55 protein-coding genes, 1 pseudogene and 2 riboswitches are annotated in these 54,887 nt (G+C 69.4%); of the genes and pseudogenes, 25 read left to right on the top strand and 31 right to left on the bottom strand.

The features are described from left to right. Nucleotides 1-542 (top strand): hypothetical protein (locus K9D12_RS12315; RefSeq protein ID WP_223060376.1); only part of this gene is annotated, 542 nt, incomplete at its 5' end. Between the two features lie 140 nt (nucleotides 543-682). Here K9D12_RS12315 and serS read toward each other — a convergent pair. After that, a complete protein-coding gene (gene serS, locus K9D12_RS12310; RefSeq protein ID WP_223060375.1) occupies nucleotides 683-1,999 on the bottom strand; it encodes a serine--tRNA ligase in 1,317 nt (438 codons plus the stop codon). Between the two features lie 200 nt (nucleotides 2,000-2,199). On the opposite strand from serS, the gene K9D12_RS12305 reads away from it, so the two are divergent. Next, nucleotides 2,200-3,246, top strand: a complete 1,047-nt coding sequence (locus K9D12_RS12305) for a diacylglycerol kinase family protein (protein ID WP_165357959.1) — start codon at nucleotides 2,200-2,202, stop codon at nucleotides 3,244-3,246. Nucleotides 3,247-3,257: 11 nt separating this feature from the next. On the opposite strand, the gene hutI is transcribed toward K9D12_RS12305, so the two are convergent. The 5 genes from hutI to hutH are packed head-to-tail and all read right to left on the bottom strand — an operon-like array spanning nucleotide 3,258 to nucleotide 10,337. After that, nucleotides 3,258-4,436 carry an imidazolonepropionase gene (hutI, locus tag K9D12_RS12300; protein ID WP_223060374.1) on the bottom strand — a complete coding sequence of 393 codons (1,179 nt, stop codon included), beginning with the start codon at nucleotides 4,434-4,436 and terminating at the stop codon, nucleotides 3,258-3,260. Next, on the bottom strand, nucleotides 4,433-5,752 hold the full coding sequence (locus K9D12_RS12295; RefSeq protein WP_223060373.1) for a formimidoylglutamate deiminase: 1,320 nt from the start codon (nucleotides 5,750-5,752) through the stop codon (nucleotides 4,433-4,435). Before K9D12_RS12295 ends, hutI begins: the two co-directional genes overlap by 4 nt. Beyond that, nucleotides 5,749-6,978: an allantoate amidohydrolase gene (locus K9D12_RS12290; protein WP_370633511.1), complete on the bottom strand. Its 1,230-nt coding sequence runs from the start codon at nucleotides 6,976-6,978 to the stop codon at nucleotides 5,749-5,751. The genes K9D12_RS12295 and K9D12_RS12290 overlap by 4 nt, the downstream gene beginning before the upstream one ends. Before the next feature lie 19 nt (nucleotides 6,979-6,997). Next, complete coding sequence (hutU, locus tag K9D12_RS12285) at nucleotides 6,998-8,749, bottom strand: urocanate hydratase (RefSeq protein WP_223060372.1); 1,752 nt, start codon at nucleotides 8,747-8,749, stop codon at nucleotides 6,998-7,000. A gap of 28 nt (nucleotides 8,750-8,777) precedes the next feature. Continuing rightward, a complete protein-coding gene (gene hutH, locus K9D12_RS12280) occupies nucleotides 8,778-10,337 on the bottom strand; it encodes a histidine ammonia-lyase (RefSeq protein WP_223060371.1) in 1,560 nt (519 codons plus the stop codon). Nucleotides 10,338-10,436: 99 nt separating this feature from the next. On the opposite strand from hutH, the gene K9D12_RS12275 reads away from it, so the two are divergent. The 4 genes from K9D12_RS12275 to K9D12_RS12260 all read left to right on the top strand — a co-directional run bounded on the left by K9D12_RS12275 (nucleotide 10,437) and on the right by K9D12_RS12260 (nucleotide 13,567). Continuing rightward, entirely contained in the window at nucleotides 10,437-11,192 is a 756-nt protein-coding gene (locus tag K9D12_RS12275) for an IclR family transcriptional regulator (protein ID WP_223060370.1), read from the top strand. 233 nt (nucleotides 11,193-11,425) lie between these two features. Then, complete coding sequence (locus K9D12_RS12270) at nucleotides 11,426-12,367, top strand: SDR family oxidoreductase (RefSeq protein WP_047310696.1); 942 nt, start codon at nucleotides 11,426-11,428, stop codon at nucleotides 12,365-12,367. A 117-nt stretch (nucleotides 12,368-12,484) separates the two neighbouring features. Beyond that, nucleotides 12,485-12,961, top strand: a complete 477-nt coding sequence (locus K9D12_RS12265; protein WP_047310697.1) for a pyridoxamine 5'-phosphate oxidase family protein — start codon at nucleotides 12,485-12,487, stop codon at nucleotides 12,959-12,961. Nucleotides 12,962-13,231: 270 nt separating this feature from the next. Beyond that, nucleotides 13,232-13,567, top strand: a complete 336-nt coding sequence (locus K9D12_RS12260; RefSeq protein ID WP_223060369.1) for a hypothetical protein — start codon at nucleotides 13,232-13,234, stop codon at nucleotides 13,565-13,567. 22 nt (nucleotides 13,568-13,589) lie between these two features. Here the strand turns inward: K9D12_RS12260 and K9D12_RS12255 are convergent, their stop codons facing one another. From K9D12_RS12255 to K9D12_RS12235, 5 genes are all read right to left on the bottom strand, one after another. Beyond that, on the bottom strand, nucleotides 13,590-14,021 hold the full coding sequence (locus K9D12_RS12255; RefSeq protein WP_047310698.1) for a pyrimidine dimer DNA glycosylase/endonuclease V: 432 nt from the start codon (nucleotides 14,019-14,021) through the stop codon (nucleotides 13,590-13,592). Between the two features lie 739 nt (nucleotides 14,022-14,760). After that, nucleotides 14,761-14,997 carry a YbdD/YjiX family protein gene (locus K9D12_RS12250; RefSeq protein WP_047311175.1) on the bottom strand — a complete coding sequence of 79 codons (237 nt, stop codon included), beginning with the start codon at nucleotides 14,995-14,997 and terminating at the stop codon, nucleotides 14,761-14,763. Continuing rightward, entirely contained in the window at nucleotides 14,990-17,251 is a 2,262-nt protein-coding gene (locus K9D12_RS12245) for a carbon starvation CstA family protein (protein ID WP_223060368.1), read from the bottom strand. Before K9D12_RS12245 ends, K9D12_RS12250 begins: the two co-directional genes overlap by 8 nt. 117 nt (nucleotides 17,252-17,368) lie before the next feature. Next, entirely contained in the window at nucleotides 17,369-17,956 is a 588-nt protein-coding gene (locus K9D12_RS12240) for a GNAT family N-acetyltransferase (protein WP_225911239.1), read from the bottom strand. Between the two features lie 44 nt (nucleotides 17,957-18,000). After that, on the bottom strand, nucleotides 18,001-18,885 hold the full coding sequence (locus K9D12_RS12235) for a TauD/TfdA family dioxygenase (RefSeq protein ID WP_223060367.1): 885 nt from the start codon (nucleotides 18,883-18,885) through the stop codon (nucleotides 18,001-18,003). A 14-nt stretch (nucleotides 18,886-18,899) separates the two neighbouring features. Continuing rightward, nucleotides 18,900-19,015: riboswitch (SAM riboswitch) on the bottom strand. Between the two features lie 289 nt (nucleotides 19,016-19,304). Here K9D12_RS12235 and K9D12_RS12230 point away from each other — a divergent pair. After that, nucleotides 19,305-20,603, top strand: coding sequence for a cytochrome P450 (locus K9D12_RS12230; protein WP_223060366.1), 1,299 nt, complete (start codon nucleotides 19,305-19,307; stop codon nucleotides 20,601-20,603). 160 nt (nucleotides 20,604-20,763) lie between these two features. Next, nucleotides 20,764-21,213 carry a hypothetical protein gene (locus K9D12_RS12225; RefSeq protein ID WP_225911238.1) on the top strand — a complete coding sequence of 150 codons (450 nt, stop codon included), beginning with the start codon at nucleotides 20,764-20,766 and terminating at the stop codon, nucleotides 21,211-21,213. A 62-nt stretch (nucleotides 21,214-21,275) separates the two neighbouring features. Here K9D12_RS12225 and K9D12_RS12220 read toward each other — a convergent pair whose 3' ends face one another. The 7 genes and pseudogenes from K9D12_RS12220 to K9D12_RS12195 form a co-directional block, all read right to left on the bottom strand. After that, nucleotides 21,276-22,577 carry a cyclopropane-fatty-acyl-phospholipid synthase family protein gene (locus K9D12_RS12220; protein WP_223060365.1) on the bottom strand — a complete coding sequence of 434 codons (1,302 nt, stop codon included), beginning with the start codon at nucleotides 22,575-22,577 and terminating at the stop codon, nucleotides 21,276-21,278. Then, on the bottom strand, nucleotides 22,574-23,968 hold the full coding sequence (locus tag K9D12_RS12215; RefSeq protein WP_223060364.1) for an FAD-binding oxidoreductase: 1,395 nt from the start codon (nucleotides 23,966-23,968) through the stop codon (nucleotides 22,574-22,576). Before K9D12_RS12215 ends, K9D12_RS12220 begins: the two co-directional genes overlap by 4 nt. A gap of 86 nt (nucleotides 23,969-24,054) precedes the next feature. After that, nucleotides 24,055-25,311, bottom strand: a complete 1,257-nt coding sequence (locus K9D12_RS12210; RefSeq protein WP_223060363.1) for an FAD-binding protein — start codon at nucleotides 25,309-25,311, stop codon at nucleotides 24,055-24,057. Between the two features lie 34 nt (nucleotides 25,312-25,345). Next, on the bottom strand, nucleotides 25,346-26,584 hold the full coding sequence (locus K9D12_RS12205) for a D-alanyl-D-alanine carboxypeptidase family protein (RefSeq protein WP_223060362.1): 1,239 nt from the start codon (nucleotides 26,582-26,584) through the stop codon (nucleotides 25,346-25,348). Nucleotides 26,585-26,900: 316 nt separating this feature from the next. Beyond that, nucleotides 26,901-27,005 (bottom strand): annotated as a pseudogene (locus K9D12_RS15345) (NADP-dependent oxidoreductase); the annotation flags it as partial. A gap of 293 nt (nucleotides 27,006-27,298) precedes the next feature. After that, nucleotides 27,299-27,676, bottom strand: coding sequence for a nuclear transport factor 2 family protein (locus K9D12_RS12200; protein WP_223060361.1), 378 nt, complete (start codon nucleotides 27,674-27,676; stop codon nucleotides 27,299-27,301). Between the two features lie 8 nt (nucleotides 27,677-27,684). After that, nucleotides 27,685-28,701 (bottom strand): NADP-dependent oxidoreductase, encoded by a 1,017-nt coding sequence (locus K9D12_RS12195; RefSeq protein ID WP_223060360.1) that lies wholly within the window; start codon nucleotides 28,699-28,701, stop codon nucleotides 27,685-27,687. A 59-nt stretch (nucleotides 28,702-28,760) separates the two neighbouring features. Here K9D12_RS12195 and K9D12_RS12190 point away from each other — a divergent pair, with 59 nt between their 5' ends. After that, nucleotides 28,761-29,225, top strand: coding sequence for a GNAT family N-acetyltransferase (locus K9D12_RS12190; RefSeq protein ID WP_047310709.1), 465 nt, complete (start codon nucleotides 28,761-28,763; stop codon nucleotides 29,223-29,225). A gap of 13 nt (nucleotides 29,226-29,238) precedes the next feature. Here K9D12_RS12190 and K9D12_RS12185 read toward each other — a convergent pair whose 3' ends face one another. After that, the gene (locus tag K9D12_RS12185) at nucleotides 29,239-30,408 is read right to left on the bottom strand and encodes an acyl-CoA dehydrogenase family protein (protein ID WP_223060359.1); all 1,170 of its coding nucleotides are present in this window, start codon (nucleotides 30,406-30,408) and stop codon (nucleotides 29,239-29,241) included. Nucleotides 30,409-30,741: 333 nt separating this feature from the next. On the opposite strand from K9D12_RS12185, the gene K9D12_RS12180 reads away from it, so the two are divergent. The 3 genes from K9D12_RS12180 (at nucleotide 30,742) to K9D12_RS12170 (ending at nucleotide 33,942) form a co-directional block, all read left to right on the top strand. Beyond that, nucleotides 30,742-32,145: a hypothetical protein gene (locus tag K9D12_RS12180; protein ID WP_223060358.1), complete on the top strand. Its 1,404-nt coding sequence runs from the start codon at nucleotides 30,742-30,744 to the stop codon at nucleotides 32,143-32,145. Nucleotides 32,146-32,292: 147 nt separating this feature from the next. Continuing rightward, nucleotides 32,293-33,711 carry a hypothetical protein gene (locus tag K9D12_RS12175; RefSeq protein ID WP_223060357.1) on the top strand — a complete coding sequence of 473 codons (1,419 nt, stop codon included), beginning with the start codon at nucleotides 32,293-32,295 and terminating at the stop codon, nucleotides 33,709-33,711. 84 nt (nucleotides 33,712-33,795) lie between these two features. After that, nucleotides 33,796-33,942: a hypothetical protein gene (locus K9D12_RS12170; protein ID WP_156170139.1), complete on the top strand. Its 147-nt coding sequence runs from the start codon at nucleotides 33,796-33,798 to the stop codon at nucleotides 33,940-33,942. Nucleotides 33,943-34,013: 71 nt separating this feature from the next. On the opposite strand, the gene pheA is transcribed toward K9D12_RS12170, so the two are convergent. The 3 genes from pheA to K9D12_RS12155 are packed head-to-tail and all read right to left on the bottom strand — an operon-like array spanning nucleotide 34,014 to nucleotide 36,079. Continuing rightward, nucleotides 34,014-34,994: a prephenate dehydratase gene (gene pheA, locus K9D12_RS12165; RefSeq protein WP_187036360.1), complete on the bottom strand. Its 981-nt coding sequence runs from the start codon at nucleotides 34,992-34,994 to the stop codon at nucleotides 34,014-34,016. After that, nucleotides 34,991-35,419, bottom strand: a complete 429-nt coding sequence (locus K9D12_RS12160) for a DUF4446 family protein (RefSeq protein WP_187036362.1) — start codon at nucleotides 35,417-35,419, stop codon at nucleotides 34,991-34,993. Before K9D12_RS12160 ends, pheA begins: the two co-directional genes overlap by 4 nt. Before the next feature lie 33 nt (nucleotides 35,420-35,452). After that, nucleotides 35,453-36,079 (bottom strand): TMEM165/GDT1 family protein, encoded by a 627-nt coding sequence (locus tag K9D12_RS12155; protein ID WP_223060356.1) that lies wholly within the window; start codon nucleotides 36,077-36,079, stop codon nucleotides 35,453-35,455. Between the two features lie 80 nt (nucleotides 36,080-36,159). Between K9D12_RS12155 and K9D12_RS12150 the strand changes: the two genes are divergently transcribed. After that, nucleotides 36,160-38,328, top strand: coding sequence for a hypothetical protein (locus K9D12_RS12150; RefSeq protein WP_223060355.1), 2,169 nt, complete (start codon nucleotides 36,160-36,162; stop codon nucleotides 38,326-38,328). Nucleotides 38,329-38,484: 156 nt separating this feature from the next. Here K9D12_RS12150 and K9D12_RS12145 read toward each other — a convergent pair whose 3' ends face one another. Together K9D12_RS12145 and K9D12_RS12140 are read right to left on the bottom strand one after the other, a co-directional pair. Beyond that, complete coding sequence (locus K9D12_RS12145; protein WP_129666135.1) at nucleotides 38,485-39,378, bottom strand: DUF5926 family protein; 894 nt, start codon at nucleotides 39,376-39,378, stop codon at nucleotides 38,485-38,487. Between the two features lie 185 nt (nucleotides 39,379-39,563). After that, nucleotides 39,564-39,980, bottom strand: a complete 417-nt coding sequence (locus tag K9D12_RS12140) for an ATP-binding protein (RefSeq protein WP_047310719.1) — start codon at nucleotides 39,978-39,980, stop codon at nucleotides 39,564-39,566. 238 nt (nucleotides 39,981-40,218) lie between these two features. On the opposite strand from K9D12_RS12140, the gene K9D12_RS12135 reads away from it, so the two are divergent. Next, nucleotides 40,219-40,755, top strand: coding sequence for a VOC family protein (locus K9D12_RS12135; RefSeq protein ID WP_223060354.1), 537 nt, complete (start codon nucleotides 40,219-40,221; stop codon nucleotides 40,753-40,755). 111 nt (nucleotides 40,756-40,866) lie between these two features. On the opposite strand, the gene K9D12_RS12130 is transcribed toward K9D12_RS12135, so the two are convergent. Next, complete coding sequence (locus K9D12_RS12130; RefSeq protein ID WP_370633510.1) at nucleotides 40,867-41,775, bottom strand: glycerophosphodiester phosphodiesterase family protein; 909 nt, start codon at nucleotides 41,773-41,775, stop codon at nucleotides 40,867-40,869. A 95-nt stretch (nucleotides 41,776-41,870) separates the two neighbouring features. On the opposite strand from K9D12_RS12130, the gene K9D12_RS12125 reads away from it, so the two are divergent. Beyond that, entirely contained in the window at nucleotides 41,871-42,944 is a 1,074-nt protein-coding gene (locus K9D12_RS12125) for an enoyl-CoA hydratase/isomerase family protein (RefSeq protein ID WP_223060352.1), read from the top strand. Nucleotides 42,945-43,144: 200 nt separating this feature from the next. On the opposite strand, the gene K9D12_RS12120 is transcribed toward K9D12_RS12125, so the two are convergent. Then, on the bottom strand, nucleotides 43,145-43,828 hold the full coding sequence (locus K9D12_RS12120; RefSeq protein ID WP_223060351.1) for a hypothetical protein: 684 nt from the start codon (nucleotides 43,826-43,828) through the stop codon (nucleotides 43,145-43,147). Nucleotides 43,829-44,167: 339 nt separating this feature from the next. Continuing rightward, complete coding sequence (locus K9D12_RS12115) at nucleotides 44,168-44,482, bottom strand: multidrug efflux SMR transporter (protein ID WP_047311180.1); 315 nt, start codon at nucleotides 44,480-44,482, stop codon at nucleotides 44,168-44,170. Nucleotides 44,483-44,496: 14 nt separating this feature from the next. Beyond that, nucleotides 44,497-44,561: riboswitch (guanidine-III (ykkC-III) riboswitch) on the bottom strand. 210 nt (nucleotides 44,562-44,771) lie between these two features. Here K9D12_RS12115 and K9D12_RS12110 point away from each other — a divergent pair. Further along, nucleotides 44,772-46,247, top strand: coding sequence for a UDP-N-acetylmuramoyl-L-alanyl-D-glutamate--2,6-diaminopimelate ligase (locus tag K9D12_RS12110; RefSeq protein ID WP_223060350.1), 1,476 nt, complete (start codon nucleotides 44,772-44,774; stop codon nucleotides 46,245-46,247). A gap of 248 nt (nucleotides 46,248-46,495) precedes the next feature. Then, nucleotides 46,496-46,675 (top strand): hypothetical protein, encoded by a 180-nt coding sequence (locus K9D12_RS12105; protein ID WP_223060349.1) that lies wholly within the window; start codon nucleotides 46,496-46,498, stop codon nucleotides 46,673-46,675. Nucleotides 46,676-46,753: 78 nt separating this feature from the next. On the opposite strand, the gene K9D12_RS12100 is transcribed toward K9D12_RS12105, so the two are convergent. Then, nucleotides 46,754-47,518: an ABC transporter permease gene (locus K9D12_RS12100; RefSeq protein WP_052946911.1), complete on the bottom strand. Its 765-nt coding sequence runs from the start codon at nucleotides 47,516-47,518 to the stop codon at nucleotides 46,754-46,756. Nucleotides 47,519-47,622: 104 nt separating this feature from the next. Between K9D12_RS12100 and K9D12_RS12095 the strand changes: the two genes are divergently transcribed. The 6 genes from K9D12_RS12095 to K9D12_RS12070 all read left to right on the top strand — a co-directional run bounded on the left by K9D12_RS12095 (nucleotide 47,623) and on the right by K9D12_RS12070 (nucleotide 52,103). Further along, on the top strand, nucleotides 47,623-48,459 hold the full coding sequence (locus K9D12_RS12095) for a uracil-DNA glycosylase (RefSeq protein WP_129666117.1): 837 nt from the start codon (nucleotides 47,623-47,625) through the stop codon (nucleotides 48,457-48,459). Between the two features lie 100 nt (nucleotides 48,460-48,559). Further along, nucleotides 48,560-49,468, top strand: a complete 909-nt coding sequence (locus tag K9D12_RS12090) for a TIGR04222 domain-containing membrane protein (protein WP_223060348.1) — start codon at nucleotides 48,560-48,562, stop codon at nucleotides 49,466-49,468. A 71-nt stretch (nucleotides 49,469-49,539) separates the two neighbouring features. Beyond that, the gene (locus tag K9D12_RS12085; RefSeq protein ID WP_187036391.1) at nucleotides 49,540-49,953 is read left to right on the top strand and encodes a hypothetical protein; all 414 of its coding nucleotides are present in this window, start codon (nucleotides 49,540-49,542) and stop codon (nucleotides 49,951-49,953) included. Nucleotides 49,954-49,982: 29 nt separating this feature from the next. After that, entirely contained in the window at nucleotides 49,983-50,783 is an 801-nt protein-coding gene (locus K9D12_RS12080; protein WP_223060347.1) for a TIGR04222 domain-containing membrane protein, read from the top strand. Beyond that, nucleotides 50,726-51,640, top strand: a complete 915-nt coding sequence (locus K9D12_RS12075; RefSeq protein WP_370633509.1) for a DUF692 domain-containing protein — start codon at nucleotides 50,726-50,728, stop codon at nucleotides 51,638-51,640. The genes K9D12_RS12080 and K9D12_RS12075 overlap by 58 nt, the downstream gene beginning before the upstream one ends. Then, nucleotides 51,633-52,103, top strand: a complete 471-nt coding sequence (locus tag K9D12_RS12070) for a hypothetical protein (protein WP_052946823.1) — start codon at nucleotides 51,633-51,635, stop codon at nucleotides 52,101-52,103. Before K9D12_RS12075 ends, K9D12_RS12070 begins: the two co-directional genes overlap by 8 nt. On the opposite strand, the gene K9D12_RS12065 is transcribed toward K9D12_RS12070, so the two are convergent. Then, nucleotides 52,100-52,561 carry a pyridoxamine 5'-phosphate oxidase family protein gene (locus tag K9D12_RS12065; RefSeq protein ID WP_047310728.1) on the bottom strand — a complete coding sequence of 154 codons (462 nt, stop codon included), beginning with the start codon at nucleotides 52,559-52,561 and terminating at the stop codon, nucleotides 52,100-52,102. The two genes, K9D12_RS12070 and K9D12_RS12065, sit on opposite strands and share 4 nt — an antisense overlap. A gap of 146 nt (nucleotides 52,562-52,707) precedes the next feature. On the opposite strand from K9D12_RS12065, the gene K9D12_RS12060 reads away from it, so the two are divergent. Next, complete coding sequence (locus K9D12_RS12060; RefSeq protein WP_047310729.1) at nucleotides 52,708-52,911, top strand: hypothetical protein; 204 nt, start codon at nucleotides 52,708-52,710, stop codon at nucleotides 52,909-52,911. Here the strand turns inward: K9D12_RS12060 and K9D12_RS15340 are convergent. Together K9D12_RS15340 and K9D12_RS15335 are read right to left on the bottom strand one after the other, a co-directional pair. Continuing rightward, a complete protein-coding gene (locus tag K9D12_RS15340) occupies nucleotides 52,865-53,110 on the bottom strand; it encodes an FUSC family protein (RefSeq protein ID WP_370633512.1) in 246 nt (81 codons plus the stop codon). The two genes, K9D12_RS12060 and K9D12_RS15340, sit on opposite strands and share 47 nt — an antisense overlap. After that, entirely contained in the window at nucleotides 53,073-53,969 is an 897-nt protein-coding gene (locus K9D12_RS15335) for an FUSC family protein (protein ID WP_223060345.1), read from the bottom strand. The genes K9D12_RS15340 and K9D12_RS15335 overlap by 38 nt, the downstream gene beginning before the upstream one ends. Nucleotides 53,970-54,248: 279 nt before the next feature. Here K9D12_RS15335 and K9D12_RS12045 point away from each other — a divergent pair, with 279 nt between their 5' ends. Continuing rightward, entirely contained in the window at nucleotides 54,249-54,767 is a 519-nt protein-coding gene (locus tag K9D12_RS12045; protein ID WP_047310731.1) for a hypothetical protein, read from the top strand. Nucleotides 54,768-54,887 lie beyond the last annotated feature (120 nt).

Here is a 54,887-nt window from a genome sequence, read left to right as displayed (position 1 = left end):
ACTCTCAGCTCCCCCTCTACGAGTCGCTGACACCTGGAACCCCCGTGATCGCCACAGGGTGCACCTACGCCACGCTGGGGCGGCTTACGTTGAACGCAGGGCTACCGGCCCGCGTGTTGGGGCATGACTGGCGCTCTCTCGGCGCTGTCGACCTTGACGTCCCTGCGCATGTGGCAGGTTTTCCTGGGACCTCGAACGACAGCATCGAGGTCACGGGAATCTGGACGGGCCGGTCGATCATCGTCGACGGCTGGCGCGAAGCATCCTTCGTGGCGGGAAAGAACCCGGTCGGAGCGCGTATTCCCCACGAGACCACCACAGCGATAGCCCGGTCACTCGACGAGGAAGCAGCCAGCGGGATGCCGAGCCTTGGACAGCTCACGGATTGCGATGACACGCGAAACCTCGTGACGGTGCCCGTCCTCACCGATGACTGGCGACGCTGGGCCGACAGCTGGCGAGGCACCGCCTTCGTGCAGGTTCAGGGCTTCGTCACGCCGGTAGGTGAGCAGCGGCGTTACCCGGAAGATGCTCCGCACTGAAGCCGGCACGAATCGACGCGGTCAGGGTGGCGTAGGTCGGGGGCTGAATCAACGGGGTGCGCAAAGAACGCGCGAGTGCCCGCACCGTCCTCATGACGATGCGGGCACTCGCGCGCGGATCGGCGCGTCAGGCAACCAGGTCAGGCGATGACGGGCAGCACCTCGAGGCCACCCATGTACTTGCGCAGCGCCTCGGGCACGCGCACGGAACCGTCCGCCTGCTGGTGGGTCTCGAGGATGGCGACGAGCCAGCGAGTCGTCGCGAGCGTGCCGTTGAGCGTCGCGACGGCGCGGGTGGCGCCCTCGCCTCGCTCACGAACGTTGAGACGGCGCGCCTGGAACGTCGTGCAGTTCGACGTCGACGTCAGCTCGCGGTACGTGCCCTGAGTGGGCACCCACGCCTCGCAGTCGAACTTGCGCGCAGCGGACGTGCCGAGATCACCTGCGGCCGTGTCGATGACGCGGTAGGAGAGCTCGCACTTGGCCAGCATCTCCTCTTCCCAGGCGAGCATCTTGGCGTGCTCGGCCTCGGCGTCCTCGACCTTGCAGTAGGTGAACATCTCGACCTTGTTGAATTGGTGCACGCGAATGATGCCGCGCGTGTCCTTGCCGTACGAGCCGGCCTCGCGGCGGTAGCAGCTCGACCATCCGGCGTAGCGCACCGGCTCCGTCACGTCGATGATCTCGTTCGCGTGGTAGCCGGCGAGGGCCACCTCGGAGGTGCCGACGAGGTAGAGGTCGTCCTCCTCCTGCACGCGGTAGATCTCGGCGTCGTGCTTGACGTCGAAGCCCGTGCCCTGCATGGTCTCGGGGCGCACGAGCGTCGGCGTGATCATGGGCGTGAAGTCGTTGGCGATGGCCTGGTCGAGTGCCATCTGCAGCAGCGCCAGCTCGAGGCGAGCGCCGACACCCTTGAGGAAGTAGAAGCGCGAACCCGACACCTTCGTGCCGCGCTCCATGTCGATGGCGCCGATCTTCTCGCCGATCTCGAGGTGATCCTTCGGCTCGAAGTCGAACGCGGCCGGCTCGCCGACCGTCTTGACGGTGACGAAGTCGTCCTCGCCGCCGGCGGGCACGCCGTCGAGGACGACGTTGGGGACGGTGCGCATGAGCTCGTCGAACTTGGCGCCGGCCTCGTCGGCGGTGGCCTCGAGCTCCTTGACGCGGGTGCTCAGCGCGGTGGCGTCCTCGCGGGCCTTGTCGGCGTCGGCCTGCAGACGCGCGACCTCGGCGTCGTCACCCGACTTCTTCGCCTTGTTGAGCGCGCCCATCGCGGCACCGACGCTCTTGGAGACCTGCTTCTGCTCGGCACGCACCTTCTCGAACTCGCCGAGGGACGAACGACGCGTCGAGTCGAGTTCGAGAATCTGGTCGACGACGCTCTCGTCGGCGCCGCGAGCACGTTGGCTCGCGCGGACGGCGTCAGGGTTATCGCGCAGAAGCTTGATGTCGATCACGAGGTAAGGCTATCGGGTAGGGGCAACCGGGTGCCGGGAGACGCCTGGACGAGCGCAGAACCGCGACGGGCGTCGATCGTGCCGACGGGAGCGCTGAAACGCTCCCGCCGGGGGTATCTCGCTCCCACGGCGAGGGATGCTCACGTCGGCAACCAACCGTCGCCCGGACGCCGACGCTCGCTGACCGATACAGTCGTGAGGTGCCGAACTCCTCACCCTCGCAGGGCGCCCGCAAGCGCGCCGGCATCGTCGTCAACCCCACCAAGGTCGACGACCAGGACAAGCTGCGCCGCGAGTGCACCAAGGCCGCCAAGGAGGCCGGCTGGGACGAACCGCTCTGGCTCGAGACGACGCTCGAGGATCCCGGCGTCGGCCAGGCTCATCAGGCCGTCAGCGCGGGCTGCGACATCGTTTTCGCCGCGGGCGGCGACGGCACGGTCCGTCTGGTCGGCTCCGCGCTCACCGGCACGGACATCCCGCTCGGCCTCATGCCGCAGGGCACGGGCAACCTCCTCGCGCGCAACCTCGGCGTCTCCGTCGACGGCTCGGCCGCGCAGAACTTCGCACGCTCCCTCGTCGGTCACGACACGCGTATCGACGTCGGCCGCGTGCACGCCACGTTCGACGACGGCTCGGCCAAGAACGACACGTTCCTCATCATGGCCGGGTTCGGTCTCGACGGCGACATCATGGATTCGACGAGCGAAGGCCTCAAGAAGCGCGTCGGTTGGATGGCCTACCCCCTCGCCGGCATCAAGTACTTCACCGAGCGCCCCGAGCGCATGCTCGCCAGCTTCGACGACGGCGCCCCGCGCACGAAGAAGACGACGACGCTGCTCGTCGGCAACTTCGGCCGCCTCACCGGCGGGGTCAAGCTCATGCCCGACGCCACGGGCAACGACGGATGGTTCGATGCCGTCTGGCTTTCGGCCGACGGCCCGCTGCAGTGGGGCGCGCTGACGCGCCAGATCCTCACCAAGTCGCGCCGCAACACGAACCGCGTGGAGCGGGTGCGTGCGCGCCGCGTCGAGGCCCGCGCCATGGGCCGCGAGCGCGCCGTCGAGCTCGACGGAGACGTCATCGGTCAGGCCCGCGACGTCAGCATGTGGATCGACTCCGACGCACTCGTCGTGCGCATCGCCGACCCGAAGGACTCCAAGCTCTCCGACCTGCGCAGCCGCCTGCCCGGGCCGTTCGGCCAGGACTTCAAGGGCCTGCCCGCGAAAGCGAAGAAGTCGAGCACGTAGTCGGGTGAACCTCAGGCCGCGAGCGAGCTGACGATCGGCACACCCGGGCGGTAGGCGATGTGCAGGTAGCTCGGGGCGTCGAGCATCGCCAAATCGGCGCGCGCACCGACTCGGATGACGCCGACGTCGTCGCGCCGCAGCGCTGCAGCGCCCCCGGCCGTCGCGGCCCACAACGCCTCCGCGGGCGTCATGCCCATCTCGCGCACGGCGAGCGCGATCATGAACGGCATCGAGTTCGAGAAGCACGTGCCCGGGTTGCAGTCGGTCGCGAGCGCCACCTCGACTCCGGCGTCGAGGAGGTCGCGCCCGCTCGGGAACGGCTGACGGGTGGAGAACTCGACACCCGGCAAGAGGGTCGCAACGGTCGACGAACCGGCCAGTGCCGCAACGTCCTCCGTCGACAAGAACGTGCAGTGGTCGACGCTGGCCGCGTCGAACTCGACGGCCAGCTGCACACCGGGTCCCTCCCCGAGCTGCCCCGCGTGAAGGCGCGGCATGAGGCCCGCAGCCACGCCGGCAGCAAGGATCTCGCGCGTCTCGTCGCCGTCGAACGCGTGCGCGCTGTGCGGCTCGCAGAACACGTCGATCCAGCGCGCGAGCGGGGCGCACGCTTCGAGCATCGCGCCGGTGACGAGGTCGACGTACTCGCGCCGATCCGTGTCGCTCGGCACGACGTGGGCGCCGAGGTAGGTCACTTCGTCGGTGAACTCCCCCGCGATGCGCAGCGCCCGCGCCTCGTCGTCGACCGACAGCCCGTAGCCCGACTTGATCTCCACGAGCCCGGTGCCCTGCGCCCGTGCTTGCTCTACGCGGGCGGCGACCAGTTCGCGCAGACGCTCGTCGGACGCCTGGCGTGTGGGGCGCACCGTGTTCGCAATGCCGCCGCCGTCGTAGGCCTCCCCCGTCATGCGCGCGGCGAACTCGGCCGAGCGGTCGCCGTCGAAGACGAGGTGGTTGTGCGAGTCGACGAACGCGGGGATGACGGCGGCCCCCTCCATGTCGAGGCAGCGGTCGGCGTCCGGGGCGTCGGAGGCAGCGCCCACCCACGCGATGTGTTCACCGTCGATGACGAGCGCGGCGTCACGCAGGAGCGCGATGCGCTCCTCTCCCCGAAGCGCCGCGCCACCCCCGTTCCGCGCGGGATCGTTCGTGACGAGTTCCCCGATGTTCGTGACGAGCGTCGTGCTCATGCGTCCTCCCAGAGTGTGGTGATGGCTTCGGTGAGCAGGGCCCCGACGTCACCGAGGCGGTGACGACCTGCTGTGACGACGTGGGCGCCGTCCGCGACGACGTCCGTGATGTCCTCGGCGGTGGCCGCGAGCAGCACCTGCTCGGGCAGGCACCCGGCGGTGCGGCGCGAATCGAGGCGCACGGCAACGACGTCCGCGCGCATTCCGACCTCGAGGCGTCCGGCGTCCGGCCACCCGATCGTGTCGTGACGCGTGGCCGCGTCGAGCAACTCCTCGGGGCTGAAGCGGCCGCGGTCGTTCGTCACGAGGCGCTCGTGCATCTCGAGCGCGCGGGCGTCCTCGAACGTGTCGACGACCGCGTGCTGGTCGCTGCCGAGGCTGACGCGCACCCCGGCATCGGCGAGCGCGCGGGCGGGGCCGATGCCGTCGGCGAGGTCACGCTCGGTCGTCGGGCAGAAGCACGCGACGGCGTTCGCGTCGGCGAGCAGCGCGATGTCGTCGTCGCTCAGGTGCGTGGCGTGGACGGCCGAGAACCGGGAGGTCAGCGCGCCTGCGTCGTCGAGCAGCGCCACCGGCGAGCGCCCGTAGAACGCCTCGCACGCCTCGTTCTCCGCAGGCTGCTCGGACACGTGCGCGTGCACCGGCTGGCCGTCGCTCACCGCGAGCACGTCACCGATCTCGTCGCGGGCGACGGCCCGGACGGAGTGGATGGCTGCGCCGATGCGCGTCGTTTCGTCGTCGGCGAGCAGGGCGTGGCGCGCGGCCCAGGCAGCAGCGGAACCGTCGCTGAAGCGCTGCTGGTCGTCGTTCAGCGGCGTGTGACCGTCGGCGGTGAGCCCACCGTGGAGGTAGCAGGTGTCGAGGAGCGTGAGGCGGATACCGGCCTCCCGGGCGGCCTCACGCAGCGCTTCGCCCATCGCGTTCGGGTCGTCGTACGCCGCGCCGCCGGGGCGGTGGTGGACGTAGTGGAACTCGCCGACGCTCGTCATACCGGCCATGATCATCTCGGCGAAGACGGCGCGCGCGAGCGTGCGGTAGTTCTCCGGCGTGAGGCGCCTCGAGACGGCGTACATGCGCTCGCGCCACGTCCAGAAGGTGCCGCCGTCGCCGTGGGTACGTCCGCGCAGCGCGCGGTGGAACGCGTGCGAGTGACAGTTCGCGAAACCGGGCAGGACAACCCCACCCAACGAGACGTCACCGTCGCCACGCTGGACGCCGGGTTCGATTGCGCTCCAGCGCCCTTCGAATTCCGTCAGGCGAACGTTGTACGCCACACCCTCCGGCAGGAGCGCGTGTTCGGCCCAGTAGGTCGTCATCCGGCGAGGTCCTCCAGAACGCGGACGAGGGCCTCCACGCCGCGCACACAGTCGTCGGTCTCGGCGAACTCCTCGGGCGAGTGCGATGTGCCGGTCGGGTTGCGCACGAACAGCATCGCCGTGGGCACGCCGTGGTTGGCGAGGATGCCTGCGTCGTGGCCGGCGCCCGTGCCGAGCAAGGGCACGCCGCCGAGCGTCGCGTCGAGCCGCTCGACCAGGCCTGCGTCGAAGGGCGTCGTCGGCGTCCACGACTCGGCGCGCCAGGACCCCCCAAGTGCCCTGGCGCGCTCCTCGAGCTCGTCGACGACGGCCCGCACGTCCTCCTCCCGGGAGCCTCGTGCGTCCACCCACGCCGTGACGTGCGACGCGATGGCGTTGATGCCTCCCGGCACGACGTCGAGCTTGCCGACGGTGGCGACGACGCGGTCGCCGCCCTCGCCCGAGCGGTCACGCGAGGCCGCCGCGCGCCGCGTCGCCTCGATGAACTGCGCCGCCTTGAGCAGTGCGTCGTCGCGGTTGCCGAGGGCCGTCGTGCCGGCGTGGTCGGCGCGTCCGGGCAGGTCGGCGCGGAAACGGCCATGCGGCCAGATGTCGGTGCCAATGGCGACCGGGGCGTCGTCGAGGTCGATGAGCGCGCGGCCCTGTTCGACGTGCAGTTCGACGAAGGTGCCGACCCGCGCGAGGGTCTCGTCATCGCGCCCGAGCGTGCCCGGGTCGCGCCCGGCGCGCTGCCACGCCTCGGCCATCGTGACGCCGTCGGCGTCGGTGAGCGAGCGGGCGCGGTCGGCGTCGAGCGCACCGGTGATGATGCGCGAACCGGCGCAGGCGACGCCGAAGCGAGCGCCTTCCTCGTCGACGAAGTTGACGACCCCGATCGGCTTGCGCGGAGCGAATCCTCTCTCCTGCAACGCCTTCACGGCCAGGAGCGAGGAGACGACACCGAGCGGCCCGTCGAACGCGCCGCCGTCGGGCACCGAGTCGAGGTGCGAGCCGGTGACGACGCCCTCGCCGGGCGCGTCGTCCGGGTTGCCCCACCACGCCCACTGGTTGCCGGCGCGATCTTCGGTGACGTCGAGCCCCAGCGCGGCGCACTCGCCGACGAACCACTCGCGCAGTGTCGCGTCCTCACGCGTCCACGCGAAGCGCCGGTAGCCGCCGGAGCCGCCGTCACGGCCCACGGGGTGCAGGTCGTTCCACAGCGACTCGAATCGGCGGGTCTCGCTCACGTCAGTACCTCGCACTCGCTCAGTTGCCGGCCTTGGGCGCCGTGCGCTCGGCGGCGGCTCGCGTGGCGGCAGCCTGCGCGGCATCGGCGCCGTTGGCGTCACGCACGGTGGGCATCATCGGAATGCGCGCCCCGCGCTCGTCGGCGACCTGGACGGCGCGGGAGTACCCGGCGTCGACGTGGCGGAAGACGCCCATGGCGGGGTCGTTCGTCAGCAGCGCGGTGAGCTTGGCGGCGGCGAGGTCGGTGCCGTCCGCGACGCCGACCTGGCCGGCGTGGATCGAGCGGCCGATGCCGACGCCGCCGCCGTGGTGCAGCGACACCCACGTGGCGCCCGAGCTCGTGGCGGTGAGGGCGTTGAGCAGCGGCCAGTCGGCGATGGCGTCGGAGCCGTCGAGCATGCCCTCGGTCTCGCGGTACGGCGAGGCGACGGAGCCGGAGTCGAGGTGGTCGCGGCCGATGACGATGGGTGCGGAGACCTTGCCCTCGGCGACGAGTCGGTTGAACAGCTGCCCGGCCTTGTGACGCTCGCCGTAGCCGAGCCAACAGATGCGCGCGGGCAGGCCCTCGAACTCGACGAGCTCACCGGCGGCGTCGAGCCAGCGGTGCAGGTGCTCGTTCTCGGGGAACAGTTCCTTGAGCGCGGCGTCGGTGACGGCGATGTCCTGCGGGTCGCCTGAGAGCGCCGCCCAGCGGAACGGGCCGAGGCCCTCGCAGAAGAGCGGGCGGATGTAGGCGGGCACGAAGCCCGGGAACTCGAAGGCGCGCGTGTAACCAGCGGTGCGGGCCTCGTCGCGGATGGAGTTGCCGTAGTCGAAGACCTCGGCGCCCTCGTCCTGGAACTCGACCATGGCCTGCACGTGGGCCGCCATCGACTCGCGTGACTTCTTCGTGAAGCCCACCGGGTCGCCCTCGGCCTCGCGCTGCCACTCCTCGACGGCGACCTCCGACGGCAGGTAGCTCAGCGGGTCGTGCGCCGATGTCTGGTCGGTGACGACGTCGATCGTGATGTCGCCTGCGCGGTGGCGCGCGAGCATCTGCGGGAAGACGTCGGCGGCGTTGCCGACGATGCCGATGGAGACGCCGCGCTTCTCGGCCTTCGCGGCGTTGGCGCGGGCGATGGCGTCGTCGAGGTCGTCGGCGATCTCGGTGAGGTAGCGCTTGGCGACGCGGCGCTCGAGGCGCGTGCGGTCGACGTCGGCGATGAGGCACACGCCGTCGTTGAGCGTGACGGCGAGGGGCTGCGCCCCGCCCATGCCGCCGCAGCCGCCCGTCAGCGTGATGGTGCCGGCGAGCGTCCCACCGAACCGCTTGCGGGCGACGGCGGCGAACGTCTCGTAGGTGCCCTGGAGGATGCCCTGCGTCGCGATGTAGATCCACGAACCGGCCGTCATCTGGCCGTACATCATGAGGCCCTCGGCCTCGAGGCGGCGGAACTCGGGCCACGTGGCCCAGTCCGGCACGAGGTGGGAGTTGGCGATGAGCACGCGCGGCGCCCACTCGTTCGTCGTCACGACACCGACGGGCTTGCCCGACTGCACGAGGAGCGTCTCGTTCGGCTCGAGGTCCTTGAGCGTCTCGACGATGGCGTCGAACGCCTCCCAGGAGCGGGCTGCGCGGCCGGTGCCGCCGTAGACGACGAGGTCGTCGGGGCGCTCGGCGACCTCGGGGTCGAGGTTGTTCATGAGCATGCGCAGCGGGGCTTCGGTCTGCCAGCACTTCGCGTTGAGTTCGGTTCCGCGCGGTGCGCGGACGGGGCGGGCGCCCTCCATGGCGGTCTCCTTCGGTTCGTGCTGGGGGTCAGTTGAAGTCGCCGGCTGCGCGCGTGGCGGCGGCGAGGACGTCGCCGTCGGCGACACGGGCGACGACGGATTCGATCTCGGGCGACAGGTAGCGGTCGGGGCCGGGGCGGCCCGCGCCGTCGAGCGTTTCGATGACGGCGGCGCCGACCGGGCCCGGCGTGAGCGGGGCGCGCATCTGGATGCCGCGCGTGGCGGTGAGCAGTTCGATGGCGAGCACGCGCGTCAGGCCGTCGACGGAGCGGCGCAGCTTACGCGCACCGGCCCAGCCCATGGAGACGTGGTCTTCCTGCATGGCGCTGCTGGGGATCGAGTCGGCGCTGGCCGGGTTCGCGAGGCGCTTGAGTTCGCTGACGATGCCCGCCGCCGTGTACTGGGCGATCATGAGGCCCGAGTCGGTGCCGGGGTCGTCGGCGAGGAACGGTGGGAGGCCGTTGTTGCGGGCGCGGTCGAGGAAGCGATCGGTGCGGCGTTCGCTCATCGAGGCGACGTCGGCGATGACGATGGCGAGGAAGTCGAGCGCGTACGCGACGGGGGCGCCGTGGAAGTTGCCGTTCGACTCCACGCGGCCGTCGAGCGTGACGACGGGGTTGTCGACGGCGGCGGCGAGCTCGCGCTCGGCGACGGTGGTGACGTGATCGAGGGTGTCGCGGGCGGCGCCGATGACCTGCGGCGAGCAGCGCAGCGAGTAGGCGTCCTGCACGCGGGTGCAGGCGTGCGGGTCGCGGTGCGAATCGCGGATGCCGCTGGCGTCGAGCACCTTGCGCAGGTTGGCGGCCGACTTGGCCTGGCCCGGGTGGGGACGCAGCTTCTGCAGGTCGTCGGCGAACACGTCGTCGGTGCCGAGCAGGCCCTCGACCGAGAGGCCCGCGGCGATGTCGGCGGTCGACAGGAGCATCCGCAGGTCGGCGATGGCGAGGCACAGGGTGCCGAGCATGCCGTCGGTGCCGTTGATGAGGGCCAGGCCCTCCTTCTCCTGCAGGACGACCGGCTCGATGCCCGCGGCCTTGAGCGCGTCGGCGGCGTGGACGACGTCGCCGTCGGCGGTGGCCACCTCACCGTCGCCCATGAGCGCGAGCGCGCAGTGCGCGAGCGGCGCGAGGTCGCCGGAGCAGCCGAGGGAGCCGTACTCGCGCACGAGCGGCGTGATGCCGGCGTTGAGCATCGCGATGTACGCGTCGAGGGTTTCGGGGCGGATGCCGGTGCGGCCGGTGGCGAGGGTGGAGATGCGCAGCAGCATGAGGGCGCGCACGATCTCGCGCTCGACGGGTTCGCCGGAGCCCGCGGCGTGGGAGGCGACGAGGCTGCGCTGGAGCTTCTGCCGCTTCTCGGGCGGGATGCTCGTGTTCGCGAGCGCGCCGAAGCCCGTCGAGATGCCGTAGTGCGGGATGGTGTCGCTCGCGAGGGCGTCGATGATAGCGCGGGATTTCGCGACTTCGGCGACGGAGTCGGCGCTCAGCTCGATGGTGGCGCCGTGGCGGGCGACGGCGACGACGTCGTCGATCGTGAGTGGGCCGACGCCGACGGTGACGCTGCCGGTGGGCTGTGCTGCAGAAGTCATGCGCCCATTGCATCGTGCGAGCCCGGGCGCGGCGTGACACGGGCGACGCGAACTGTCCCAGGATTGAGACAGTTGCCCTCGAATGGCTACCGTTGGTGCGTGAGTTCTGCCCCCGCCGCCGCCCAGGTCATTGCCCTGTTGCAGCTGCTCGCGGGGCGACCGTCGCCGCAGCCTGCCGCGACGTTGGCGCGCGAGTTGGGGCTTCCACGGTCGACCACGTACCGGCTGCTCGGGGTCCTCAAGGACGCGGGGTTCGTCACGCACTCGGAGGAGACGCGGCGCTGGGGGCTGGGCATCGCGGCGTACGAGTTGGGCTCGGCCTACTCGCGGCAGCAGCCGTTGCAGCGCATGGCCCGCGCGGTGATGACGCGCCTGGCGGAGAGCACGGGGCAGGCAGCGCACCTCGGGGTGCTGCACGGCTCGGACGTGCTGTACGTCATCGAGGAGCGGCCGCTCGGGATTTCACCGCTCGTGACGGACGTCGGCGTGCGCCTGCCTGCGAACGTGACGGCGAGCGGGATGGCGATGCTCGCGCACCTGCCGGCCGCGCAGGTGCGGGCGCTGTTCCCCTCCGGCGCGGAGCTCGTGCAGCGCAACTCCGGGGCGGATCAGCCGGAGACGGTGGCGGGCCTGCGTTCGGAGCTCGCGCAGGTGCGTCAGCGCGGGTACGCGCGGGAGGTCGGGCGCGTGACGCCGGGCTTCCAGACGGTGGCAGCGGCATCCCTAGACCTCAACGGCCTGCCTGCCGCGAGCCTCGCCGTCACGTGGCCTCAGGACGCGGGCGACCGCGAGACCGAGTACGCCACAGCGGTCAAGGATGCCGCTAGAGAACTGACGTCTCGTCTGGCTCGATGAGGCAGCGGGGTCTCGGCATTGGCGACTGTGCCCGCTGACCCGCACCTTCGGGTGGCCCATGCCACGACCCATTGGCGTGGTCACGACGGCCTGTGATGATCGAACGTGGGCGCCGATGAGGTCGGTGACTGCCGCTGACCACTGCGCACCCGCCGTCACCCGATGGTCTTGGGCTGGGCCGCCCGGCCCCGTCCTGACACCCCGCCCGCTCTCACAGCATCGGAGATGCAACCATGAACGACCGACCGATCGCTCTCGTCGTGGGAGCCTCCCGAGGCTTGGGACTGCTCGTCGCCGCCGACCTCGCGAAGCGCGGGCACCAGGTCGTGCTCGCTGCCCGCTCTCAGGAAACGCTCGACGCGGCGGCCCGCTGGATCACCCGCCAAGGGGTACCAGAAACGTTCGTCCACACGGCCGTGATGGACGCCTCCGATGCGCGCAGTGTTGCCGACGCGGTCGAAGACGTCGAGACCACCGTCGGCCCGGTCGACGTGGCAATCCATGTGGCAGGCATCATCGAGGTGGGCCCGGCCGAGAACACGACGCGTGGGCACATGGAACACGCGATGAACATCATGGCGTGGGGGCCCGTCAACCTCGCGGACGCCGTGGTCGCGCGTATGCGCGAGCGGCAACGCGGCCGCTTCGCAGTCGTCACCTCGATCGGCGGCATGCTGAGCGCGCCACACCTGCTGGCCTACTCGACGGCCAAGTTCGCCGCGGTCGGTTTCACGGAGGGCTTGGCGGCCTCGCTCGCCGGCAGCGGCGTCACGGCCAGCGTCGTCGCGCCGGGTCTGATGCGCACCGGTTCGCACGCCGCCGCCGAGTTCTATGGTGACCGTCAGCGCGAGTACGCCTGGTTCGCGCCCGCCGCATCGCTGCCCCTCGTGAGCATGGATGCCCAACGCGCCGCGCACGCCATCGTCGGCGGGGTCCTCGCCGGCAAGCCCTACGTCATCCTCACCCCCGCGGCAAAGGTGGGCGCGCGCGTCCACGGCCTCGCGCCGGGGCTGACGACCCGCCTCCTTGGCGTCGTCAACAGGTTGCTTCCCGGCCCGGTGGACGGGGCCACGAAGCCGATACCGGGTGCCGAACTCGCGCCGTCCGCCGGGCAACTCGTCAAGGTGCTGACCTCACTCGGCGACCGATCCCGCCGGCGCAACCTGGAGCCGTGAAGCGGCCACCCCACCGGAGGTAGTGACACCCGACGGCACCTCGTTAGCTTTGCAAGAGAGCAACGTAACGCCCCGACGGAGGTTCGCCCCCGCCGAGACAGCGATAGAAGGTCCGACATGTCCGAGATCACGCAAGAACAAGTCGTCGAGATCATGCGCGGTGAGCGCTTCGTCATGATGACCTCGATCGCCGACGACGGAACGCTGCACAGCCACCCGATGACCCCGAAGCAGGTCACCGAAGACGCCGACGTCTGGTTCTTCATCGGTCTTCAGGGCGAGCAGGCTCAGGCGCTGCGCACCCAGCCGGAGGTCAACCTCGCCTTCGCCGAAACCGGCTCCTGGCTCTCCGTCGCTGGTCGCATCGAGTTCGTTGACGACAGGCGGAAGGTTGAGCAGCTGTGGGACGACGGCGTGGCGGCGTGGTTCGACGGCGGCAAGGAGGACCCGGACCTGGGCGTCATCCGTTTCGTCAGCGACTCGGCCCAGTTCTGGGGGCAGCCCGGCGGCAAGGTCTCAGCGCTCGCGAGTATCATGAAGGCCCGCGTCACCGGTGAGCGCCCGTCCGCCATCAGCGCGACGACCGAGATGTAGATCCGGACGAGCACGCGTCAGAGCTATCGCTCGCCGAATGCTCGGGTGTCGGCCGGGTGCGCGTGGCCCCCGGCCGACGGCTCGTTCGAACCGAGCACTCCGACGCTGACGGCACTTGCCGTCACACCTCGAACCGCGAAAGGTGCTATGAGACGTCCGCCCAGCTTTCGCATCACACGGAGTTCGGCCCACGCTCGGTCGGCCGTGTGGGACGCACTGTGGGATCTCGAGATTCACTCACGCGTGATCCCGTTCACCACCGTGACCCTCGTGCCCACCGAAGTCGGACACGAGAGCGGCCTGCGAGAAGGGTCACGGTTCGACGCCCGCACGCACCTCGGGCCCCTGACGATCGACGACGTCATGCGCGTCGACCGCTGGGATCCGCCGGCGGAGGCTCGAATCGTGAAGGTCAGGCGAGTGTTCGGTGGCACAATCACCGTGCGCCTGAGTGACGTCGATGGCGGGAGCCGTCTCGACTGGCATCAGACGTACAGCGTTCACGGGCTGCCCGACATCGTCGCGTGGTTGGCGGTGCCTCTCGTTCGTGCCGGATACGTGAGAACTCTGAGCCGCATCATCGGATCTCAGGAACCGGCTGGGTGAGCGCGGCCGCTACCGGCATCGCTCACACTATCTCCCACTCGGCGACGGGGCCGGGAATCAGCGTGAACATCGGATGCGGCCGCGGCGCGCTCGCGGCCAAGTGCGCGCGGAACCACGGCGGGTCTCGCTGCTCGACCTTTCGGCACAGATGGGCCCACTCGTAATCGAGTTGCCCTTGCGCGAGCGTCAGCGATACGGAGGGCTCGAGGGGCCTCAAAAGCTTGTCCGAACGAAACGTGTAGCCACGTCGATCCGCTTCCTCAGCGAGTCGCCAAAGATACGACGTGATGGCGCGGATCGGGTCGTCGGTGGCACGAAACCTCAGCAGCTGCGGGTGGTTCCTGTACCCCGTGGTCTCTCCGGCGAGAACCTTCTGCGCGAGCAGCCCCTCACGCCATCCCGCCACGAGAGCGCGTCTGTCCAGCTGGGCAGGGTGAAGGCTCCATATGCGCATACCCTGAATTTACCGACACTCCTAAGCCGTCGACATTCGGCTCCGAAGGGAAAATCGTGAACTCTACTGCCCGACATCGCTTCGACGGGTACATCCTGGGCGTCGGCACACCGTGTAGTCGCCGATTCGTCGTGGGGTGCTGGCAGCGCTCCCCGTTCGGCGCGTTCGCCGACATCATGGTGGCCCACCCGGACGGCGCGCGAACTCATCGCTCCCAACGAAGAAGTCGGAGCGTACGTCTGCGAGACGTACCAGTTCGATCAGGTCACGTTGTCGGACGTTCACGTCGCGCGCACCTCTTCGAAGTGGGTCATCGCCACCGATCGGTCGAGGCTTAGCGCTACGTTCGGTCGTCGCAGGCTCTTGGGCTACCCCTTGCGCCTGGTCCGTGGACCGCTCATCCACCCTGTGACGGCACGATTGTCGAACCCGCTGGCTCGTCGCCTCGTGGAGGGGGTTAAGAAGCACGGGTCCGCAGGCCACGGGGCGCACGAGTATTACGTCGCCGAGGACCTTCGCCGCGTGGCGACGCTGAGCGGCTCGTGGGAAGGAGAGCCGATCGGCGTCCTGGCCCCCGTGACCCCGGCCCCGCAGTTCGGGTTCAGCTCCACACCGCAGATTCCCTCTGACGCGTGTCACCTCGTTCATTGACCGGCCTGGCGCGTGATCTGAACGAGGCGGAAACGCCGCGGCCCCGCAGAACCTCAGAGGTTCTGCGGGGCCCGGCGTTGTGCGACGTTCAGCAGCAGCGGCTGCGCGGGTTGGTGTCCTGCGCGTCGGTGCGTTCGCGCCAGTACTCCTTCTTCGTCATCGGAGCCTCACCGGGGTGAGTGCGCTCGTGATGCGCGAGGTAGCGCTCGTAGTGGTTGTCGCCCATGACGGACGCCCAGTACCACCGCACCGAGTCGAAGGCCCGACGAAGACCGCCCGGCTGCTCCTGCTCCAGCCGGCACTGCGTGTTCGTCTGCTCAGGCATGGACGCGACCTCCCGCGGGAGCACCCTCCGGGTCGAGACCGGCCTCGCGCCACTGCTCGAGCACGGCCTTCTCGTCGTCCGTGGCCGAGAAACCGGCCGGGGCGAAGATCTTCGAAGGCACCTTCTCGTCGGTGACGCCGTCGTCGGCCTCGCCCGCACGAACCGCCTTGATGGCGGCGATGACACCGGCGATGACGACGATGAGAACGAGACCCGCGAACAGGATCGACAGCGACTGCTGGATGAACGTGTTGCGGATGACCGCGTCGATCGCCTCCGGCGTCTTGGCCGTCTTGAAGCTCGTCAGGCCCTTCTCCTTGGCGTCGACGAACGCCTTGTGCTGCGCCCAGTAGCCGAGCTTCGGGTCGGAGGAGAAGATCTTCTGGTAGCTGGCCGTCATCGTGACGATGACGTCCCACGCGAGGGGAACGCCCGGGATCCAGGCCCACTTCACGTGGCCGCTCTTGACGACGACGACCACCACGACCGTCAGCGCTACCGCGGCGAGCAACTGGTTGGCGATACCGAACAGCGGGAACAGCGTGTTGATGCCGCCCAGCGGGTCGGTGACACCCATGAGGAGGATGGAGCCCCAGCCGGCGACGACGAGGAACGTCGTGATCCAGGCGCCGACCTTCCAGGACGTCTCACGGAAGCGCTTGAGGCCCGGGACGTTGCTGAGCGTGTCGGAGAGCATGAAGCGCGCGACGCGGGTACCGGCGTCGACCGTCGTCAGGATGAACAGCGCCTCGAACATGATCGCGAAGTGGTACCAGAACTGCTTCATCGAAGCGCCGGGGATGACCTGCGAGAACACGTTCGACATACCGAAGGCGAACGTCGGTGCGCCACCCGTGCGGGAGACGACCGACTCCTCGCCGACGTCCTTCGCGGCCTGCGCGATCTCGGTGGCCGACGTCGGGTCGCCGCCGAGGCCGAGCGAGTTCACCCACGCGGCAGCCTTCTCGGGCGTACCGCCGGTGACGCCGGCGGGCGAGTTCATGACGAAGTACAGGTGGTGGTCGATGATGGCGGCCGCGATGAGCGCCATGATCGCGACGAACGACTCCACGAGCATCGAGCCGTAGCCGATGAGGCGAGCCTGGCTCTCCTTCTGCAGCAGCTTCGGCGTCGTGCCCGAGGATATGAGAGCGTGGAAGCCGGAGAGCGCACCACAGGCGATCGTGATGAACAGGAACGGGAACAGCGAACCGGCGAAGACGGGGCCGTTGCCCTCCTTGCCGAACGACGTGATGGCCGGGATGTCGATGGACGGGCGCGCGATGACGATGCCCAGCGCGAGCAGCACGATCGTGCCGACCTTCATGAAGGTCGACAGGTAGTCACGCGGAGCGAGCAGCAGCCACACCGGAAGGACGGCGGCGGCGAAACCGTAGATGATGATGGCCCACGCGAGCGCCGTCGGCGAGAGCGTGAACAGGTCCTTGCCCCAGTCGGTGCCGGCAACCCAGCCACCGGCGACGATGGCAAGGAGCAGCAGGACGACGCCGATGCCCGAGACCTCGGAGACGGCACCCGGGCGCATGAAGCGCAAGTAGCAACCCATGAAGAGCGCGATCGGGATCGTCATCGCGAGCGAGAAGACACCCCAGGGCGACTCGGCAAGGGCGTTGACGACGACGAGGCCGAGCACCGCGATCAGGATGATCATGATCGCCATGACGGCGAACATCGCCGCCCAGCCACCGACGGGGCCGAGCGTGTCGCGCGCCATCTGGCCGAGGCTGCGACCGCCGCGGCGCGTGGAGATAGCGAGCACCATGTAGTCCTGCACGGCGCCCGCGAAGATCACACCGAAGATGATCCAGAGCGTGCCCGGCAGGTAACCCATCTGCGCGGCGAGCACGGGGCCGACGAGCGGGCCGGCGCCGGCGATGGCGGCGAAGTGGTGACCGAACAGCACGCGCCGGTCGGTCGGCATGAAGTCCTGGCCGTTCTCGAACTGCTCGGCCGGGGTGGCGAGGTCGTCGCGCGGGCGGATGACCTTGTACTGGATGAGGCGGCTGTACAGCATGTAGCCGATGACGTAGCTGCCGACGGCAGCCATGACGAACCAGATCGAGTTGACGTGCTCGCCGCGGACGAACGCGACCATCGTCCAGCCGATGGCGGCGATGACGGCCGCGACGGCGATGACGATCTTCTGACGTCCCGTGATCTGGCGGGGTAGGTCGACCGCGACCGGGGGCGTGTTCCCGTCGCGCTCGGGGGTTTTGGTGCTCGACGCGGGCACGGAGACCTCCCTTTTCGTGTGAGTGTGAGCAGGGCCACGTTATGCGGTGTCGGGTAGGTCACAGGGCTTTGACAACGCACGCGCAGGTCACACCTTCATCACGAATTTGGACGAACGTCACGCAGTGGGGCCGGTGGGGCGCGGCCCGTCGCCGAACCAGTAACGGCGGCTGTCTTCACGAACGTCCTCGAGCTGCCCGCCACAGGCCTCGATGACGGCGCGCGAGGCGCCGTTCGTCTGCGCGCAGCAGACGAGCACGGGGGCGATGTCGAGCGCGGCGGCTTCGGCGAGCCCGAGCTTCAGAGCCTCCTTCGCGATGCCGCGTCCGCGAGCGGCCGGCCGCACGGAGTAGCCGATGTGGCCGCCGAGTTCGTAGAGGAACTCGTTGAGCGCGTGACGCAGGGCGAGGTGACCGACGAGGGCGCCGTCGTCGACGATCCAGAAGTAGGAGCAGTGGACGAGGCCGGTGTGCGGCGGCCACATCGTGTTGCCCTGGCGGGCGCAGTCTTCGACGTAGGCGGCGAAGCCGTCGGGGGTGATGTCGACGTCGGTGCCCGCGAAGAAGCCCGATCCGTCCATGCCGCCCGCGCACACCCAGCGGTCGTCGCGCGAGTCGGTGGTGGCGTCGCGGAACTCGCGCAGCATGGCCGACCAGTCGTCGTAGCGCGCGGCGTCGGGGGCGATGAGTTCGATCATGTCGGTCATCTCATCACCCCCGACCGTGGGGCGTCGATCAGTTTTCGGTGCGCTTAGTGGGCGCGCAGGCCGTCGACGCCGCGGGGCTCGTCGCCGCGCACGGTGACGCGGTGCATGACGCGGGTGTTCGTGTAGTCGCGGTTGGCGTAGTGGGAGGTGGCGCGGTTGTCCCAGATGCCGACGTCGCCGGGCGCCCAGCGGTGACGGATCGTGTGCTCGGGCTGCGTGAGGTGGGCGTAGAGGGCGTCGAGGATGGCGCGCGACTCGGCGTCGGAGACGCCACTGACGTGGGAGGTGAAGCCGGGGTTGACGAACAGGCCGCGGCGGCCGGTCTCGGGGTGGACGCGGACGACGGGGTGTTCGACGGCGGGCAGTTCGGTGACGATCTCGCCCTCCCACTCGTGGCCGCCGTTCTTCTTGAGGAAGGCGCCCCACTCGCGGTTGCCGTCGTGGACGGCGAGCAGCTGGTCGGCGAGCGCCTTGAAGGGTGCGGAGAGGGAGTCGTAGGCGGCCTGGCTGTCGGCCCAGGACGTGTCGCCGCCGTAGGGCGGGAGCGTCACGGCGCGGAGGATGCTGATGGACGGCGGCCGCTTCATGAAGGTGACGTCGGTGTGCCAGACGTCGGAGAAGGAGAACTCGGGGTCGCTCGAGTCGATGTTGTAGATCTCGCTGCGCTCGTGGTTGCCGGCGACGGGGTGGCCGGGCGTCAGGTCGCCGAGGAGGTTGCCGAGGCGTACCTGGGCGTCGTCGTCGAAGCCGTGCTGATCGCGGAAGAAGAGCACCTTGTGGGCGAGCAGGGCGCGGCGGATGTCGAAGGCCGCGATCTCGTCGATGGACGCCAGGTCGATGCCGTGGATGACGGCGCCCAGGGCCGGGCCGAGGCGCTCGATGCGCAGTCCGGGCGTCGTGGCGGGAGCGTGGGTGGCGAGAAGTGTCATGACAACCTCTTTGTTCGTTGCGCTTGCGCAGACGCCGGGCGGCGACGCGCCAGGTCGTTACTCGGGGCACCCCACCGCAGCGGAGGGTTGCCGTCCGGCCAGCCGAGACTTATCGCCGGAACTCGAGACCCAGACATAAGTTAACCCACACGGTTACCAAACTCATGGTTATGACTAGCCAGTGTCCACATCCTGGCCTCGTCCGCCCGCGGCGTGATGTCGCAAGGTCCCGATGTGCGCGGCATTTCCCGCACAGGCGGCTCCCTTCCCCACCGGTTCACACTGCCGAAGGCGCCCCGGCACACCGTCCGCCAGGACGCGCCCACCTTGGCGGGTGGCCGTGCTGCAGGCGATCTCGGGGCCACCGGCCGTCCTGTAGCGTCGGAGACAAACCATGACGTGGCAATGAAGGAGCACCGATGAGCCTTGCGAAGAACGCGACCGCCCTGCTGTCCAAACTGCCCGATCAGACCGCTGCCTTTCTGGCGGACGGCTACCTGTTCCAGGAGCGCCTGCGCAAGGCCGAGGGTCGTAGCCCCGGGGACGCGCGACCGCTCGCCACCCGCCTGCTCGGACGCCCCGCGCTGATCGTGCGCGGCAAGGAGGGCGTCGACCTGTTCTACGACACCTCGCGCATGAAGCGTGACGGCGCGATGCCATTGCCGGTGCGCGGGCCGCTGTTCGGTAAGGGCGCGGTGCACGGTCTCGATGACGAGGAGCACCGTCACCGCAAGGCCATGCTCATGCGCATCACCTACGACGACGCTCAGGTTCGCCGCTTCATGCCGATTCTCGAGGATGAGATGCGCAAGACGCTCGCGCGCTGGGAGCAGGAGCCGGGAACCGTCTACGACGGAAGCGTCATCACGTATGGGCGTGCCGCCCTGCGGTGGGCGGGCGTTCCCGGTAGCGAGGAGGAACTCGACACGTGGGCGCAGCGTCTCGGCCAGATCGTCGAGGGCTTCGGGCGCAAGAGCCCCGCGCACGTCGAGGCGTGGATCAACCGTCGTCGGTGCGACGCGTGGGCGGCCGACCTCGTGGCGCGCACCCGACGAGGTGAGATCACGCCCGAACCCGGCACCGCGCTGCACGAGGTCGCGAACGCGACGAACCTCGACGGCTCACCGCTCGACGAGCACACCGCTGGGGTCGAGTTGCAGAACACGACGCGTCCGACCATCGCCGTCGCGCGTTTCGCAGCCTTCGCCGCTCGCGCACTCGTCGAGCACCCCGAGTACCGCGAGCGCATCGCCGACGAGGTGGCATCGAGCGGCACGCTGCTGGAGAACCCGACGGCCGTCGCCTTCGCCCAGGAGGTGCGCCGCGTCTCCCCGTTCGTGCCGATGCTGCCGGCCTTCGCCCGTGACTCCTTCGAATGGGGAGGCCAGAAGATCCGTCGCGGCCAGCGCGTGCTCATCGACATCCTCGGCACGAACAACGACCCGCACGAGTGGGACTCGCCCGAGGAGTTCCGCCCCGAACGCTTCACCGGTGTCGACGCGGAGAAGATCCAGAGCTTCATCCCTCAGGGCGGTGGCGACGTCGCCACCGGGCACCGCTGCCCCGGCGAGAAGATCGCGGTGACCGCGCTGTCGGTGACGGTTGCCGGGCTGTGCACCCCGGGTGTGGAGATCGATCCGAAGGGCCTCGACTTCAAGTGGACCCAGTTGCCGACGCTGCCCGGTAGCGGCGCCCGGGTGCGGGTGAAGCGCGCCTGATCGTCGTGTTTCCGTGAGGTCGGGGGCATGACAAGCGCTGGACCTCATGAAAACGGCACCGCTCCCCCGCCCAGGCCAGGGAGCAGTCGCAGCCGCCGACCGCGACCTGGTGTGTTTCCTCAAGCACTCCATCGCATCGTCCCCACGGAAGGATCACAGAATGTCCGGTATATCTCGACTCACCGAGTCCATCCGTTCTCTGGCCGAGCCCGCGCCTACGCCGCCGTCCGGCCCGCAGAACTGGGCCCGTCTCGGTCTGGGCGCCATGATGTCGTTCGCCGGCACGTCGCACCTCACATTCGCGCGCGACGACTTCCAGGCGCAGGTGCCCGACTGGTTCCCGATCGACAAGGACGCCGTCGTGCTGGCTTCCGGCGTCGTGGAGATCGCGTTCGGCGCCGCACTGCTGGCACTTCCGCAGCGGAGGGCGCTCGTGGGCGCGGCGCTGGCCGCGTTCTACGCGGCGATCTTCCCTGGCAACATCAGCCAGTACGCGGAGCGTCACGACGCCTTCGGTCTGGACAGCGACGCCAAGCGTCTGGCGCGTCTCTTCGGTCAGCCGGCCCTCATCGCCGCAGCTCTGAAGGCCGCGGGATTCCCGCGCCGCTGAGGCGTTCCGAACAGTAGCGCTGGTCGAACGTCAACGGGCGTCCGACCAGCGCCGCGCCCGTTTCAGGCCCTCCAGTGCGAGCCCAGCGGGTAGCCCCCGTTGTCGCCGTTCTCGGTGGTCTTCGTGGCGAGCACCTGGTGCAGGTGCAGCCAACCCTCCTCGAACCCGAGGCGCGAGCCGGCCATGTAGATGCCCCACACGCGCGCGGTCGGCAGGCCGGCCTCGCCGACGCAGAACTCCCAGTTCGCCTCGAGGTTGCGGCACCACGCGGCCAGCGTGTGCGCGTACGACAGGCGCAGGTTCTCGTCGTGCTGCACCTCGAACCCGGCGTCGTGGCACTCCGCGATGAGGCGCCCCGGCGAGGCCAGTTCACCGTCGGGGAACACGTAGCGGTCCGTGAACGGCTCCGGGCGCGCCGACGCCGTGTCGTCACGACGCGTGATGCAGTGGTTGAGCAGACGCCCGCCGTCACGCAGCTTCGAGTGCAGGAACGTGAAGTAGTCGTGGTAGTTCTTCACGCCGATGTGCTCCGTCAGGCCGATCGAGCTCACCTTGTCGAAGCCCGTCTCCGTCACGTCGCGGTAGTCGCTGTGGCGAATCTCGACGAGGTGCTCAAGGCCCGCCTCGCGCACCGCGCGCTGGCCCCACTCCGCCTGCTCGCGGCTCAGCGTCACACCGAGCACACTCACGCCACGCTCGCGCGCCGCGTGGATCGCCATGCCGCCCCAGCCGCAGCCGACGTCGAGCAACCGATCGCCCGGCTGCAGGTCGAGCTTGTCCGCCACGAGCGCGAACTTTCGCTCCTGCGCCTCCTCCAGCGAATCCGTCGCCGCGTCGTAGACGGCACACGTGTACGCCATCGACGGGCCGAGCACCTTCTCGTAGAACGCGTTCGAGACGTCGTAGTGGTAGCTGATCGAATCGGCCGCCCGCGACATCGGGTTCACCTTCGCGAGGTGACGCTTCCAGCGCGGCTGGCTCTCGATCTCCGGCAACGGCGGGTGCTTGAGCGCCTTCGTCCCCAGCGCCTTGACGATCGGCGCCAGCACCGACGCCGCGTCACGCTTGCCCAGATCCTTCACGCGCAGATCGCGCTTGATGAGGCTGAACACCTCGTACGGGTCGCCCTCGGAGAAGCCCGTCCCCGTCAGCGTTCCCGTGAGGTACGCGCGAGCGAGCCCCAGGTCGCCGGGCGCTGTGAGGAGGTAACGCAGCCCCTCCTCGTTCTCGATCCGCAGCTGGATCGCAGCGTCCTTCGGCCCGACGTCGGTGCCGTCGTACGCGGTGAGGCGCATCGGCAGCGGCTCCTCGAGCACCGCGGTGACGGCCTGCTGAACGAGGGGTGCGCCGGTCGGCGTGGTCATGCGTGGGTCCTTACCTTGTCTGCGAATTCGGGCAGTCGTCCCGAGGGGTCGTACATCGACTTCATACGGCGGTATTCGTCCGCGCCGTAGAGGTCTTCGAAGGTCTGAGCGTCGTAGTAGACGTCGGAGTACAGCGACTTGTGACCGCCCATCGTGGGCAGCACGGCCTCGATGTCGCGGTTGACGTCGCCGTCCGCGCGGCCGGGCTCGATGGCCACCGTGCCCCAGAACCCGACATTGACGTAGGTGCGGTTCGGCTCGAGCCGGTACAGGGGCCACGCCTGATCGCCGCGCAACCGCAGCGGGCAGACCCACACCGGCGTCATGCCGACGTGCTCGTCGAACCACGGCATGAAGTTCACGAGTTCCTCGAGCGGCACCTCGACGTCCTGGACGACGCGCTCACGCGGTAGCTCGCCGCGCATCGAGTCGATCTTCGCGGCCACGCCGTAGCGGTTCTCGAAGCCGACAATGCGGTGGAATACGTCGCTGCGGCGGTACTTGCTCGGCCACAGCCGGCGGACCGTCGGGTTCTGCACACCGAACGCGTTGGAGCACCAGAACCAGTCCGTGTCCCAGCGCCAGATGTAGTCGTGCGCCGTGAGGGTGTCGCGGTCCAGCTCTTCGATGCTGCGGTAGAAGATGCGCTGACCGGTGTAATCGCTCGGGTGACGGCGAACGTCGGGGAAGAAGTTCGCGAGGACGAGGTAGCACTCGCCCGGCGAGACGATCATGCCGTCGAGGCCGTCGACGCGCTCGCCCTCCCACACCTCGTCCGCGACGATGCGCTCGATCGCCTCCGTCATCGCCCGGGCGGAATCGAAGCGGACGTTGCGCGTCTCGACGAGGTCGCCGATCGGCGCGAGCTCGATGCGCAGGCGCGTCGCATAGCCGAGGCTGCCGTAGCTGTTCGGGAAGGCCCGGAAGAGGTCGGCGTGCTCGTTCGTCGGCGTCGCCGTGACGATCGTGCCCTCCCCCGTGAACACGTCCATCTCAAGGACGGATTCGTGCGGCAGTCCGTTGCGGAACGACGTCGACTCGATGCCCAGGCCCGTCACCGCACCGCCGAGCGTGATGGTGCGCAGCTGCGGCACGACGAACGGCATGAGGCCGTGCTGAAGCGTGACGTCGACGAGGTTCTCGTACGTGCACATGCCCTGGACGTCGGCCGTGCGCGCTTCGGCGTCGATGCTGATGACGCCGGCGAGGCCCTCGACGTCGAGCCCGCGGGTGGCGCGCTCGCGCGGACGGAAGAGGTTCGAGGTCTTCTTCGCGAGGCGCACCGTCTCGTCCGGGCCGAGCGCGGCGAAGGACTCTCGCAGGCGCGAAACAGCCCGCTCGTGAGCCTCGACTCCGACCGGACGCGCGGTCTGAGAATTTCTATTGAACATCGAAGTACCTCACGTTCTGACGCTACACCCGGCCCCAGATTATCCGCGACCTCCCGCGGATGAGACGGTGCTCAGCCCTGGGGTGTCTACCCGAACAGGGCTTCGCTCCACGCGTTGCGGAACATGCCGTCGGGGTCGTGACGGCGCGCCTCGGCATCCACCTCCGGCAGCGCCGGGATGAGTTCGAGCATCCGCTCGCGCGACGTGGCGTAGAGCTTGCCCCAGTGCGGGCGCGCGTCGAACGGCTCGAGCGCAGCCTCCAACCGAGGCAGGAAGCGCATGACGGCGTCCGGGTCGCGATGCCACGTGATGTGCACCGCGACGACGTCCGCGCCGCGCATCGGGCTGAGCGACAGGTCGTCACCGGCGACGGCGCGAATTTCCATCGAGTGCGCCAACGTGGCGAAGACGTCGGCGAACTGCGGCAGCGCTGACAGGGCAGCACCGGCGTGCTCGCGCGGCACGAGGTACTCCGACTGCACCTCCTCCCCCACGCTCGGCTCGAACTCGGAGCGGAAGTGCGTGAGGCGCTCGTAGCTCGGCCCGGCCACTCCGAGTTGCTCCGTGACGGCCACGGGGTCGGCACCCGGCGAGGGATGACGCGCACTCGTGGCGGCGCGGGCTCCGAGGATCTCAGCCTGCGCGGCGTCACCGCCGCGACGCTTGGCGAACAGGAGCGCGCGACCACCGTCCTGCCAGTTCGGGGCGAGGCTGAACGAGTACAGCTCGCCGACGAGCGTGTCGAAGTGCTCGACGGCGGCCGCGTAGTCGAGGCCCTCGTACACCGTCGTCGCGATCTCGAACGCGGGCACGACGTCGAGTTCGAGCTCGACGATCGGCCCGAACAGCCCCAGGTGCACGGGGTAGTGCGCAAAACCTGCGTCACCGCGACGCACGATGCGCAGATCGCCGTCGGCCGTGACGTGCGTGAGGGAACGCACCGCGGACGCAAGGCTCGGCTGCGTGACGCCCGAGCCGTGCGTCGCCGTCGCAATGGCGCCCGCGATGGTGATGTGCGGCAGCGACGCGAGGTTCGCGAGCGCCAACCCGTGCTCGGCGAGCGCCGCGTTCGCCTCGGCGTAGGTGATGCCGCCGTCGACCCACGCACTGCCCTCGTTCGTCACCTCGACGCGGCGCGGCAGGTCGCGCAGGGTGACGTGGACGCCGTCGGTGTCGGCGATGGCGTTGAAGCAGTGGCGGGTGCCGACGACCCGCAGCCGCTTGCCCGACGCTCGAGCCGCGCGCACCGCGTCCTGCACCTGCTCGACGCTCGTGGGCGCGAGGCGCTCACTGGCTTCGTAGACGACGTTTCCGGCCCAGTTCGTCACGGGGATCTTGCTCATGAAACGACGCTATACCCGCGGGCCGAGGGTGAGGTCAGCCGATGAAGTTGTAGTGCCAGGACTCGGGATTCGAGCCGTTCCGGTCGAGGTAGGCGGGCCGGTCCCAGCCGTACTCCTTGCCGTGAGCGGTGATCCACGTGTCGTACGGGCCACCGAAGCCGGAGCGATACGGAGTGCCGGACATGGCGCTGCTGCTGCGGGTCTCCAGGTCGATGGCCACGCCCATCCCGTGGTTGGACGTGCCCGGCCGGGCAGCCCGGGGGTATCCGAGGAAGCCGGCGTACTTCTGCTGCGTCGTCAGGTCGCGGTAGGCCTCGCCGATCTTGATGTCGTAGCCGTACTGAGCGCGGAAGGCCGCGTTCATCTCGACGAACGACTTCGCGGCCGGGCACGCCAGGAACCGGGGCTGCGTGGGGGCCCAGTTCGTCTGGGTCCAAGAGGGCAGGGCGCACATGTCGTTCTTCTTCGCGACGCCGTTGTACGCGGACATGGTGTTGGTCGCGTAGATGAGGGCCGACGAGACGTAGCGACCCGTGTGAGCGCCGGAGGTGATCCTGAACCAGTCGTCGCTCACGTACTTGCCCTTGAGTGCGGTGCCCTTCGGGATGTACGCCACGAGCTTGGAGTGCGTCGTCGCCGCCGAGCGCACCGCGATGGGGTCGCGGTTCGTGATGACGTACCGGGTGACGGTGATGCCGACGGGCGCTTTGTTCGTGCCGAGTGCGGTGGGCCCGGACCGGAGCGGGTCGGTCCACAGCAGGTCGATGTTGCGCAGGTACTTGCCGTTGTAGGGCCCGCCGGTGATCTTGAACAGCTTGGTGCCGGCAATCTTGCCGGTGACCTTGGTGTTCACGGGGATCGTGGTCAGCTGGGTTCCGGCGCTGTTGTACAGGTAGGTCTTGGCGTACCCGACCCAGGCCGGCGTGCCGGTCGGCGCGGGGAGGCTCGGCTTCTTGGCCGGCGGGGCAGTGGCCGTCGTCTTCGCAAGAACGCTGTCCTTGACGTACTTGCCCGCGTACTTGCTGGGGGTGCTGATCTTGACCCAGCCGTTGGAAAGCGTGCCGGTGACCGTTGTGCCAACGGGCATCTTGCCGACGAGGACGGAGCTCGTGGCCGGGCTCGTGCGCACATTCGTGGTCTGGAACGTGGAGCGGGTCACCGTGGTGGAGGTCGCGGCGGGCGCCGCGAGGCTGACGGCGGCGCTCCCCGCGACCGTGCCCCCGAGGGCGAGCGTCACGGCCACAGCGAAGCTGCGGGGGTTGGCGAGGATCATGCAGTTCTCCAGGATTCAGGCATGCCCGCTCGCGAGGCGACCGAGGTGGTGGCCGGCGACGGGCGACGGGCTCGTCAGGCAGCGCGAGCGCCGAGAATCCCGGCCATCACAGAGTCGCCCACACGACGCTGCGCGATGCCCGAAGGCACCGATCTTCGACGCCCCCGTGGAAGACGTTGCCGCCACAGTGCGTGACGGAGATCTCGCTCTTGGAGTGACGTTATACCCCCGGCACCGACAATCAGCCCGAAACGCACGAATCCTTCAAACGGCCCCCCGGTGGCAAGTTCGTGTCGACACCCATGGCTGGCGGGCCTCAGATCGTGACGACCATCTTGCCGGTGTTGCCGCCGGTGAGCAGATCCATGAACGCCTGCGGCGCGTTCTCGAGCCCCTCGACAACCGTCTCGTCTTCGGTCACGAGACATTGCGAGGTGACGAAGATGCCCCGCTCAGTTGACAAGATTCTGGAGCACGCCGACGAACTGACCACCCGATTCGAGACCTAGGAGCCCAGCCCGAACGACGAGGTCGACCCGCGTGCTCCCGTGAACTGCGTTCGGCCGCCGCGGAACGCTCCTCCGCCGAGCGTCACCTCTGGGACCGGAAGCGGTTCGCCTGGCACGCGACTTCGGGATGTCGTGGCGGCCCTCGGAACCTTCATCGGAGCAGTAGCGAGACAGCGCTACTGCCCATGCGACGCATTAACCCGATTCACGAGTGCAGCGGCGCAACTGTCTGCTGGTAGAGCGCCAGGCGCGGTTCGTCGTCGACGAGCCGATAAACGCTCGTCATGAGCGCGCTGAACGGCTCGTCGTCCCCGCGACGTGCCGTGGCGCGGTAAGTCAGCGCGGCAGCCGATGCGCCGAGGGGTAGCAGCTTCACGTTGCTGAGCTCGTACATCGACCACGGCGGCGCGCCGTCGAGCGACTCGACCACCCCGCCGCGATCGAGCAGGAGCCCGCCCGCCAGGAGCATGACGCCGTCATCGGTCATAAGGCGGCCGTAGAAGTCAGCACCCGTGCGCGAACACAGCGCCTGCCAACCGCGGTGCTCCAATGTGACGAGGCGTTCTTCGCTCAGGTTCGACACGGTGGGCCTCAGATCGTGACGACCATCTTGCCGGTGTTGCCGCCGGTGAGCAGATCCATGAACGCCTGCGGCGCGTTCTCGAGCCCCTCGACAACCGTCTCGTCCCACGTGACCTCGCCGGAGCCGATCCAGCGCGCCATCTTCTCCTGGAACTCGGGCACGAGGTCGCGGTGGTCGGCCTGGATGAACCCGCGCATCGTGAGGCGCTTTCCGATCATGAGGGCCAGGTTGCGCGGCGCAGCTGGCGGCTCTGCCGAGTTGTACTGCGCGATGGCGCCACACATCGCGATGCGCCCGTTGAGGTTGAGGGCCGAGATGGCCGCCTCGAGGTGGTCGCCGCCCACGTTGTCGAAGTACACGTCGATACCGTCGGGCGCCGCGTCCTTGAGCTGACGACGCACGTCGCCGTCCTTGTAGTTGAACGCCGCGTCGAAGCCGCTCTCCTTGGCGCGCTCAACCTTCTCCGGCGAACCGGCCGAACCGATGACGCGCGACGCGCCCTCGAGCTTCGCGATCTGCCCCACGAGCGAACCGACGGCACCCGCCGCGCCCGAGACGAAGACGGCGTCACCCGGCTTGAACTCGGCCGTGCGCAGCAGGCCGCCGTACGCGGTGATGCCCGGCATGCCCAAAACGCCGAGGTACGTGGACGGCGAGATCTCGACGCCGTTGATCTCCTGCTCCACCTTGCGCGCGCCCTTCGCCGGGACGACCGCGAGGTCGCGCCAGCCGAGACCGTGCAGCACGAGGTCGCCCGCGGCGAACCCGTCGGCCTTCGACTCGACGACCTCACCGACCGCGCCACCGTCGAGCGGCTCGTCGATCTGGAACGGCGGAACGTACGACTTCACGTCGTTCATGCGCCCACGCATGTACGGGTCGACGCTCATCACGACGTTGCGCACGAGCAGCTCACCGTCACCGAGCGCGGGCAGTTCGCGCTCCTCGAGACGGAAGTTGTCGGCCGTCGGAGCACCCTCCGGGCGCGACGCGAGAACGATGATGCGGGCCTTGTCGAAAGTCATGCCCTCACCATGTCACACACCCCTGACAACCCCCTGGCCGCATGGCGCAAGATGGAACCATGACCATCGAGATCTCGTACGCCACCGAGGCCGACATCGACGACGTCGCAAGCCTTTTCGAGCAGTACCGCAGCTTCTACGGCAAGGCCCCGACGCACGACGCCCGCACCTTCCTCGAGGAGCGCGTGGCCGGTGGCCAGTCGCTCGTCCTCGTCGCCCGCGACGGCTACCGCGTCGTCGGCTTCGCTCAGGCCTACCGCGCGTTCGACTCGATCCGCCTCGCCCACGAGTGGATCCTCACCGACCTCTTCGTCGACGGCGCCGCCCGCGGTCGTCGCGTCGGCGGTGGCCTCGTCGACGCTCTCGTGACGTCGGCCCGCGACAACGGAGCCCACGCCGTCATCGTCGAGACCGAGGCCGACAACGGCTACGCCCACCGTCTCTACGAATCGCGCGGGTTCGAGCAGGCCCGTGACACCGGCCGCTCCGTCCGCTACGCCCTGCACCTGCGCGACCACCACTGACGTCCGCAACCGGCTACAGCGAGCGCGCGACGAGTTCCTTCATCACCTCGTTGGCGCCGCCGTAGATCTTCTGGATGCGCGCCCCGGCGTACATCTTGGCGATGGGGTACTCGGACATGAAGCCGTACCCGCCGAAGAGCTGCAGCACCCGGTCGATGACGTTGCACTGCACGTCTGTGGTCCAGAACTTCGCCCGCGAGGCCGTCGCGGAGTCGAGGTCGCCGTTGACGTGCAGCCCGATGCAGTGGTCGAGCAGGGTGCGCGCTGCGAATACGTCCGTCGAGCACTCGGCGAGCACGAAGCGCGTGTTCTGCAGGTCCATGAGCACGCCGTCGAACATCTCGCGCGACTTCGCGTGTTCCACGCCCAGCTCGATGGCGAGCTCCGCCGAACCGACGGCCGTGCACGCCAGGCCGAGGCGCTCCTGCGGCAATTGCTCCATGAGGTGGTAGAAACCGCGGCCCTCCTCGCCGAGAACGTTCTCGACCGGAACGCGCATGTCGGTGAAGTGCAGCTCGCGGGTGTCCTGGCCGTGCTGACCGATCTTCTGCAGAACACGCCCACGCTCGAATCCCTCAAGGCCATCGGTCTCGACGACAAGCAGCGAAATGCCCTTGTGCCCGGCCTTCGGGTCACGCTCGCCGGTGCGGGCCACGACGACGATGAGGTCCGCGTGGCCGGCGTTCGTGATGAACGTCTTCGACCCGTTGACGACGAAGTCGTCGCCGTCACGCACCGCGCGGGTGCGCACGCGCTTGAGGTCCGAACCGGCGCCGGGCTCCGTCATCGCGACGGCGCCGACCATCTCGCCGGTGCACATCTTCGGCAGCCACCGCTTCTTCTGTTCCTCCGTGCCGTAGGCGAGCACGTAGTGCATCACGATGATCGAGTGCACGACAAAGCCCCACGAGTCGTCACCGGCGCGTGCCTGCTCCAGCGCGACGACGGCCTCGTGGGCGAACGTACCGCCCCCGCCGCCGTACTCCTCGGGGATCGACAGGCCCAGCAGCCCGAGCTCACCGGCCTTCGTCCACACCTCGCGGTCCACGGCGTGCTGCTCGTGGAAACGGTCGATGTGCGCGGCGAGTTCGTCCTCGCAGAAACGTCGGGCGAGGGTGCGCAGATCGTCGAGTTCCTCGTTCATCCACGGCGATCGGTAGGGCAGCGGCGCGGTGGGGCTCATGCCTGATCCTTTCGAGCTGACGGGCGGTGCCCCCAGTGTGCCGCACCTCACATGAACGGCGGGCGTTCGCCCCCGCCGAACCTGTCGACCGAAATTCAAACCGAAGGGCGAAAAACAGCGTCGAATATCGCCCGGTTCGGTGCATCTGAGACAAGCGTTCGGCTACGATCTCGCCTGCAGGGGTGCACACGGGAGCGAAGGTTGCAAAATCGCCACGCAGCCACCGCTTTTGAAACACGTTGCAACCGCCAGGTTGCGAAGTGTCGACACGAGAGAACTCTCGCGTCTACGCAGGACGTCGCCCGGGAGGGCGGCACGAAGGAGTCGACACCGATGGCGAGCCACGACGCCGGATGGGACGCGTTCCGTAGCGAACTGCGTCACTGGATGGAACTGCGTCACTTCACGAGCCGCGCGCTCGCAATGAAGCTGAACGACGCCCTCGGGGCGTCGAGCGACGTCAACCTCGACGAGCACGTGGTCAAGCGTTGGCGCCACTCCACCGCGCCGCCCCTGGCCGCGGTTCGCCACATCGCCGCCATCCTCGAGATGAGCGACGACCCGACGGGTGCCGCTCCGCACGACCCGACCTTCATCCTGCGCCGCATGGGCCTGCTCGACGAGCCCGCGACGACGGGCGAACTCGTCGACTCCAGCTTCCGCCTGCAGGAGCTGCGTCTGCGCCTGCTCGACGTGCGTGCCTCCCTCGGCGAACACTCGGCACGAAGCGGCGCCGGCCGCCTCGTCCAGACGGCGATGTCGCACGGCTACGCCGCAGCCGTCTACCCCGTGTGGGCCGGCCCCACCGGCTACCCCATGCACGTCTCCGACCGCATCGACTTCCGCCCCGCGCGCCCGGGCCTCGGCAGCATCGACGACGTCCCCGCGATGCGTTCGCTCTTCGTCGAGAACTTCGCCGTGCCCGGCGAGCTCGGCCCACGATTCAGCACCCAACCCGACGACCTCGCGACGCAGGAGCACTGGGCCATCCCGCACATCGGGCGCCCCTCGACACGCAGCGGGCACATGCTGCACCTCGCCGTGCCGTCGATCGCCGTGTCGGCGCAGACGGCCCGCGCATGGGTCGACGACGTCGCCTCGATGCTCGCCTGGGTGCTCGGCTACGGCTTCGTCAGCACCCGCGAGATCGCTCGCGAACTGACGCGCAACCCGTTCGCCACCGAGGCACTGCGCAACGACGTCCACGAGCAGTTCCTCACCCAGGCGCCCGCGCGTCACGTGTGGTCACACCACGCCGCCGGCCTGCCCAGCGACAACCCGGGCGCGCCCTGGACCGACGCCAGCGGCGCCGTCGCCTCCTCGCTCGTCCACGTCCGCCTCGTCGAGACCGACGCCGTCCTCGACCACGAGAGCGACTGGCTCGCCGAGCAGCTCGGCACCACCGAGGAGGAGGCAGCCGTGCTCGCCAAGCGCGACCGCGACGAAGCCGCCAGCCGCCTCGACTCCCCGACCATGCAGCAGGTGCGCCACCGCGTCGTCACCGTGCCGGTCGAACTGCTGACCGACGCCTCGGACCGCTGGGAGCAGGTCTTCCAGACCGTGCTGCTCGTGACGCACCGCCTCCACGAGCTGGGCGTGAACGTCGACCTGTACCCCATCCACGAACGACTCGCGCGCGACGAACCGGACATCGCGCCGACGATCCTGCGATGGCTGGCCGACCACGGCTCGCCGCTCGTCAGCGAGACCTTCTCGTCGTCGCACCATCTCGGCTGAAGTTTCACCGGAAATCTGGCAACGCTGTGCCGTAGATTGAACATTCGACCTGCTTCTCGAGGTCGAAGCGCGAGACGACGGCGCCTCCATGCTGCGCCACCCCGCCCCCGGATCCTTCTCCTCTACCACCAGGAGCACCTTCGACGGATGGCTGCACACGACGCGAGTTGGGACATCTTCCGCTCCGAACTCAAGCATTGGATGGAACTGCGCAGGTACACGAACAAGGCCCTCGCAGACGCGATCAACGCCGACGCCGATGACGCCGGCCTCTCCGCGCCCATCACCGAACAGATCATCAAGCGCTGGCGGCACTCCACGTCGCCGCCGCTGCAGTCACTCAAGGTGATCGGCCGCATTCTCGGCATGAGCAACGACCCCGCCGGGAACGCACCGTACGACCCGACGTACCTGCCGCGCGCCATGGGAATCCTCGAGGCCGCACCGGAGCACTCGGAACTCATCGAGGCGGCCTACCGGCTGCAGACCATCCGCGCGAAGATCACCGACGCCCAGAGCACCCTCGCGAGCGCCACGGCCGACGAAGGTGTCGTCAACATCGTGCGCAGGGCGATGGAGAGCGGCCTCGGTGCCGCCGTCCTCCCGATCTTCGAGGGCCCGCGCGGCTACCCGATGCACGTGTCGGACCGCATCGATCTGCGTGAACCGCAGCCCGACCGTCCCGCGCCCAAGCCGATCGACCACCCCGGGCTCGCCGACGCGCTCCAGGACTCGTTCGCCGTCGTCAGCCGCCGCACGCCACGTTTCGCCGTGCCGGCCGACGCCCCGACGCCGACAACCTTGTCACCGTGGGCCGTCCAGTACGTCGGTCGCCCCCGCCCCGGCATCGTGCACCGCGCCCACGACGGCGTTCCGGCCGTCGTCGTCACCTCCGTCACGACGACGCCGTGGACCGACGACGTCGGCGCCCTCGTGGCGATGGTGCTCGGCTACGGCTTCACGACGACGCGTGAGTTGGCGCGCGAACTCGTCAAGGACCCGTACCGCAGCGACCACCTGCGCAACGACATCCACGACAACTTCCTGTCCGCGGCGACGCCGACGCGGCGCGTCTGGTCGCACCACGGCTCGATCCTTTCCGGCGACAATCCGTACGCACCGTTCCGCGACGCACAGGGACGCGTCACGAATCAGCTCGTGCAGATCTGCCTCGTCGAGGACGACGCCTGCCTCCTGCACACCGCGCAGTTCCCGCCCGGGCGTCTCGGCGGGGGACGCCCCGTCGACGAGGTGTCCTCGGAGTTCGACGAACTGCGCCGTCAGCGGGACACCATGGTGGCGCGCGCGGAGGAACTCACCGGGAACGTGCGCGTCTTCTCCCTGCCCGTGACCTTCTCCCCGGAACCCGACGAGCGCTGGCTGCAGGTCTTCCGCTGCACCCTCGCCGTGCTGCAGATCATCGCCGGGCTCGGTATCGACGGGGACCTGCGTGACGTCCACGACCGTCTCGTGCGCAGCGACCCGCAGGTGGCGCCGCAGGTGCTGCGCTGGCTCGCCGACCACGACGCGCCCTTCGTCGATCCGCGCTACCGCACGCGCCGCTGACCCCCGCGGGGTGGAGATGCTGGACGCGTGGACGGCGAGGGCGTAGAACAGGAATCGACCTGTACGACGCACGAGGAGGACGCCATGAGCGACATGGGTAACGACAAGAACGCTTCCGACGTGGCCGACACGCCGACGCCCGACGCCGACGAGGCCGTCGACGAGCAGACGGGCTCCGACCTCGAGGGCAACGCCAACGACGACGTCGTCGAGACCGAGGACGCTGGCTGAGCCGACCGATCCGACGAGAAGGGGCTGCCGCAGTTCGACCCTGCGGCAGCCCCTTTCGTCACATCTGTGCGTCAGCGCAGGGAGTCGAGCCACTCCTGGGCAGCGACGTAGGCCTCGTCGCTCGCGTCCGGGCGGACGTCGACCGGACGGCGGTCGGCGCGCGCGTAGGAACCGAGGAAGCGGACCTGCGCGGCAACGCGCTGCAGGCCCATGAGCGCCTCGCCGACGCGCTCGTCCGCGACGTGCCCGTCGACGTCGATGGAGAAGCAGTAGCTGCCCATCGCCGCACCGGTCGGGCGCGACTCGAGGCGCGTCATGCTGATGCCGCGCGTGGCGAGTTGTTCGAGCAGTTCGAGCAGACCACCGGGGCGGTCGTCGTGCTGGTAGAGCACGAGCGTCGTCTTGTCGTGGCCGGTCGGCTCCGGCGTCGAGCTTCCCCCGTCCCGCCCACGGGCACGCTTGACGAGGACGAAGCGCGTCACGGCCCCCACGTTGTCACCGATGTCGGTGGCGAGCGTCTCCAGACCGAAGACCTGCGCGGCCATCGGCGCGCAGACGGCCGCCTGGTACTGGCCGACCTCACCGCGCGCGAGACCTTGCGCCGCGGCCGCCGTCGACAGCGTGGGCACGTACGTGGCTCCCGGCAGGTTCTTCGCCATCCACCCGCGCACCTGCGGCCAGGCGTGCGAGTGCGAGCCGACGCCGGTGATCGCGTCCTCACGCGTGCCGGGGCGCACCGCCAGGACGAACGTGATCGGCACGAGCACCTCGCCGACGAGCCGCAGCGTTCCCTCGGAGTGCTCCGAGTTGAGGGCGTCGAGCGTCGAACTCACTCCTCCCTCGACGCTGTTCTCGATCGGCACCATGACGGCGTCGACCTCACCCTCGCGCACCGCGTCGAGCGCCGCCGGGACGGTGGCGTAGGGCACCGATTCGGCCAGCAGCGCCTCGGCGGCCTCAGCATCGTTGTGCTGGTGGTGCCACTGACGCAGCGCCGCCTGGGTGAACGTGCCCTCGGGGCCGAAGTAGCCGAAGGTCTCGCGTGCGCTCACGGTGTCTCTTTCCCGGCCCGCGCTGCCGCGACGGCCTGCTTCTCCTCGGGCGTGAGCTCGATCGAGCTCCGCCCGTTCTCGATGCTCTTGGCGTAGGTGCGCGACTCGCTGCGCGCGTGGATCGACGAGATGACGAGCCCGTCACCGTCGTCGTCGAGCAGGGCCGCGGAGAACGACAGGCGCCCCGCGATGTCGCCGAACGCGTCGTAACGCACGAGCGCCACACGCTTGAGGCTGTCGCCTGCGTCGACGGTTGCGCTGCGAAGTTCGCTTCGCGCGGAAGCGAGTTCTCGCGCAACCTCCTTCGGGCCGTCGCCGTCACCCCAGAGCACCCGGAAGCGCCGTTCCAACGTGACGACGCGCCACAGCGAGACCACCGCGACGAGGCACGCCACGGCGGCGACGGCGAGAGCGGCGATCAGCATTGGTTCAGCCTAGGGAAACTCGGGCAGCCCGCGTCAGGCCGGTACCCAGCTCGGGAACTCGACGCCCGCGAGCCCGGCCATCATGAGCGCAGCGAAGATGAGGCAGACGACACCGCCCGCAGCGCGGATCGTGGACAGGCTGATGCGGTTGAGCAGCGCGCGGCCGACGGCGGCACCGAGGCCCGAGACGAGCGCGAGCGCCGTGAACGCGGCGATGCCGACGGCCCAGGGGTTGCCGCCCCGGGCGACGAACCCGGCCGTCGCGAGCTGCGACAGGTCGCCCCACTCGGCGAGGAAGAGGATGAGGAAGCTCGCGCTGATCGCCTTGAGGCCCTCGGCGGGCTTCGCCTTGCCGGCGAACTCCTCCTCGGCCTCGTCGCCCTCGGCGGCAGCGTCCTTGGCGCCCTTGATGAGCAGGATGCCGGCCACGAGGAAAAGCAGCGCGACGACGACGTGAACCGGCGTCTCCGGCAGCTTGCTCAGCACCGCACCGAACGCGACGGCGACGAACGTCTGGACGAGGAACGCCGACGCCACCCCGATCCACACGTACAACGGGCGGTACTTCGTCGCGAGAACGAGCGTCGCGATGAACGTCTTGTCGGGCAGTTCGACGAGGAACAGCGTCGTGAAGACGGTCAGCATGAGGGCGATATCCACGCTGGCCAACGATACGCGAGCCGCGAGCCGGGCCGCCGGGGACTCACCTCCGTCTCAGGGCCGACACCTATGCTTGAGCGATGTTCCGCCGGTGGCTCGTCAGCGTCCTCGCGGCCGCGCTGGCGTTCGCGGCAGCGGCGTTCGGCGTCAGCACGATCAAGGGCGACCGGCCTCCCACGCACCGTGTTCAGCCCGGCAACCTCGTCGTCATCGGCATGCCGGGCCTCACGTGGAGCGACATCAACGAGGAGACCACTCCGACACTGGCGCAGATGGCCGGTCACGGCGCCATCGGCAACCAACTCGTGCGCGCCATCAGCGCCCACACCTGCAGCGACGCGGCGTGGGTGACGTTGGGCGCCGGCGCCCGCACGCCCATGGGGTACGGGCCCCCGATGGCGTCCAGTTCCGGCACCAACTCGTTCTGCCCCGAGCCCGTCACCGGCGTCCACAACCCGACGACCCAGACCTACACCTTCCACCAGTGGGACACGTGGTCGAAGGTCGCCTTCCGTCGCAACATCCCCTCCCGCATGGGCCTCGTCGCGAGCACCCTCGAGGACGACCAACAGTGCGTCGCCGCCGTCGGCGAGCGCGCCACGCTCGCCGCCGCGAACCGCGACGGCTTCGTCAGCCACTACTCACCGACGCTCACCAAGGACGCCCTCAGCGCCTGCCCGGTGACCTTCGTGTCCCTCGAGAGTCGCAACGACGCAGAGCTGCGCTACGTCATCGACAACGCGCCCATCGACACCACGTTCCTCGTCACCGGTCTCACCGACGACGAGCGACCCGAGTCGCCGCGCGCCATCATTCTCGACGGGCCGAACATCGGCGGCGGCATGCTGCGTTCGCGCTCGACGCGCCAGCCCGGCCTCGTGACGACGACCGACATCTCCGCGTTCATCCTCGAACGTGTGCCGAACCCGCCGACGCTCGGTGAGGGCAGGCCCCTCTCGGTCGAACGCACGTCGACACCCGCGACGATCCGCTCGGTCCACAACATGCAGACCCTGTTGCGCACCGAGCACAACCTCATTGCGCCGTTCTTCACCTGGGTGTTCTCCATCGCCCTGGCACTCGCGCTCGTGGGAGTCGGGCTGTTCGTGCGGGCGCGACGGCTTTCCGGCGGCCACCTGACGCCGCCGTCACGAAAGGACGCCGAGGCCGAGAGCCCACAGGTGACTCGAGCCCGGCGACTCAACCGATGGTGGTGGAGCGTGACGGCCGCGCTCCTCGCCAGCGTGCCGGTCGCCACGTTCCTCGCGAACCTCTACGCCTGGTACCTGCACGAGCACGCCCTCGTGCGCTACGGGTTGAGCGTGCTCGTCGTGCTCGTGCCGACGGCGATCGTCGCCTTCCTCGGGCCGTGGCGCAGGTGGACGCCCGGGCCGGCCGTTTTCCTCGCGGGGTTCACCGCCGTCACGCTCGCCATGGACGTCGTGCAGGGTTCGCGCCTGCAACTCGTGTCGATGCTCGGCCTGCAGCCGGTGTACGGCGGGCGTCACTTCGGTATGGGCAACGTCGGGTACGCGCTGTTCATGACGTCCGCGCTGTTCGTGGCCGCGATGCTCGCCGGGCGCTACCGCGCGATGAAGCGGCCCCGTTTGGCGCTGCTCACGGTGCTCGCCATCGGCGTGCCCGCGATCCTCGTCAACGGGGTGCCGCAGTGGGGCAACGAGGGCGGCGGCTCGGCGGCGTTCGTGCCTGCGCTCGTGTACCTCGCCATGCGTGCGCGCGGATGGCGCATCACGTTCACGCGCCTCATCGCGGCCGCTTTCGCTGGTGTTGTCTTCGTCCTCGGCGTCGCGTGGCTCGACTACCTGCGCGGCGAGTCGGAGCGAACCCACCTCGGCGACGTGTTCGCCGGGCTCATCGGCGACGGGCAGATCAACCCCGTCAAGCGCATCCTCTACACGAACTGGAACATGCTCAACCAGCACTGGTTCCACTGGCTCGTGCCCCTCGGGCTGCTCGTCGCCGTCGTCGTGACGGCCTTCCCGACGGGCCCGGGACGCTTCCTCCAGCCGCTCTTCGTGCGTGTGCCGATGCTGCGCCACGGACTCATCGCCATCATTATCATGCTCGGTTTCGGGTTCATCGCGAACGACTCGGGCACGTCGATCCCGCCCGCCGGCGCACTCGTCGTCATCCCCCTGCTCGTGCTGACGGCCGCCCGCCTCACGTCGTCGGCCACCTACGAGGCGCCCCGCGTGCCTGCGGCCGGTCGGCTGCCGTCGAAGAAGTGACGCGAGCGCTCAAGGGTGCCGCGCCGAGGCGGGGTTGAGGACTCAACGCGCCCTGACGGCGAGCACGCACCTGGCACCGCGTCACCTCGCCGCCGCGTTCCCCCGAACGCACTGCGCCCCTCGTCCGAACCGGACGAGGGGCGCAGGTGGCGACGCTCAGCGAAGCGTGATCTGGCGCGAGACGATGCCGTTGCGTGCGCGGCGCTCCTCGGCGTCGAGCGGCGTCGAATCGAGCGAGGCGTAGGCCTCCTCGTAGGCGGCGGCGAGTTCGAGCATCGGCTTGCGCTGTTCCTCGGGCAGACGCGTGGTGACGACCTCCCACACCGGCGTCAGCACCCCGCAGGCACGGAAGGCGCCGAGGAGACGGCCGTCGTCGTCGTTGCTCGGCATGCGGCCCTTGCCCGACGCGGAGAGGCGCGCGAGAGCGTCGGTGGCCTTGTTCTCCTCCTGCGGGAGCACCCAGCGCACGAAAGCGCGGTCGCCGATGAGCACCCAGTACGCCGAGTCGACGCCGGGCAGCTTGAAGGTGGGAGCGATGGAGTCGTTGGCGTCCTCCATCGAGATGGAGGCCTCTTCGCCGACCTCGTGGTCCTCGGGGATCCAGAAGTCGAACGTGTCGTGCACCGTGGGCTCGAGCGAGGTGCTCGTGAGGATGTCCTGCAGACGCGGGGTGGCGGCGCTGACGGGCGGCATCGCGGCGAGCGGCTGACCCGGCTCGAGCTGCGTGACGGCGATGAGTTGCGCGGCGACGTCACGGCTGGCGTCGCCGGAGCCGCCGCCGGTCTGCAGCGCGACCATCATCTCGCCACTCTCGCGACGCAGGCCGGGCCACGCCATCGGCAGGATGGTGGCGACGATCGCCTCGTGCTCGGCGCCGTCGACCTCGAAGGTGACCTTCGCGGTGGCGGACGGCACGATCTCGCGCATGGCGACCCAGTCGGTCTCGTTCGCGAGGCCCTCGAAGGGGCGCGCGACGAACGGGGCCGGCTGCTGCGAGGGGTCTTTCGCGACCCGGTTTTCCTTGCCCTTACGGCGTGAAGCCTTACCCATGGGCACGATTCTAGGCGTGACGACGCCGGGGTGCTTGCCCCCCCGTCGCGCGAGGTATCAGCGGCTGATGGGTGGGCGTCGACCGTGGTGTCCGGGGACGTTGTGTGGATCCGGGGGCGATATGTCGCGGCCAGATCGAGACAAGTGCCCTGGCCAGGAAGTCGGCCTAGCGGCGGAGGCGGGCGTCAGGCGCGGCGGCGGCTCGGGCCGCCGAGGCTGGCCCACACGGTGCGGCCGTTGCGCTCGTCGGTGACGCCCCACTCGTGCGCGAGGGAGCGGACGATGCGCAGCCCGCGGCCCGCGTTGACCCACTCGGCCTTGGGTTTGGGGACGGGAACGTCGTCGCTGCCGCCGTCGGTGACCTCGACCTCGACGCGGGGCGCGCGCACCTTCCAGTGCACGCGGATGCTGCCGTCGGCGAGGGGCTTGGCGTGGCGGATCGCGTTCGTGACGAGTTCGCTGACGACCATCTCGCACTCGCTGATGATGTCGTCCTCGATGGTGCCGTCGGAGAGGTCGTCGACGATCGCGTGGCGAATCTTGGGCACCGACTCCAGGCTCCAGTCGAGGCGGACAGTTCGGACGCGTGCGTCACTCGACACGGTGACTCCTCTCCCTGGGGGTGTGCTCCGTGCACAGTTTCTCACGCGAGTGAAAAACCGACCGGTAGCGCCTGGAGCTCGCGGCCGCAGCCCAGTCGCTGCCGGGCTCGCTTCGTAGACGGTGACGTTCGGTGCGGTTGGTGACGTTGCACCGTCACCAACCGCAGGAAACGCAGCCGGCTGGAACGGGACGTCAGGCCCTTTGTCGAGCGGCGGCGCCGTCGCTAGCGTCGAACCCATGACGACGAATTCCCCTCTGCCCCGCGGTATCCAGCACATCGGCGTCACCGTGCCCGACCTCGAGGCGGCCACGCGCTTCTTCGTCGACGGTCTCGGCGCGAAGGTGGCCTACGACGGGTTGAGCGCCGACGACGGGGCACGCAGCGGCGCCGAGGTGGAGCGTCAGCTCGGGCTGCCGCGCGGCGCGGCCATCCACCGTCAGCGCATGTTCGTCATCGGCGAGGGGCCGGGGCTCGAGGTGTTCGAGATCAGCGGCGAGCAGCGTCCGGCGGCCGGCCTGGCTGACTTCGGCCTCAACCACATCAGCTTCTACTGCGACGACATCGAAGGGTCGCTGCGCCGTCTCGTCGACGCGGGCGGCGAGGCGCTGAGCGAGGTGCACGGCAACAGCCGCTACGAGGATTCCGAAGGCAACGGCAGCGTCTACGTCAAGGCTCCGTGGGGCATGCTCATCGAGCTGCAGACGATCCCCGGCGGCCACTACTACCCCGACGACTCCGAGGCCGAGGTCTGGATGCCGAAGCCCCGCGACTGAGGTCGCGGCTCATCGACGGCGCACGTTCCCCACTCGCGCGACATCCCGCGCTTGTGGGGAACTCTCACCCCTGTTGAGCCCCACGTGCGCGACATCTCGCGCGAGTGGGGCTCACCCGTAGAACGCCGCCCGGGCGGCGAGGACCTCCGCGGGCTTGTTCGTGATGATCGCGTCGACGCCGTTGCGCAGGCAGCGCAGGACGTCGTCGGGTTCGTCGACCGTCCACACGTGCACCTCGTGGCCGCGGCCGTGCTGCTCGGCGACGAGGCCCGGGTTGCGGCGCAGTATCCCGACGCTGATCGCCGCGATCGAGATGCCGCTCGGCAGCCGTCCGCCACGGATGCGCTGCGGCATGACGCCCTCCATGAGCCACGCGAGCGGCACCTCGGGCGCGAGCCGCGTCAGCCGCGTGACGGCCGGCAGCGAGAACGACATGACGCGCACGTTCGTGCGCTCCGGGTCGTACGTGTCCAACCCGAAATCCGCCAAGACCCGCGCGAGTTCGGCCTCCACCTTCCCCGCGTGCCGCGACGGGTGCTTCGTCTCGATGGCGAGGTCGACGCGGCGCCCGGCGGCCAGCGTCGTCCGCAGCAGCTGACGCAGCGTGAGGATCTGCGACGCGTTCCGGTCGGCGAGCTCCAGGTCGTCGGCGCCGACGCGCGCCTTCCACGACCCCCAGTCGAGCTCCTCCAGCTTTGCCAACTCGAGCGCGCTGATCGCCCCCGTGCCGTTCGACGTCCGTTTCGCCGTACGGTCGTGGACACAGACGAGGTGCCCGTCGGCCGTGAGCCGTACGTCGCACTCCAACGCGTCGGCCCCCACCTCGATGGCCCGCTCGTACGCCTCGAGCGTGTGCTCCGGCTCGTGGTGCGACGCCCCGCGGTGGGCCACGACCTGCGGCGGCCGGCCCGTCAGCGTCGGGATGTCGAGCGGCTCGACAGGCGGGCGCACCGCCCGAAACCCTTGCGCGAGCACCTTCGTCGGCGTCGTCAAGGCCGGGCGCTGGGGCTGAGCGGGCACGTCGACCATCCTTACCGCGAGGAGCGAACCGGGCGCACCGCCCGCCCACTAGGGTGACGACGACGGCACATGCCCACGATTTCACGAGGAGCCTCATGAGCACCCAGGAGATTCCCGAAGAACTTGCCGCGGCCGGCTTCGCCCCCACCAGCACGCCAGAGGTGCTCGCGGCACGCACCGGCTCGCTGGCCCGCATCATGCTCAACCGCCCGAAGGCGATCAATGCGCTCACCACCGACATGGTCGACGCCGTGCGCGGGTGCCTCGACGCCTGGCGTGACGACGACACCGTCACCGCCGTGACCATCGAGGGCGCCGGCGAACGCGGCCTGTGCGCGGGTGGCGACGTGCGCAGCGTCCGTGAGGCCTTCCTCGACGGCGAACACGAGCGCACGTTCAGCTTCTTCGAGCGCGAGTACCGCATGAACGCGGCCATCGCGGACTACCCGAAACTCATCGTGAGCTACCAGGACGGGATCGTCATGGGCGGCGGCGTCGGCATCTCCGCGTACGCCGGTCTGCGCGTCGCAACGGAGCGCACGAAGGTTGCGATGCCGGAGACGATCATCGGCTTCTTCCCGGACGTAGGCGCTCTCTACCTCCTCTCGCGCGCACCCGGCGGCACAGGCGCCTACCTCGCGCTCACCGGCACCACCGTCGACGGGCGCGACTCCTGCTACGTCGGGCTCTCGGACGTCGTCATCGACTCGGCGTCGTGGGCGACCGTCATCGAGCGCCTCGCCGACGGCGCCACCCGCAACGAGGCCGTCGCCGGCCTCACGACGAGCGCGGACTCCTCGCTGGAGAGCGATCGCGCGTGGATCGACGACGCCTTCGGATCCGGCGAGCAATTGCGCGCGCCGTCGGACGTCCTGGCCCGTCTTCGCGACTCGGACGAGACGGCGGCCGGCGAAGCTGCTGACCTGCTCGTTCAGCGTTCGCCCCTGTCCGTGGCGGCGACCCTCGAGGCTTTGCGTCGCGCCGCGTCGATGGATTCGGTTCACGAGGTGCTCGAACAGGACAAGCGCCTCGCCCGCGGCCTCGTCGAGCACGGCGACTTCGTCGAGGGCGTGCGCGCGCAGCTCGTCGACAAGGACCGCGCGCCTCAGTGGTCGCAGAAGTCCTTCGACGAGATGAGCGACGAGCAGGTCGCGCGCCTCTTCGACTGAAGAACCGCCCTGTGACGAACGGCCCGGTGTGTGAGCTGCGCAGCTCACACACCGGGCCGTCGCTCACAGATCGTAAAAGCGTCAGTGGCGCACCTTGTGCCCGATGACACAGCCGACGATGCCGTCACTGACATTCGATTCACACGGGCTCCCGCTACCTCGAGAGTCATTCGGCTGACCGGCGATCCGCCGCATGCCCTCTAGACGACCGTGAACGCGGGCGCGGCGAAGCCGAGACCATCGGCGAAGAGGCTCGTACCCTTGTTCGTCGGGGTGGTGAAGGTCGCCTTGAAGACGTAAGTCCCCGCCACCGCCTTGAAACTGAACGACGTCGACGAGCGAGTGCGGCTGATGGCGCCGGAGGCCACGTACGGCACCTGCACGCCGCTGGTACCGCTCGGCGTCGTATAGGTGGCCGCAGACCCCGAAACGACCACGCCCGAGGGCGAGGTCAGCTGCACTGCAAGCGTCTGCGCACCAATGGGGGAATTCGCAGGGCGAACCGCACCCAGGTCGTACGAGACCCGGTACGTGCACCCCTCCCGCAGACCCGACGCCGAACTCGACGACGGCTGGACCACCACGTTGTAGGTCGCCGTGGTCGTAGCGGGGTCCGTGCTCGTGGCCGTCGTCTGAGCTATGAAGTAACTCTTGCCATCGGCACCGGTCGTCACCTTGTTCGACGTGGGGCTTACAAGCGTGCCGGTGGCGGGACTGGCGAAGACCCACGTCGAGTCGAAGGTCGTCGCCACGGACTGGCACGTCGAGGCAGCTACGGCCGGGGCGGCCGCCCCCACGACGATCACGGGCGCAGCCCACGCCAGCCCCTTGGCCACATTGCGGCGGCTGACTCCACCGCCGTCGGATTGGAACTGGTCTTCCATTCCCACAAGCCTTTCGCGCGACAGAAAACTGGCCCCGCAGGGCTCACGAGTAGCCGGAGACATCGAACCTCACGCTGCTGCGGTGGGATCATTGGCAACACGACGTGCCGCGATCACCCTCAGCCCCCGGCGACTCCCTACGGGACATCATCCTACGAATCCCCTAGCAGATCTACCCCCTAGAACCCATCACGGCTCCGCCACCACAGGACCCAGCGCCACGGTTGTGCGTGTACCGGAGTGGTGCCGAAAGTCCTCCGCGCCGATCCACGACGAGCAGGCCGCGCGTCTCCTCGGCTGCCGAACGAGGATGTGACGAACGGCCCTGTCACGGAAGCGTCAGTGGAGCACCTTGAGCCCGATGACGCAGCCGACGATGCCGAGCAGCAACAGAACCTTGGCGAGTGAGACCGGTTCCTCTCCCGTCGCCATCGCGTAGGCCACCGTGAGAACGGCACCGATGCCGACCCAGACGGCGTAGGCCGTACCCACCGGCAGCGACTTCATCGCCGTCGCCAGGCCGATCATGCTGAAGGCGCACCCCACGACGAACACGATGCTCGGGCCGAGCTTCGTGAACCCCTCCGACTTACCGAGCGCCGTCGCCCAAACCGCTTCCATCGCACCGGAAATCACGAGAATCACCCATGCCATCGTCATTCACTCCCGATGGCCGTCTTGTCGCGTTCCGGGTACGGCTCCCTCGTCCGGGCCCCACCGAACGTGGGACTGGGTCAAGCATCGCACTCACACCGACGCGTCACCCACCGGTGGGCCCACCGTCCCCGGCAGTGTTCGGTCCGGCCTGTGAGGTACGACCCGGTCTGTGACCTGCGCAGGTCACACACCAGGCCGAAGCTCACAGACCGTGCAAGACCACCCAGGCACGCAACCCCCGCGCGGCGACGGCGGTGCCGGGGTCGCCCGTTGTTAACCTCGGACGGTGTTTGTGACCCGCGCAGAACTCGAGACGATCCTCGGCACGTCGATCCCCGACGGTGTCGACGGCATCGACGCCGTCACCCACGACTCTCGCGCCGCGGGCCCCGGTGGAGCGTTCGTCGCCGTCCCCGGGTTCACCGTCGACGGCGTGACGTTCGTGCCGCAGGCCATGGCCAACGGTGTCTCACTCGTCGTCGCCGAGCGTGACGTCGACGGCGCACCCACCGCCGTCGTGCCCGACGCGCGCGCTGCCCTGGCCGCCCTCGCGACGGCGACGGCCGGCCACCCGAGCCACGACGTCGTCGTCTACGGCATCACGGGAACGAACGGCAAGACAACGAGCAGCTACGTCCTGCACGGCATCCTTTCCGCCGCGTACGGCGAGGGGCACACGGGCCTCCTGACGACGGCGGAGATCGTCGTCGGCACCCACCGCGAGCCTGCCGTGCGCACCACGGGCGAGGCGCCGCAGGTGCAGGGCAACCTCGCGCGCATGCGGGACGCAGGCGTGCAGCACGTCGTCCTCGAGACGAGTTCACACGGCATCCACCTCCAGCGCGTGGCCGGAACCCGCTACGCCGCAGCGCTGTTCACGAACCTCACGCGCGACCACATCGACCTGCACGGCACAATGGAGGACTACTTCCTCACCAAACGCCGCCTCTTCGAGTGGACCGAGGGCCCCAAGCTCACGAACGTGGACGACGCCTACGGCGCCCGCATCCTCACCGAGGTGCCGGGCACCCTCGGCTTCGGCGTGAGCGAGAAGGCCGACTATCGCATCAGCGACGCCCGCCCGAGCGAGGGCGGCACCGCCTTCACCCTGACGACGCCCGCCACGTTCCTCGACGGCCGCGAAGCGCCGGGACGCATCGAGCTGCAGATGCCGCTGCTCGGCGACTACAACGTGCACAACGTCGCCGGCGCTTCCGCGATTGCCCTTGAGATGGGCATGCCGCTCGACACGCTCGTCGACGCCGTGAAGAACATGGGCCAGGTGCCCGGCCGCTTCGAGCGCGTGGCGGCGGCCACCGACAAGGGCTTCGAGGTCGTCGTCGACTATGCCCACACCGAGGTTGGCCTCGAGCTCGTGCTCGACGTGGCGCGCGACGTCATCTCCCCCGAGGGCCGCGTCATCTGCGTCTACGGCGCAGCGGGGCGCCGCGACCCGGCCAAGCGCCCCAGGATGGGTGAGGTCGCGAGCCGCCTGGCCGACGTCAACATCATCACGAACGACGACACCTACGACGAGGATCCCCAGGCCATCGCGGACGAGGTCATGGCCGGCGCCGATGCGGCCGACACGACGGTCGTGCTCGACCGCCGCGAGGCGATCCGTCAGGCGATGGCGCAGGCTCGCCCGGGCGACATCGTCGTCGTCGCGGGTAAGGGCCACGAGCGCGTCCAGCACCTGCCCGACGGCGACGTCGATTTCCACGACACGACCGTCGTCACGGAGTTGCTCGCCGAGAGCTGACATCCGAGAACGACCACGAAGGGCCGGTACCGCGCAGGAGCGAGGGCTGGCCCTTCGTCGTCCTGTGCCCCGAAATATCGGGTTTCCATGAACGTGATGCACGAGACACCGCCTCGACTTGCACCCGATTCACTACAGGCGTAGTGTCGAAGACATCGAGGCACTACAGATGTAGAAAGCAGATGTGGGAAAGCCTCCAGCGCCTGTCTCAACACCTCGCGCACACAACTTTTTGAAGGAGAAACATCATGGACAACATCACCACCGTCTTCTGGGCCCTCATGACGATCAGCGCCATCGGCGTCATCGCCTTCGTCGCCACCCTCGCCACCTGGGGCACGCAGTTCTTCGCTGCCAACCGCCCGGTGCGCAAGGAGCGTCGCGAGAGCATCCCGGCCTACTACGGCCGCCTCGTCACGGCGCACTGATCGCCCGCAACCAACCGCGAGACCCCGTCACACCAGCTGGTGTGACGGGGTCTCGTGCCTTCGCTGCGACGCTGGGGTTCAGTCGAGGAGCGACTCGCGCAGCTCAGGCGGCAAGAGGCGGCGCGCGCAGATCATCTTCTGCTCGACGGCCGACGTCACGGCCTGAGCCGCGAGGATCGACGTCGACACGACAACCTGCGCCGTCGCGGCCTGAACGGCCGAACCGCCACCGAGCATGACGCCGATGAAGGCGCCGGGCAACGTCACCATGCCGGCCGTCCGGGTCTGGTCGAGCACGGGGATGAGCGACTCGGGCAGGCGCCGTTCGATGACGAGCGCGATCGCGTCCTTGGGCAGCAGACCAATCGAGAGGCCCGCCTCGTACTGGTTCTTCTCCTCGCGCAGGCCGTCGAAGGCGCGACGCGAAACGAGCGTGTGCACGCTCATGACGTTGCCGATGACGATGCCCGCGGTGGGGATGATCGACTCGCCCTTGAGCGGCACGACGCCGGCCGCCGCGACGATGACGAGCACGGGAAGCAGCCCTGACGCCATGGCGATGGCCGCGGCCACGCGGGCGCGATGATCGGTGGCTCCGGAGCGTTTCGTCGTCGTGAGGACGGCGACGAGGAACATCGCGACAACCGCAGCGATGGACGCCCAGAGGTACTTCACGACGCCCGTGATGAGCAGCGCGGCCAGCGTCAACTGCACGGCGGCGCGGGCCACTGCGATAAGCGATGTGCGCGACAGGCGGACACCGGACATCCGGTAGCCGACCTGGATCATGAGGAGCAGGCACACGATCGCGACGACGACGTGCCAGCCGAAACCTGTTGTCACCCGTGCAGTCTGCCCGCGTTCGCCCCCGTCGGCCAGTGAGGCGAGACTGTGCAGACGCCCCATGGCCGGTTCGGCGGCTTGTGACGAACGCAGAGGAGACGCCCATGACGACGCTGCCCCACCCGGGCACCGGCGAGCCGTTCGCCTCCCCCGTGCCGCCGGGCACGGGATGGCCGGCCGACCCCGCTCGACCGCGCACCCGCCTCGCGCGCAGTTCGGACGACGTCGAGCGGCTCGCAGCGTCGTCGCGTTCCCTGGAGCAGCTGGACGCCCGGGTGACGGTGTGCCGCGCCTGCCCGCGGCTCGTCGCATGGCGCGAATCGGTGGCGCGCGACAAGCGGGCAGCGTTCGCGGGCGAGCCCTACTGGGGACGGCCGGTGGCGGCCTTCGGCAGCACCAACCCCCACGGCCTCATCGTCGGCCTGGCCCCGGCAGCCAACGGCGCCAACCGCACGGGCCGGATGTTCACCGGCGACCGCAGCGGCGAGTGGCTCTTCGCGAGCCTGCACCGGGTGGGCATCGCATCGCAGCCGGTGAGCAAACACGCCGGTGATGCACTGGAACTCGACGGCGTCCGCATCACCTCCCCGGTGCACTGCGCGCCGCCGGACAACGTACCGACGAGCGTGGAGAAGGCCACCTGTTCCACCTGGCTCGTGCGTGAGCTGCAGTTGCTCGAGCCGGGGTTGCGCACGGTCGTCACGCTCGGCGGTATCGCGTGGACGCAGACGCTCGGCGTCGCGCGGCGCCTCGGCTGGGAGGTGCCGCGCCCCGCCCCCCGCTTCGGCCACGGCGCCGAGGTGGAGCTACGCACGGCGAAGGGACGCCCGATCAAGCTGCTCGGGTGCTACCACGTGAGCCAGCGCAACACCCAGACCGGAGTGCTCACCGAGGACATGCTCGACGCGGTGCTCGCGCGGCTTCACGACCCGATTCTGTAGACGTTCGGCGTCATATACGACGCGCAACGTCGACAGAATCCGCAGGAAACCTCCCAGCGGATCGCCACGTCGAAGGGCTGTGACTGCATATCGTGACGTCGTGACAAGCACAGCTGGCGAGACGTGGGGGATTTCCGGCCCGAACTTCCTCATCGGCTACGTCATTCTCACGTTCGCGGGCTACCTCATCGCCCGCTGGATCTTCGCGCCGCAGCAACGCGGGCCCAAGGACCTCGGCATCCCTCTCGACTCGTTGAGTTCACCCGAATGGGGCCTCATGCGACGGCCGGAGGCCGCAGTGAACGCTGCGATCGCCGACCTGCTCAGCGACGGCTGGTTGGTCGGCACGCCCGGACGGTGCGCGCCGGCCGGGCGCGGTGAACGCCCCCTTCGCACCCCGTTCCACGGGGCGGTCCTCACTGCGGTTGCGAATGCCGGTACCCACCAGCCGACGACGAAGCAGCTCCTCGCCGACCCGACGGTCGTGCGCGAGATGGCGACGATGCGCGGCCACCTCGAACGCCTCGGTGTTCTCACGACCCCTGCCCGCGAACGTCTTGCCTGGGGACTGCCCCTCGTCATGACGGCGGTGATCGCGCTCGGCGTCGCGCGGCTCGTCGCGGGCCTGAACAACGGAAAGCCGATCCTCTACCTCCTCGCCGCTCTGTTCTTCGCCGCTCTGTTCACCATGGCCGCCTACGGCGAACCACGGCACCTCACACGGGCGGGTCAGCGGTTGATCACCGAGAAGGCGAAGGCCAACCCCGACCTCGTCATCTCGAAGGCGACGCGCAAGAGCGGGTACGTCGGGGGCGCCGGGCGCGACATCGGCCTCTCGGTGGCCCTCTTCGGCACCTCCGCGCTCGTCCTCGCCCACCCCGCCGCGGCGTCCGCGTTCGGTATCGAGCACACCACCTACGGCGCCATCCCCACCGCCGGCAGCAGCGGGTCGTCGTACACGGGTTCGTCCTGCAGCAGCGGGGGCTGTGGCAGTGGATGCGGCGGCTGACACCCTGCAGGCCGATTCTGTAGACATTCGGCGTCACATACGCCGCGCGATGTCTACAGAATCCGACGGAGTTGATCGCCACCCGGCGTCAGCAGCACGGTTGGATCCTCTCCTACGCCGGGCTCGTCGCGTGGTTCGCCCTCGGCACGGTGCGCCTCGTCGTCTGGCTCGGGCGCGGCAGGCCCGTCGGCTATCTCGTTGCGGAACTGATCGCCTTCGCCGTTGCCCTCGCCCTGAATTTCACCTTCCGGCGCGACCGCATGACGAAGGTCGGCACCGAGGCGCCGGCACCGCGCGACCTCGGGCTTGCCGTCGGACTCTTCGGCACGGCTGCCCTCTTCGTCGCGGCTCCGGCCTTCGCGGAAACGATCGCCCTCCCGAAACAGGTGTACGGCTCCGTGGCGAGCGACGGCTCCGGCGGCGGCGACTCGGGAGGCTCGGGATCGTCGTGCGGTGGCGGCTGCGGAGGTGGTTGTGGTGGATGATGGCGCCATCACACCTGGGGAGGGACGAGATGACCACACCTGAGCACATCGCGATGCTGAACGGCCGCACCGCCGCAGTTCAGGCTGCCACCGCCGACCTGCTCGAACGCGGCGCCCTGCGCAGCGACGGCCACACCGTCTCCGCGGGGGCCACCGTTCCCGGCATGACGGACCTGCAGCGAGCCATCCACCGCGCCGTCCACAACGGCGCGCCGCGTGTCGAACAGGACCGCGACGTCGTCGCCCAGCTCGACCTCCTCCAGCGTGACTGCGTGCGCCGCGGCCTCCTGCACCCGCCGAAGCGGGCCAAGAACGGCAGTTCGGTGGGCGGCCTCCTCCTCGGCGGAGTCATCCTGCTCGTCGTCCTCGCCGTCCTGAAGGCGCCGATTCCCCTCGTCGTGGTGACCATGGTCGCCATCGTCGTCGCCCTCTTCTTCGCCTTCCGCCGCCCGGCAGCCCCACGTGACCGCCGCACGAAGCAGGGCATCGCCGCCCTCCAGCAGGCGCGCGCGGAAACGGGCGAGGCGTCGCCGCTCGGCGTGCGGGTGGCCGCGTTCGGCACCCGCCCGCTCCTGCTCGCCTTTCCCGCGGCAGCCGTCCTCGGCTGGCCGCTCGTCGACTTCGACGACCCCATGGTGCAGGCCCAGCGCTGGGCCGGTGGAAGCGGTGGCGGCTACTCCTGCTCGTCGTCGTCCGGGAGCGACGGCAACCACGACGCGTGGTGCAGCGGCGGCAACACCTGTGGCTCCGGCGGCTCGTGCAACTCCAGGTCGTGCAGTTCCAGCAGCTGTGGCGGCGGTTCCTCCTGCGGCGGCGGGTGCTCGTCATGACGACGACGCCGGCCACCACGCGCCTGCCCATGCCCTCCGGCGTCGGCATCGGCTGGCGTCAGGAGATCGCGCCCCTGCTCGCGGGGATGCCGGACCTGCGCTGGGTCGAGGTCGTCGCCGAGGGCGTCATGCACGGTATGCCACCGGCCCTGCGTCGGCTGCGTGACGACGGTGTCACCGTCATCCCGCACGGCGTGCGCCTCGGCCTCGGCGACGCCGAAGGACTCGACGAGCACCGCATCGCCCACTTCGCCGATGCCGCCCGCATCACAGGGGCGCCGCTCGTCAGCGAGCACATCGCGTTCGTGCGCTCCGGAGGCGTCGAGGCCGGACACCTCCTGCCGCTGCCGCGCACGCGGGAGGCGGCCGACGTCATGGTCGCCAACGTCAAGCGCGTGCAGGCCGAGCTCGACGTCCCGATCGCCCTCGAACCCATCGCGGCCGTCTTCACGTGGCCCGAGGACGAGCTGACCGAGGCGCAGTTCGTCACCGAGATCGTCGAACGCACCGATGCGATGCTGCTGCTCGACATCGCCAACGTCTACGCGAACGCGCGCAACCACGGTTGGGACGCCCTCGAGCAGGCCCGGGCCATGCCGCTGGAGCGCCTCGCGTACATGCACGTCGCCGGAGGCGCGGAGAACGAGGGCATCTACCACGACACCCACGCCCACCGCGTCGAGCCGGAGGTGCTCGCCCTCATCGCAGAGCTGTCGACGCACACGCAGTTGCCCGCCGCGATGCTCGAACGCGACGGCAACTACCCGCCTGCGAGCGAACTGCTCGGCGAGCTCGACGCCATCGCCGACGCCGCCCGCATGCCGCGCGTCAGCACCCAGGTGTCGGTCGGTGTCTGAGCCGGACGTCAACGCCTCGCTCGCCGCCCGTCAGCGGCAGGTGCTCGACGCCGTCACCGGAACGGCCGCCATCCCCGACGGCTTCGCGGCGTTCAACGTCGACGTCGCACGCCGCGCACTGCTCGACAAGCGGGCGCGCGAACTGCACTACGCGTGGCCGATCCTCGCCGCGTCACTCGGCGAGCACCTGCGACCGCTCTTCGCGGAGTTCGCCGAGCACCGCCCGACGCGCGGCATGCGCAACGACGGGTACGCGTTCGCCACGTGGCTCGAGGCGCGCGGCGACCTCCCTCTCGCAGGCGCCCTCGAACTCGCCGAGGCGCGCCTCTGGTGGGTCTGGTCCGATGACGACACCCCACCTCAGCGGCGGACGTCACGGATCGCGAGCGCCCGCTTCCCCGGCGGCCGTCTCGTGCGCACGGGCAACCGCGTTCACACGATCGGCCGACCGCGCACGTCCTAGCCGCGCGTGCTCATGTGCTCCCACGGCTTCGACAGGTCGAAGCGGCGCCCGCTGATCTCCGAGACGGCAATACGCACGATCGTGTGCTTCTGCGTGGGCACCCACGGGCGCAGCGGAAGCTGTTCGGCGCGTGCCTTGTCCTGGCCCTCGAGCACCTCGGCCTCGCCGTGGACGACGACGCTGCACGCCTCGGCGTCGCGCCTGCCGTCCGGCGCAGCCACGAGGTCGTCGACCTCGAACGCGACGGCGTCGTTCATCGTCACGCCGAGCAGCTTGCTGCCCTCTGCGGTGCGGAAGTAGACGGCCTCGTGGTCGGAGACGTAGTTGATCGGCACGATCTGCACGTCGCCCACGAGCGTGTAGGCAAGGCGGCCGAACTCGTGGCGGCCGAGAAACTCCCAGCACTCCTTCTCGTCGAGCGGGTGGACGACGTCACGCGGTTCCGCGAACTCGGGCATGGCTCCTCCTGGTGCTCTGGCGGGGGCTGGTGCGCCCCGCACCTCCAGCCTGCCCTGCCTGCGGGCGCGGTGGGGACCTTCGGCCCCGGGCCCTTCGTCCCTTCCCTGGGCTACTTTCGAAAGGTCAGCCGCGAGGAGGTGCCCACGTGAACGCAGCCATCGGTCTGATGATCGCCTCGGTCGTCGTCATGGCGCTCATCGTCGTCTTCATCGTGCGCGTCAACAATCAGGTGCAGCGCCAGCAGCGCGAGCGCTACTTCGGCGACATCAGCCACGTGCGCATCCCCGACGACACGAGTGAACTCACCGACCGTCGTCAGCGTCCGAAGCCGCCCTACCGCCCGCTCTGACGCGCGCGAACCCGCGTGGCGTAGAGCAGGAGCATCGCGACGACGCAGCGACGGCGGTCTCGGCGGCACGATCGAACAGCAGCGGTCCGACGGCCACCTCGTGCCCCAACTGCCCCATGAGCAGGGCGAGTGGCGTGACGAAGATCAACGCGATGCCGTAGTTACGACCCACGAACAACTCCGCCGCGGCTTGGAGCACGGTGAGTACGAGCACCGCCACGACGCCCCGGGGGGTACAGCGGCAGGATGAGCGCGGCGAGGCCCACACCGGCGAAGGTGCCGATGAGGCGGTGCAGCCCACGCGTGAGGCGGGCGCGACGCGTGGCTCCCGTCAGCCCCGCGAAGACGGCGACCATGGCCCAGTACGCGTGCGTGCTGCCGTAGAGCGAACCGACGACTGCGCCGACGAGGCCCGCGACGAGGGCTCCCCCGGCGAACAACATGGCCCGCCGACGGTTCGCCTCAACGCTCAGAACCTGCGCGAGGTCGAAGCGCGGGAGGACGACCTTCTTCGCACCGTCAGCGCCGCCGCGCGACGATTCGACACGCACCCGGCCCACCTGACTGACGACGACGGAGAACGCCGCCGCGAGCGCCGCCACGGCGAAGGCGACCGGCACGTTGCGCGGGTCGTGCGGCAACGACGTCACGGCCGTGAAGGCGAAGACCGGGAACAGCGGGCCGGGCGGGTGCCAACGCATCCCGTCGGAGAGCAGGGAGGTCGCGCCGGCCACGAGCGTGCCGCCGAGGATGACGGCGAGTTCGCGTTGGGGCATGAGCGAAAGGGCGGTGCCTGCGGTGACGAGCACGGTCAGGACGCTGCCGACGACGATCTGTTCCCCCGCGCGCCGGGCGTGCTGCTGCCCTCGCGCGTACAACGAGGTGAAGGCTCCGAAGGCGGCGAACATCGTCCACTGCGGACGGTCGAGGACGACGAGAACGAGCAGCGGGACGAAGACGGAGACGGCCGCGCGAACCGCGACACGGTGCGCTCCGGCGTGGGGCCCGACGGTGAAGAAATCGGTGAGAAAACCGGAGTTCGAACGCTGGGAGGCCACCGCTCGACGGTACGCCGCACATGAGCCGCACACCTCATCGCGAGCACCCTCGCGGCCCGTGATGTTGCTCATCCTGACGGCGTCGACGCGCGAATGTTCCTCGCGCAGTTGGGCGTTCGACCTGGGCGCCCCGGCGGGGGCTATCCACGCGACAGGCGATCGGTACCACACCGCGAAGGTGGATTCGGGCAATCCGGCGGGCTAATCTCGTGAGCAAGTAGTGGTGGCCGCATCCGAGAAACCTCCCTGACCGCAACACGCCACCCGAGGAGTTTGAACATGTTCGCACTCGCCATCGTGCTGCTCATCGCAGCCGCTGCCCTCGTCCTGTGGGTCATCTTCGGACTCAACGACGCAGGCAACAACAAGATCCACTTCGACGGCTTCGGCATCACCGCCGACCTCAGCCCCCTCACCCTGTTCCTGCTCGGCGCCCTCGCGCTGCTGCTCGTGTGGGCCGCCACGCGCCTCATCGCCGCCGGCACGAAGCGCGGCATGCGCAAGCGTCGCGAGCGCAAGACGCTGGAGAAGGAGCACAAGCTTCACGAGAAGGACCGTCTCGCCGCCGAGCGCGACCGCGACGCCCTGCGTGACGAGCGTGACGCCGAAGCCCACCAGCGTGAGACCGCCGAGGCCCGCCAGCGCGTCGCCGAGCGTGACGTCGCCCGCTCCGAGGACGACCACCGCACGGACGCCAACTACGTGCGCGGCACCGAGCCGCAGCGCGGTGCGCACAGTGACGTGCGAGACGCTGACGTGCGTGACGCCGGCACGGACGGTCGTCACTACCGCGACTGATCCACAGCGTCACTCATGACGAAGGGGTGGGGCCCCCCGGCGGGGGGGGGGCCCCGCGGGGGGGGGGGGGGGGGGGGGGGGGGGGGGGGGGGGGGGGGGGGGGGGTGGGGGGGCGGGGGG

It is taken from the genome of Dermacoccus sp. Tok2021 (genome assembly GCF_019895135.1).
Lineage (GTDB): Bacteria > Actinomycetota > Actinomycetes > Actinomycetales > Dermatophilaceae > Dermacoccus > Dermacoccus abyssi.
Note: the sequence above shows the minus strand (reverse complement) of the source record. Positions and strands in the feature narration are given on the sequence as shown.

Excerpts from the sequence above, each read along its gene's own strand:
- hutI (WP_223060374.1), bottom strand. The coding sequence starts at position 4,436 with ATGAGCACGACGCTCGTCACGAACATCGGGGAACTCGTCACGAACGAT.
- K9D12_RS12295 (WP_223060373.1), bottom strand. The coding sequence starts at position 5,752 with ATGACGACCTACTGGGCCGAACACGCGCTCCTGCCGGAGGGTGTGGCG.
- hutU (WP_223060372.1), bottom strand. The coding sequence starts at position 8,749 with ATGGAGGGCGCCCGCCCCGTCCGCGCACCGCGCGGAACCGAACTCAAC.
- hutH (WP_223060371.1), bottom strand. The coding sequence starts at position 10,337 with ATGACTTCTGCAGCACAGCCCACCGGCAGCGTCACCGTCGGCGTCGGC.
- K9D12_RS12270 (WP_047310696.1), top strand. The coding sequence starts at position 11,426 with ATGAACGACCGACCGATCGCTCTCGTCGTGGGAGCCTCCCGAGGCTTG.
- K9D12_RS12265 (WP_047310697.1), top strand. The coding sequence starts at position 12,485 with ATGTCCGAGATCACGCAAGAACAAGTCGTCGAGATCATGCGCGGTGAG.
- K9D12_RS12255 (WP_047310698.1), bottom strand. The coding sequence starts at position 14,021 with ATGCGCATATGGAGCCTTCACCCTGCCCAGCTGGACAGACGCGCTCTC.
- K9D12_RS12250 (WP_047311175.1), bottom strand. The coding sequence starts at position 14,997 with ATGCCTGAGCAGACGAACACGCAGTGCCGGCTGGAGCAGGAGCAGCCG.
- K9D12_RS12240 (WP_225911239.1), bottom strand. The coding sequence starts at position 17,956 with ATGACCGACATGATCGAACTCATCGCCCCCGACGCCGCGCGCTACGAC.
- K9D12_RS12235 (WP_223060367.1), bottom strand. The coding sequence starts at position 18,885 with ATGACACTTCTCGCCACCCACGCTCCCGCCACGACGCCCGGACTGCGC.
- K9D12_RS12230 (WP_223060366.1), top strand. The coding sequence starts at position 19,305 with ATGAGCCTTGCGAAGAACGCGACCGCCCTGCTGTCCAAACTGCCCGAT.
- K9D12_RS12225 (WP_225911238.1), top strand. The coding sequence starts at position 20,764 with ATGTCCGGTATATCTCGACTCACCGAGTCCATCCGTTCTCTGGCCGAG.
- K9D12_RS12220 (WP_223060365.1), bottom strand. The coding sequence starts at position 22,577 with ATGACCACGCCGACCGGCGCACCCCTCGTTCAGCAGGCCGTCACCGCG.
- K9D12_RS12215 (WP_223060364.1), bottom strand. The coding sequence starts at position 23,968 with ATGTTCAATAGAAATTCTCAGACCGCGCGTCCGGTCGGAGTCGAGGCT.
- K9D12_RS12210 (WP_223060363.1), bottom strand. The coding sequence starts at position 25,311 with ATGAGCAAGATCCCCGTGACGAACTGGGCCGGAAACGTCGTCTACGAA.
- K9D12_RS12205 (WP_223060362.1), bottom strand. The coding sequence starts at position 26,584 with ATGATCCTCGCCAACCCCCGCAGCTTCGCTGTGGCCGTGACGCTCGCC.
- K9D12_RS12195 (WP_223060360.1), bottom strand. The coding sequence starts at position 28,701 with ATGACTTTCGACAAGGCCCGCATCATCGTTCTCGCGTCGCGCCCGGAG.
- K9D12_RS12190 (WP_047310709.1), top strand. The coding sequence starts at position 28,761 with ATGACCATCGAGATCTCGTACGCCACCGAGGCCGACATCGACGACGTC.
- K9D12_RS12185 (WP_223060359.1), bottom strand. The coding sequence starts at position 30,408 with ATGAGCCCCACCGCGCCGCTGCCCTACCGATCGCCGTGGATGAACGAG.
- K9D12_RS12180 (WP_223060358.1), top strand. The coding sequence starts at position 30,742 with ATGGCGAGCCACGACGCCGGATGGGACGCGTTCCGTAGCGAACTGCGT.
- K9D12_RS12175 (WP_223060357.1), top strand. The coding sequence starts at position 32,293 with ATGGCTGCACACGACGCGAGTTGGGACATCTTCCGCTCCGAACTCAAG.
- K9D12_RS12170 (WP_156170139.1), top strand. The coding sequence starts at position 33,796 with ATGAGCGACATGGGTAACGACAAGAACGCTTCCGACGTGGCCGACACG.
- K9D12_RS12160 (WP_187036362.1), bottom strand. The coding sequence starts at position 35,419 with ATGCTGATCGCCGCTCTCGCCGTCGCCGCCGTGGCGTGCCTCGTCGCG.
- K9D12_RS12150 (WP_223060355.1), top strand. The coding sequence starts at position 36,160 with ATGTTCCGCCGGTGGCTCGTCAGCGTCCTCGCGGCCGCGCTGGCGTTC.
- K9D12_RS12145 (WP_129666135.1), bottom strand. The coding sequence starts at position 39,378 with ATGGGTAAGGCTTCACGCCGTAAGGGCAAGGAAAACCGGGTCGCGAAA.
- K9D12_RS12135 (WP_223060354.1), top strand. The coding sequence starts at position 40,219 with ATGACGACGAATTCCCCTCTGCCCCGCGGTATCCAGCACATCGGCGTC.
- K9D12_RS12125 (WP_223060352.1), top strand. The coding sequence starts at position 41,871 with ATGAGCACCCAGGAGATTCCCGAAGAACTTGCCGCGGCCGGCTTCGCC.
- K9D12_RS12120 (WP_223060351.1), bottom strand. The coding sequence starts at position 43,828 with ATGGAAGACCAGTTCCAATCCGACGGCGGTGGAGTCAGCCGCCGCAAT.
- K9D12_RS12115 (WP_047311180.1), bottom strand. The coding sequence starts at position 44,482 with ATGGCATGGGTGATTCTCGTGATTTCCGGTGCGATGGAAGCGGTTTGG.
- K9D12_RS12105 (WP_223060349.1), top strand. The coding sequence starts at position 46,496 with ATGGACAACATCACCACCGTCTTCTGGGCCCTCATGACGATCAGCGCC.
- K9D12_RS12095 (WP_129666117.1), top strand. The coding sequence starts at position 47,623 with ATGACGACGCTGCCCCACCCGGGCACCGGCGAGCCGTTCGCCTCCCCC.
- K9D12_RS12080 (WP_223060347.1), top strand. The coding sequence starts at position 49,983 with ATGACCACACCTGAGCACATCGCGATGCTGAACGGCCGCACCGCCGCA.
- K9D12_RS12065 (WP_047310728.1), bottom strand. The coding sequence starts at position 52,561 with ATGCCCGAGTTCGCGGAACCGCGTGACGTCGTCCACCCGCTCGACGAG.
- K9D12_RS12045 (WP_047310731.1), top strand. The coding sequence starts at position 54,249 with ATGTTCGCACTCGCCATCGTGCTGCTCATCGCAGCCGCTGCCCTCGTC.